Genomic DNA, 55499 nt, shown 5'->3' on the forward strand with positions numbered 1-55499 from the left:
ATAAATATAAAGAAAATTCGATGACCCAACCGGCGCCGGAAAAGGCCATCTCGGTACTATTACAGTCAAGCCATTTTGATGGGCAATAGGAAGAATGACTCCATTCGCATCGACCTCAATAACTACCGGGGGGTCGTAATCAAATACACCGATTGGATCAGTGCCAGGCCGCCCCGCTAGGTTTGTTGTTTTTGGATCGTTCATTTGACGTACCTGCTTGAATCGGCTTGCAACGCTATGACTTTTATTAGGCGCTTCAAAATGAGTTCCGCCTACTGTCAGATCTGACAGGGTACGTGACCGCTTGTCGGGATTTTCAGGTTGCATACGTCTTCAGGTAGTAGGCGTGTCTTGACGAAGGCGGAGTATTTGGTGTTATCTGAAACCGGTTTCAACGATTAACAAAACTCATCCAACAAAAATAAAGTTGCCACCATGAACGTCTTCTCCACCGCCCGACGCAGCCGTGTAACCATGCTCGACGTCGCCGAGCGCGCCGGCGTGTCCAAGGCCAGTGTCTCGCGCTTCATCGGCGATGACCGCGCCCTGCTCTCCGATGCCATCGCTCTGCGCATCGAGCACGCCATCGCCGAGCTCGGGTACCGACCTAACCAGATGGCTCGCGGGCTGAAGCGCGGGCGCACACGCCTGATCGGTATGCTCGTCGCCGATATCCGTAACCCTTATTCGATTGCCGTAATGCACGGGGTGGAAACCGCTTGCCGTGCGCATGGCTACAGCCTGGTGGTGTGCAACACCGACCGCGATGACGAGCAGGAACGCCAGCACCTGGCGCTGTTGCGTTCGTACAACATCGAAGGGCTGATCGTGAACACCCTTGGCCATCACCGTGACGAACTGCATGAACTGCGCCGCGAGATGCCGCTGGTGCTGGTGGATCGCAAGGTCGACGGGCTCGACAGCGACATGGTCGGGCTGAACAACCCGCAAGCCGTTGAGATGGCGATCACGCATCTGGAGCAGCATGGATATCGGGATCTGGTGCTGGTGACTGAACCGTATGACGGCACCAGCTCGCGGATCGAGCGGGTCAGCAGTTTTCAGGCGCAGATCGCGCTGCACTCGAACCTGGCCGGGGCGGTGCTAGAAACCGGCGATGACCTGAGCACGCAACTTCAAACCTTTTTAAACACTCCCGGCGACGGCCCGAAAGCATTGTTTTGCGCCAATGGTGTGGCGGCGCTTGCTGCCACAACGGCATTGCGGGAGATGGGTGTGCGGTTGTTCGAGGATGTCGGGCTGATTGCCCTGGACGATCTGGATTGGTATCCGTTGGTGGGCAGCGGGATTACCGCGCTGGCTCAGCCGACGCAGGAGATTGGCGCGCGGGCGTTTGAGTGTTTGCTCAAGCGGTTGCGTGGGGATGATGAGGTGGCGCGGGTGGTGGATTTTGCGCCGGTGCTGGTTGAGCGTGGGTCAACCCGTGAGGTTGGTAGTGCTTGACCTGCTCGCGAAGGCGCCCGAGAGAACAACACAGCAACACCTGATATTTTTTTGAACAAAAATGAAACCGGTTTCAGAGGTCAATAACAATGAATAAACCCGCCGTTTCCATCAGCCTGTCCAGCTACGGCGCCGAGCTTGTACGCCAGCGCGGGCAGGATGCTTTCATCGAGGTTCTGGCTGCCGCCGGGGCCAATCGCATTGAGTGGCGCGAGGAACTGCTGACGCGTGAAGACCCTGCGCAGCTGGCGCAGGCCACGCAGGCGCAGGGCTTGCTAAGCATCTATTCCTCACCGACCGAACTGTGGCTGGCCGGTCAGGCGCAGCCCAATCCCGAGTTGATCACCGCACTGCAACAAGCCGAAGCGTTCGGCTCGAAATGGCTGAAAGTCTCCCTCGGCTACTTCACCGACACCGACGATCTGCAAGCCTTGGCCGAACGCCTGAAGCGCACTTCAGTGCAACTGCTGGTGGAAAACGACCAGACTCTGCACGGCGGACGCATCGAACCGTTTCAGCGCTTCTTCGCCGCCGTCGAGCAGCACAATCTGCCGATCAAAATGACTTTCGACATTGGCAACTGGCAGTGGCAGGACCAGTCCGCCACCAGCGCCGCCCGCCTGCTCGGCCGCCATGTCGGCTATGTGCACTGCAAAGCCGTGGCCCGTCGCGCCGACGGCAAACTGGTGGCGGTGCCGCCGGCCGTCAGTGACCTGCATCTGTGGGAACAACTGTTGCGGCACATGGCCCAAGGCGTTATGCGCGCCGCCGAATATCCGTTGCAGGGTGATGATCTGGTGCAACTGACCACCGAGCACGTCGCCGCCCTCGCCCGCCTCGGCCAATCGCGTCTGGAGCCTGCTCATGTCTGAGATCGATATTCTCTCGTTCGGCGAAACCATGGCGATGCTGGTCGCCGAGCAGACCGGTGATCTGGCAGCAGTCGAACACTTTCACAAGCGCATCGCCGGGGCCGACAGCAATGTCGCGATCGGGCTGTCGCGCCTGGGTTTCAACGTCGCGTGGCTGAGCCGGGTCGGCGACGATTCGCTCGGGCGCTTTGTGGTCGAAGCCTTGATCAAGGAAGGTCTGGATTGCAGCCACGTCGACGTCGACAAACAGCACCCGACCGGTTTCCAGTTCAAATCGCGCAATGACGATGGCAGCGACCCGCAGGTCGAGTATTTCCGACGCGGTTCGGCGGCCAGTCATTTGTCGCCGCAGTCGATTACGACCAATCTGCTGAGCGCTCGCCATCTTCATGCGACTGGCATTCCTCCAGCGCTCTCGGCCTCGGCGCGGGAGATGTCCTTTGAATTGATGACACGCATGCGCAACGCCGGACGCAGCGTGTCGTTCGATCCCAATCTGCGTCCGAGCCTGTGGGCCAGCGAGCGCGAGATGATCGGCGAGATCAACCGCCTCGCCGCTCTCGCCCATTGGGTGCTGCCGGGGTTGAGCGAAGGCCGTTTGCTCACCGGTTTCGAAGACCCGGCGGACATTGCTGCGTTTTATCTTGATCAAGGTGCCGAAGCGGTGGCGATCAAGCTTGGCCCGGAAGGCGCTTATTACCGAACGCATCTGGCATCGGGATTTGTCGCCGGTGTGCCGGTGGCGCATGTCGTCGACACGGTCGGTGCCGGTGATGGTTTTGCGGTGGGGATGATCAGTGCCCTGCTTGAGCACCAGAGTTTTGCCGAGGCGGTGCAGCGTGCGAACTGGATTGGCAGTCGGGCGGTGCAGAGTCGCGGGGATATGGAGGGCCTTCCAACTCGGGCTGAACTCCTCACTGAATTCGAAGGCGCCGATCGCGAGCAGGCTCACTCCTACAAGGGAACGCATTTCAAATGTAGGAGTGAGCCTGCTCGCGATGGGGCCGTCACAGACAACTGATCAATTGAACCTGCTGCGACAAAAACAACAAGCTCAGGAGCAAGACCCATGAAAACCGCAACCCTCGCCACCCGCCGCTGGTGGTACATCATGCCTATCGTGTTCATCACCTACAGCCTGGCGTATCTGGATCGCGCCAACTACGGCTTCGCCGCCGCATCGGGCATGGCCGAAGACCTGATGATCACCCCGGGCCTGTCATCGCTGCTCGGTGCGCTGTTCTTCCTCGGTTACTTTTTCTTCCAGGTGCCGGGTGCGATCTACGCGCAAAAACACAGCGTGAAGAAACTGATTTTCGTCAGCCTGATTCTCTGGGGCGGCCTCGCCACGTTGACCGGCGTGGTCTCCAACGCCTATTGGCTGATCGTCATCCGCTTCATGCTCGGCGTGGTCGAAGCCGCTGTAATGCCGGCGATGCTGGTGTATCTGTGCCATTGGTTTACCCGTGCCGAACGCTCACGGGCCAATACCTTTCTGATCCTTGGCAACCCGGTGACGATGCTGTGGATGTCGGTGGTTTCGGGTTATCTGGTGCAGCATTTCAGCTGGCGCTGGATGTTCATCATTGAGGGCCTGCCGGCGGTACTCTGGGCGTTTATCTGGTGGCGTCTGGCCGATGATCGTCCAGCGCAGGCCAAGTGGCTCAACGAGCAGGAAAAGCAGGATCTGGAAAGCGCACTGGCTGCTGAACAGGTCGGTATCAAAGCAGTGAAGAACTACGCCGAGGCGTTCCGTTCGCCGAAGGTGATCATTCTCGCGCTGCAGTTTTTCTGCTGGAGCATCGGCGTTTACGGCTTTGTGCTGTGGCTGCCGTCGATCCTCAAGGCCGGCGCGCAAATGGACATGATCGAAGCCGGCTGGCTGTCGGCGCTGCCGTATCTGGCGGCGGTGATCGGCATGCTTGTGGTGTCGTGGGGTTCGGACAAGTTGCAAAAGCGCAAACGCTTCGTCTGGCCGCCACTGCTGATCGCATCGATCGCGTTTTACGGCTCCTACGCGCTGGGCGCAGAACACTTCTGGTGGTCGTACACGCTACTGGTAATTGCCGGCGCGTGCATGTACGCGCCTTACGGGCCGTTTTTTGCCATCGTCCCGGAGATTCTCCCGGCCAACGTTGCCGGTGGCGCCATGGCGCTGATTAACAGCATGGGCGCGCTCGGTTCGTTCGGCGGCTCGTATCTGGTCGGTTACCTGAACAGCTCCACCGGTTCGCCCGGCGCTTCGTACCTATTGATGAGCGGCGCGTTGCTGCTGTCGGTGGTGTTAACGATTTTTCTCAAGCCCGGCGCCAGTGATCGCGTCGTCGCCAAAGCCGTCGCCACGCGAGCCGTGCCGGCGCACTCCTGAAGAGATTTTTGCCATGAAAAAACAGGTCGTGTTGTACAAGAAACTTTCACCCGCGCTGATGGCTCGTCTGCAAGAGCAGTGTGAGGTGACGCTGATCAACAGCCTCGACGCCGACGGCCTCATGCAACTGCGTGATGCCCTGCCCCGCGCCCAAGGTTTACTCGGCGCCAGCCTGAAACTCGACGCAGCCTTGCTCGATCTCGCGCCGCAACTCGAAGCCATCGCCAGCGTCTCGGTCGGCGTCGATAACTACGACATCGATTACCTGACCCGGCGCAAGATTCTCCTGAGCAACACCCCGGACGTGCTCACCGAAACCACCGCCGACACCGGTTTCGCCCTGATCCTCGCCGCTGCCCGGCGTGTGGTGGAACTGGCGAACATGGTGCGCAGCGGCCAATGGAGCCGCAATATCGGCCCGGCGCATTTCGGCACCGATGTACATGGCAAGACATTGGGGATTATCGGCATGGGCCGTATCGGCGAAGCGCTGGCGCAGCGTGGACATTTCGGATTCGGTATGCCGGTGATCTATCACAGCCAGTCGCGCAAACCGGCGGTCGAGGCGCGATTCGATGCGCAATACCGCAGCCTCGAAGATCTGCTCAAGCAGGCCGACTTCATTTGCCTGACCTTGCCGCTGACGGCGCAGACCGAAGGTTTGATCGGCGCCGAGCAGTTCGCGCTGATGCGCCCGGAAAGCATCTTCATCAATATCTCGCGGGGCAAGGTGGTCGATGAGGCGGCGATGATCGAGTCGCTGCGTCATCAACGGATTCGGGCGGCGGGGCTGGATGTGTTCGAGCGTGAGCCGCTGAATCACGATTCGCCGTTGTTGCAACTCAATAATGTGGTGGCGACGCCGCACATGGGCTCGGCGACGTATGAGACGCGGGAGGCGATGGCGCGGTGTGCGGTGGAGAATCTGTTGGCGGCGTTGAAGGGAGAGAGGCCGGCGAATCTGGTGAATCCATCGGCCTGGCAGGGTTGAGACCTGATCGTTCCCATGCTCTGCGTGGGAATGCAGCCCGGGACGCTCTGCGTCCCTTCTGGAAGCTGGAACGCGGAGCGTCCCTTGAGGCATTCCCACGCGGAGCGTGGGAACGATCAATTTGTGAAATGTCAGGCACTGCGGGCTTGTAACAGCTGCGCCGCACACAACGCAATCCGCGCACAGGCATCCGCGAGTTTCACCCGATCGACCACCAAACCAATGCGAATATGCCCCGCCGCACTCGGTCCGAACGCCTCACCCGCCAGCACCGAAACCCCATAGCCCTCCAGCAACCGTTCGGCAAACGCCTGTGCGCCGAGACCGGTCTGGCGCACATCAACCATCACAAACATGCCGCCATCCGGGCGAATCGGGTACAACCCCGGACATCCGTGCAAACGCTCGCACACCAGGTCCCGGCGCAGGCGATATTCCTCGCGCATTTGCGTCACTTCCGGCAGGTCTGACTGCAACGCAATCTCTGCGGCTTTCTGCACAAAATCCGGCAGGCCAAACAACATGCTCAGCGACAAATTGACCAAATGCTCGGCCAACGACTTCGGCCCGATCATCCAGCCGATGCGCCAGCCGGTCATGGCGTGGGATTTCGACAGGCTGTTGATCGTCGCCGTGCGCTCGGCCATGCCCGGCAGGCTCGCCGGGCTGACGTGCTGACCTTCGTAAAGCAAATCGCTGTAGACCTCGTCGCTGATCAGCCACAAGTCATGGCGGATGCACAGCGCCGCCAGTTCTTGCCAGATCAGCAGTGACAGGCTTGCGCCGCTGGGGTTGTTCGGACTGTTGAGCAGCATGGCGCGGGTTTTCGGGGTGATACGCGCGGCAACATCCACCGGGTCGACGCGAAAGCCGTTTTCCGGACGCACCGGCACCGGCACCACCGTTGCGCCACACGCGCCAAACACGCCTTCGTAGGTGACATACATCGGTTCGGCGACGATCACTTCATCGCCGGGATCAAGCAGACATTGCGCCACCGAATACACCGCGCATTGCGCGCCGGGCATGACGATCACGTGGTCGGCATCCACCGCTTGCCCGCTACGCCGACGATGGCGGTCGGCAATCAGCTTGCGCAGCGCCAGACGACCACGCACTTCGGAGTAATGGGTATCGCCCGCCAGCAAACTGTCGATCGCGCCGTGGACAATCGGCAGCGGTGTATCGAAATCCGGGTCGCCCACGCTCAGCAGCAAGATATCGACACCCTCGGCGCGCAGCTCCAGCGCTCGGTCGTGAATCTGCCAGGCAGCGGCTCCCTCCCCGGCGATTCGTTGGGTCAAGGCTGAATAGCGCATGTACGTCTCCTGATTGCGCGGTCTCCAGCCTTCACCGTATCTCAAATCACGAAACGCGCCACCATGGCGTTCAAATCCACCGCCAGTCGCGACAGTTCGTGGGTCGCGGCGCTGGTCTGGTTGGCCCCGGCGGCCGATTGCGTAGCCAGATCGCGGATGTTGACCAGGTTGCGGTCGACCTCGCGCGAGACTTGCGCCTGCTCTTCCGAGGCGCTGGCGATCACCAGATTGCGTTCGTTGATCTGATGGATCGACTGGGTGATCTGCTCCAGCGCAACCCCAGCGGCGCGGGCCATTTCCAGGGTGGTCTGGGTGCGCTGGTTGCTTTGCTGCATCGACGACACCGCTTCGCCGGTGCCGTTCTGGATGCCGGCGACCATTTTTTCGATTTCCTGGGTCGACTGCGCGGTGCGATGAGCCAATGCCCGAACCTCGTCCGCGACCACGGCAAAACCGCGCCCGGCCTCTCCGGCGCGTGCGGCTTCGATCGCTGCGTTGAGGGCCAGCAGGTTGGTCTGTTCGGCGATGGCGCGGATCACATCGAGCACTTTGCCGATATCACGGCCCTGCGCGGCCAGGCCTTCGATCATCTGCGCGGTGTTCTGCACGTCGTGGGTCATGGTCTGGATCGCGTCGACGGTTTTCACCACTTGATCGCGACCTTCGCGGGCGGCGTGGGTCGACTGGTTCGAGGCTTCGGAGGTCGACACGGCGTTGCGCGCCACTTCTTCGACAGCGGCGGTCATCTCGTTTACGGCGGTGGCGGCTTGTTCGATTTCGTTGTTCTGCTGCTGCAGGCCACGGGAGGCTTCTTCGGTCACCGCGCTGAGCTCCTCGGCAGCGGCGCCCAGTTGTGTGGCGGAACCGGCGATCTGTTCGATGGTTTTGCGCAGGTTGCTCTGCATGGTGGCGAGCGCCTGCAGCAACTGCGTCGCTTCGTCCTTGCCGTCGACTTCGATGGTTTTGCTCAGGTTGCCGTCGGCAATGGTTTGTGCGGCCAGTACGGCACGGTTCAGCGGGGTGACGATGCTGCGGGTCAGCAGCCAGGCCAGTAGCACGGTGGCCAGCGCTGCGATCACGGCAACGATGATGATCCCGGTCACGGCGCTGTCGTAGTGTTCACCAGCCTTGGTGGCCGCCGTTTTCGCATCGGTCGTGTTGATTGCAATCAGCTTGTTGAGCTGCTCGCCCATCTGGTCAGTACCCTCCTTGATCCGCGTGTTGATCAGGGTGCGCATCTCGTCGAGTTTGTCCTGACGCGACAGCTCAATCATCTGACTCTGCGCTTGCAGGTAGTTGTCCAGGGTGGTTGAGAAGGTCTGGTAGATTTCACGTTCTTCAGGGCCTGCCGGCAGCGCGGCATAGCTGGCCTGAGCCTTGCGCACCTTGTCGACCAGCACGGCAATGCGCGTTTGCGCCTCTTGCAGGCTGGCCGGCTCGCGATTGACCAGTACACGGAACGACAGGATGCGCATGCGCAGGACGTTTTCCGTTACCGCACTGAGGTGGGTGACACTGGGCAATTGCGTCGAGTCCATATCGATCGAAGCCTGACGGATGATCGACATGCGATTGACGGCGAACACACCGAGTACGATCACCAGCAAGGCGATAAAGGCAAAACCGAGAAAGGCACGGGGCGCGATATTCAGATTACGCAGGGACATAGTTGAGCTCTCGAAAGATAGAAACTACGAGCGTCCATGCGTCATCACTGGCCCGAGGGGGCGGGTTCAGTCCGGCGTCACTGTTTTAGGAAGTTATGTGCGCGCCTGTTAGCTGTATCGGCCAGGCTTTAGGAAGATTGCGGGTCAATAGCAACTATTTTTCCGGGTGTTACAACAATGAAACACTGTTGATCGCTTGGTGTAGGAGCCGCCGAAGGCTCGGGCCGCGATCGGACGATCTTTTGATTTGAGCTTTTAAAAGCAAAATCAAAAGATCGCAGCCTGCGGCAGCTCCTTCAGGGGTAGATCCCGATCTGGCTCAGCGTTTGGCGGCAAGCTGCCAGACGCGGGCGATGTCGGTGGCGCGTTCACGCAACAGACGCGGTGCTTCGGCACAGGCGTGTTCCAGTGTCATCGGGCCGCTGGTCACGGCAAATGCCGCATCGATACCGTGTTCGTAAAGTTCTTGATAACCCTCGCCCAACGTCCCGGCGATGACAATGACCGGGACGTCGTGCTGCCTGGCAATCCGCGCAACACCGAACGGGGTCTTGCCGCGCAAGGTCTGCGCATCGAATCGCCCTTCTCCGGTGATCACCAGATCAGCGCCTTTGACCGCTTCGGCAAGGCCAACCAGTTCGGCGACCACTTCCACCCCGGCTTGAAACTGCGCGCCGAGAAAAGCCTTCGCCGCAAACCCCAAACCGCCCGCCGCACCGCTACCCGGTTCATCGCGGACGTCTTTGCCCAACGCTTGTGCACACAGTTCGGCGAAGTGGCCCAACGCCTGATCGAGTTGCTGCACTTGCGCCGGCGATGCACCTTTCTGCGGACCGAAAATCGCCGAGGCACCGTGTGGGCCACACAGCGGATTGTTCACATCAGCGGCGATATCGAAACGCACCTGCGCCAGCCGCGGGTCGAGTTCGCTCAAGTCCAAGCGTGCCAGTTGCGCCAGGGCCAAGCCACCGGCCACCAACGCTTGATTCTGTGCATCGAGCAACTTCACGCCCAGCGCCTGCATCGCCCCGGCGCCACCATCGTTGGTGGCACTGCCGCCAATCGCCAGAATCACCCGTTGCGCGCCGGCATCCAGCGCTGCGCGAATCAGTTCGCCGGTACCGAAGGTGCTGCTGATGCAGGCATCGCGTTGCCCCAGCGGTACCAATTGCAAGCCACTGGCCTCGGCCATTTCGATAATTGCCGTGTGGTTGTGCGGCAACCAGCCCCACGCGGCGTCGACGGCTGTGCCCAGCGGGCCACGCACGCGGGTACGGCGCAGTTCGCCTTCGCAGGCAGCCAGAATCGATTCGACCGTGCCTTCGCCGCCATCAGCCATCGGGCATTTGATCATCGTTGCCTGCGGCCAGATCTGGGCCAGGCCGAGGGCAATGGCTTCGGCGACGCCTTGGGCACTGAGGCTGTCCTTGAACGAGTCGGGGGCGATGACAATCTTCATGGGAATTCTCCGGTTGCAATGCCCCTCATGCTGCCAGTCGGCCTGCGCCTTGACGCCTGTCCGCTGCACAAGTGGCGGGGGCGTTTATTGTTCATTTTCACAAAGACAGGGAAAGTGGCGGCCTCAAAATCACCTCACGCCGACAGATCTGTCTGGGGTAACAGCTGCACCCCAAGATACAGCGCCAGCATCCCATCGAGCCGCAGCGGATCAACCCCACTCAACTCGGCAATCCGCTCCATCCGATAACGCAAACTGTTGCGATGAATGCCCAAGGCATCGGCGCAGGCCTGACTCTGGCCATCGTGCTCACACCAACTGCGCAACGTCGCCAGCAACTGGCCGTTGCCGTCCTTAGCGATCACCTTGCGCAACGGTTTGAGCAATTCGTCCAGTGCATCATCGTTACGATGCCGCCACAACATCACTGGCAATCGATAGCGGTTCAGCGTCAGCAATCGCGAATGCGGCAACACTTCGCGACCATAGGCGAGCAAGTCGCCCACGCGGCGATAACAACGGCGCAGCCCGGCGAGTCCATCGGCCTGCCCGCCCACGGCAATGCGCAGAATCTTCCAGCCGAGGCCGTCGAGTTTTTCCAGCAAGCGATCATGCTCGACGTTTTGACTCGCCGGCCGACACCACAGCAGTGACGACTTCGCCGAACTCACGCACCAGCTATCGGGATAACGCGACGTCAGCCAGGCACTCAACGCCTCAACGGTTTGCCCCGGCCCATGCTCAAGACCCAGCTCGAACAGATACGGCACCCGCGTCAATTGCGGTTTGAGGCCAAGTTGCTGCGCCTCATCGACCAGACGCGGCGAATCCCCCGCCTCGCTCAGCAGCAGCGCCAGCAAATCATCACAACGCTGGCGCCGCCATTGCTGCTCGGCCTGCTGATTGCGCTGGCCAACGAGCATTTCGGCGGTCATGCGCACCAGTTCGGCGTAAGTGCGCAACTGCTCCGGTTCGCCAGTGATGCCAAGTACTCCGATCAAGCGCTGATCGAGCAACAGCGGCAGGTTGATCCCCGGTTGCACGCCCTTCAAATGCACGGCGGTCTGCGCGTCGATCTCGACCACGCGACCGTTGGCCAACACCAGTTGCGCGCCTTCGTGACGGGTGTTGATGCGCTCCGGTTCACCGCTGCCGAGGATCAGCCCCTGGCTGTCCATGACGTTGACGTTGTAGGGCAAAATGGCCATGGCCCGGTCGACGATATCCTGGGCGAGGTCGTGATCGAGTTCAAACATAGCGGCGGCAATCCTTGATTTATGGCACTGGCGGTTGTTCACCCGCACAGGGTCTGACGGCAAACCCTGTGCGCAGGCACAAAGACAATCCAGCCAAAGGTGGCCGAGACTCTCGGGGCGATCAACGTTAACCTTTGCATCGCAAAAAATCATAATAAAGAGAGAGCCGCTATGTCGCAGAGCGCCGCAGCTACCCAGACCATCGATGACGGTAAAAACGCCGTTTATAAACGCATCACCCTGCGTTTGATCCCCTTCATTTTCATCTGCTACTTGTTCAACTACCTCGACCGGGTCAACGTTGGATTTGCCAAATTGCAGATGCTTGATGCCCTGAAATTCAGCGAAACCGTGTACGGCCTCGGTGCCGGTATCTTCTTCATCGGCTACGTGCTGTGCGGCGTGCCGAGCAATCTGGCGTTGACCAAATTCGGCCCACGGCGCTGGATCGCGGTGATGATGATCACTTGGGGCACGCTGTCGACCTGCCTGTTGTTCGTCACCACCCCGACCGAGTTCTACACCCTGCGGCTGTTCACCGGTGCGGCTGAAGCCGGGTTCTTCCCGGGCGTTGTTTTGTACCTCTCGCAGTGGTTCCCGACCTTCCGCCGTGGGCGGATCATGGCGCTGTTCATGTCGGCGATCCCGGTGTCCGGTTTGCTCGGTAGCCCTTTCTCGGGCTGGATCCTCAATCACTTTGCTGCGGGCCAGGGCGGTCTGGCCGGCTGGCAGTGGATGTTTCTGCTGCAAGGCATTCCTACCGTCATCCTCGGCGCCCTCGCCTATTTCCTGCTGAGCGACAGCTTCGCCAACGCCAAGTGGCTGAGCCCGCATGAGCGTGCAGTGCTGGAAGCGGATCAGGCCGAAGATTTGGCGAACAAACCGAAAACCACCTCCGACTCGCTGCTGGCGGTGTTCAAGAACCCGGCGATCTGGGCGTTTGGCCTGATCTACTTCTGCATCCAGAGCGGCGTGTACGCGATCAACTTCTGGCTGCCGTCGATCATCAAGAACCTTGGCTTCAGCGATAACCTGGTGATCGGTTGGCTGAGTGCGATTCCGTATCTGCTGGCGGCGGTGTTCATGCTGGTGGTCGGGCGCTCGGCGGACCTGCGCAAAGAACGCCGCTGGCATTTGGTGGTGCCGATGCTGATGGGCGCGATCGGTCTGGTGATTGCGGTGAATTTCGCGGCCAACCCGGCCATTGCGATTCTGGGTTTGACCATCGCCACCATGGGCGCGCTGACCGGCCTGCCGATGTTCTGGCCAGTGCCGACAGCCATGTTGAGCGCCGGGGCTGCGGCCGGTGGTCTGGCGTTGATCAACTCGATGGGGCAGATGGCCGGGTTCCTCAGTCCGTACCTGGTGGGTTGGGTAAAGGACAGCACCGGTTCGACCGATGCGGCGTTGTATCTGTTGGCGGGTGTGATTGTGGGCGGGAGTCTGCTGGCGTTGCGCATGACGCGGACGTTGCGGGCTTGAGTTTTTGATGCACGGAAGAACGGCCCTTTTCAGGGTCGTTTTTTATTGGGGGTTCGGCTTGGAGTTTGTGGTGTTCTGTAGATCCTTTTCCCCCTCACCCCAGCCCTCTCCCCCAGGGGGGCGAGGGGGAAAGGGAGCCGATTGCCGGGCTATTCAGGATCCGAGTTCGACTCGGTATTGCACGTCGGTGTACCTCGCTCAAACACCTCGGTCAGTCCCTTCTCCCCTTGGGAGAGGGTTAGGGTGAGGGCTGTATTGAGCTAATAATTCACTTTGCCGCGTCACGCGCTTCTGGTATTTGATTAGGGCTTTCCCACCGACAAAAGGATTTCGGCATGAGCTTTCGCACTCTCGGGCACTCAGGGTTACAGGTGTCCACCCTCACCCTCGGCACGATGATGTTTGGCGAGCAGACCAGCGCAGAGGATTCGCTGCGCATCATCGACAAAGCCTGGGATCAGGGGATCAATTTCATCGACACCGCCGATGTCTACACCAACGGCCGCTCCGAAGAGATCGTCGGTGAAGCAATTGCCCGGCATCGGCATGAATGGGTGCTGGCGACCAAGGTCGGTTTCGGCCCGGTGGACGGCGTGCCAAACCGCAGCGGCTTGAGCCGCAAACATATCTTCAATGGCATCGATGCCAGCCTGACTCGGCTCGGCACCGACTATCTCGACATTTATTACCTGCACCGTGAAGACCACAACACACCGCTTGAAGTCAGCGTGTCGGCGATTGGCGATCTGATCCGTCAGGGCAAGATTCGCTACTGGGGGTTGTCCAACTATCGCGGCTGGCGGATCGCCGAGGTGATTCGTATCGCCGATAAACTCGGTGTTGACCGCCCGGTGATCAGCCAGCCGCTGTACAACATCGTTAACCGTCAGGCCGAGACCGAGCAGATCACAGCAGCGCAAAGCTATGGCCTTGGCGTGGTGCCTTACAGCCCGCTGGCCCGGGGCGTGCTGAGCGGCAAATACGCACCGGACGCCAAACCGGACGCCAACAGCCGCGCCGGACGTCAGGACAAGCGCATTCTGGAAACCGAATGGCGCGTCGAGTCGCTGCGTATTGCCCAACAGATTCAGCAGTACACCGAGCAGCGCGGCGTCGCAATTGTGGAGTTTGCGATCGCTTGGGTGTTGAACAACAGTGCTGTGACGTCGGCGATCGTCGGACCGCGGACGGAGCAGCAATGGGATGCGTACACCAAGGCGCAGACCGTGAAGATCACCGCTGAAGATGAGGCATTTATCGATTCGCTGGTCACGCCAGGGCACTCATCGACACCTGGATTCAACGATGTGAGTCATTTTGTGTCGGGGCGTAAACCGCACCAGGCTTGAGTTTGCCCGCCTCTCTTCGACAGCCGACACCCTCGGCTGTTTTTTCAGCGGATCAAAGCGCGATCAAACGGAATGAGTTGATTGATCGTTCAGAAATAACCAAGGACTGATAAATGCCCAATCGCCCCGTTGCGGTTTCCAGCAAGCTTTTGCGCAGTCTGCTGTTCAAACTGCCAGGCGATAAGCTGCGCGATCCCTCTTCCTCGCAAGCAAACGCGACTACCGGCAAGCGCAAACCATCGATTGAATACCGTGCGGATATTGACGGACTGCGCGCAATCGCGGTGTTGTTGGTATTGATTTTTCACGGCGGTCTGGCGCTTTTTCCGTCCGGTTTTATTGGCGTCGATATCTTCTTCGTGATCTCGGGTTATCTGACGACCGCGATCATCATGAAATCGCTGAACAACGGCACGTTCACTTTCTCGGGGTTCTACACGCGTCGAATCTGGCGCTTGCAACCGGCCGTGATTGCGTTGCTGGTCGTTACGCTGATAGTCAGCACGCTGCTGTATTTGCCCGATGACTATGTCGATTTTCTCAAAAGCGAAAAGTACACGTCGTTAATCATCTCCAACCAATACTTTTCCAAAGTGACAACGGGTTACGCCACGCCGGATACGGCGAGCCTGCCACTGCTGCACACCTGGTCACTGGCCATCGAATGGCAGTGGTATCTGGCCCTGCCGCTGGGCCTCTGGTTGTTTAACCGCTATCTGGCAAAAAGCGTTTTCAAAGCGGCGGTGCTCGGTTTGACCCTGGCGGCAATGGCGCTCGCGCTGTACCTGTCTTACACCAATCCAGAAAAAAATTACTACTTCTTCACCGCGCGAATTTTCGAATTGATGATTGGCTCCTGCGCAGTCATCTTCGGCACAGGCAAGTTCAGGCTCAATCGCCTGAGCGCCTCTCTGGTCTGTGCACTTGCGCTTGTCACGATTATCTATTGCGCCACCCTCGACGATATCCTGCCGGGCTTCCCGCAGTACCACGCCATTGCCGTGTGCCTGGCCACTGCAGCGTTGCTGTTCCAGGGTATTGGTGATGCAAGCATCACCTCGAAACTGCTGGCCTTCAAACCGCTGGTGTTTATCGGCACGCTCTCGTACTCCTTGTATTTGTGGCACTGGCCGATCCTGGCGGTGATGAGTTACATGGGCATCGCCCTCACCCCGCCGATGATCATCTTTTACTTTGTTTCGACGTTCGTCCTGGCCTGGCTCTGCTATGTGCTGGTCGAAAACCGGTTTCGAAAGGCCAGGCTCGGCTTTGCCAAAACGCTGGCCGTGCTAATGATCGTACCGGCTATCGGTCTGTCGCTGCTCCACGCTGCCAGCGTCAGACATGAAGGCTGGCCCGACCGTTTCAACCAAGGCTATAACGAGGTGTTCAATGGCTTGAAAGCCTCTGTTCCAGCCAATCGGGAAGGATGCCTGGGCGTCAGCGATGGCGCCGATCCTGGCTGCATATCAGGCGCCGTGCAGGCCGCGCCGCAAATATTGCTGATGGGCGATTCGTTTTCGAATCATTACTGGGGTTTCGTTGAAACACTGGCCAGGGATGCCAACCTTGCCGTCCTCACACAGGGTTACCCGGCGTGCCTGGCCTTGCCCGGGATCTACCTCTATGACGAGAGTAAATACACGAACGGGCTGTATCAAAAATGCCATAACGCCACTCAACGCTATTACGAGATGATTGCGAAGCAGCATTTCAAGTATGTGATCGTGGGTCAGTTCTGGGAGGCCTATCTCGACGACGACATCGTCACCAGACGGGACGACCCGCGCAGCCCGGAACTGTCGCAACAACGCCTCGGCACCGCGATCCGCAAGGCGCTGGACAAGATTGTCGAGTCAGGCGCTACGCCGGTCCTTCTGGAAAACACGCTGCCCATGCCTGCCGGGATCAACACCTGCCTGCTGCAACAGGTCAAGTTGCGCGGCTTGATGGGCAGTGCCGAGCAAAGCAGTCTCTGCGCCACAGCGCCATGGTCAGGTGCCAAAGAGCCGGTGCTGGAAAAACTCTTCAATGACCTGAAGGCTGAATATCCCGGCTTGATCGTCATTGACCCGAAAATCGTGCAATGCAAAGACGACGCGTGTATGACCACCGTCGATGGCTTGCCGGTCTATCGTGATATTGGTCACGTCACCGATTACGCCTCTTACAAGTTCGGCGAGATGTACCTCAAGCGCTTCGGTAATCCGTTGAAGGTTGCTCAGTGATGTTTTCCTGGCACTGACTACGCTTGTGGAGGAATGGCCGCAGGCTACGATCTTCGACTTTTTAAAGGCAAGACCAAAAGATCGCAGCCTGCGGCAACGCCTAGACGGTATATGTGTGAAGAATATTGAGCATCTGCCCAATATTCAGCACAAAAACCACGTATCCTTCGCGCCCCGTTTGACCATCAACCCGCGAGGACAGTTTGTCTAAAGGTATCGCTCTATCGGTTTCGGCCTCGGTGCTGTTTGCCGTCATGTATTACTACACCTCGTTGCTCACACCGTTGAGCGGCGTGGAGATCTTTGGCTGGAGGATGCTCCTGACGGTGCCGTGCATGACCGTGTTCATGCTGGTGTCCGGGGAATGGCGGCGGGTGCTGGAGCTGGTGCGGTTGATGGCGGCAAAGCCGAAATTGATCGCCGGCCTGCTCGTCTCCTCTGCCCTGCTCGGCGTGCAACTGTGGCTGTTCATGTGGGCGCCGCTCAATGGCTACAGCCTCGACGTGTCGCTGGGCTACTTTCTGTTGCCACTGGCGATGGTGCTGACCGGACGGATTGCCTACGGCGAGAGCCTGTCTTATTTGCAAAAGATCGCGGTGTTCTTCGCCACCCTGGGCGTTTTGAACGAGCTGTATCAAGTCGGCGGATTTTCCTGGGCAACACTGGTGGTGGTGGTCGGCTATCCGCTGTACTTCGTGCTGCGCAAATACCTCAAGACTGACAACCTGGGTGGCTTGTGGGTCGACATGACCCTGATGCTGCCGGTGGCGTACTGGTTTGTGCAGGGTGGCGAGCAAGGCTTCGGCGTGTTCGATCAGTACCCGGGGCTGATGTGGCTGATTCCGTTGCTGGGATTGATCAGTGCGTCGGCACTGGTGGTGTACATCATTGCCAGCCGCTTGCTGCCGTTCAGTCTGTTTGGCTTGTTGAGTTATGTTGAGCCGGTGCTGTTGCTCGGTGTGGCGTTGTTGCTCGGTGAGAGCATCAAGTCCGGGGAGTGGCTGACGTATATTCCGATCTGGCTGGCCGTTGTGGTGCTGGTCTTCGAAGGCTTCAAACACCTGATGCGCCAACGCCGTCCTTAAAAGCGAAAGATCGCAGCCTTCAGCAGCTCCTACATTTGGAATGCGTTTTTCCTGTAGGAGCTGCCGAAGGCTGCGATCTTTTGATCTACAAAAAAAATCCCGACTCTGCATTTCAGCAGGCCGGGATTTTTTCATTTCAGTGGCGGATTACTCAGTGGCAAGCACACCACGACGCACCTGATCGCGCTCGATCGACTCGAACAGGGCCTTGAAGTTGCCTTCGCCGAAACCATCATCGCCTTTGCGCTGGATGAATTCGAAGAACACCGGGCCCATCAGGGTTTCCGAAAAGATCTGCAGGAGCAGGCGCTTATCGCCCTGCTCCGAGGCGCCGTCGAGCAGGATGCCGCGCGATTGCAGCTGATCAACCGGCTCGCCGTGGTTCGGCAGGCGACCTTCGAGCATTTCGTAGTAAGTATCTGGCGGCGCGGTCATGAAACGCATGCCGATCTTCTTTAACTGATCCCAGGTCTTGATCAGGTCATCGGTGAGGAACGCAACGTGCTGGATGCCCTCACCGTTGAACTGCATCAGGAACTCTTCTATCTGGCCAGCGCCTTTGGACGACTCTTCGTTCAACGGGATGCGGATCATGCCGTCCGGTGCGGTCATCGCTTTCGAGGTCAGGCCGGTGTACTCGCCCTTGATGTCGAAGTAACGGATCTCGCGGAAGTTGAACAGCTTCTCGTAGAAGTTCGCCCAGTAGGCCATGCGACCGCGATAGACGTTGTGGGTCAGGTGGTCGATGATCTTCAGGCCGGCACCGACCGGGTTGCGATCAACGCCTTCGAGGAACACGAAGTCGATGTCATAGATCGAGCTGCCTTCGCCGAAGCGGTCGATCAGGTACAGCGGCGCGCCGCCAATGCCTTTGATCGCCGGCAGGTTCAGCTCCATCGGACCGGTTTCGATATGGATCGGCTGAGCGCCGAGTTCCAGTGCGCGGTTGTAGGCTTTTTGCGAATCCTTGACGCGGAACGCCATGCCGCACACGGATGGGCCGTGTTCGGCGGCGAAGTACGACGCCACGCTGTTCGGTTCGTTGTTGAGGATCAGGTTGATTGCGCCTTGACGGTACAGGTGCACGTTCTTGGAGCGGTGGGTCGCGACTTTGGTGAAGCCCATGATCTCGAAGATCGGCTCCAGGGTGCCCGGCACCGGCGATGCGAGCTCAATGAATTCAAAGCCCATCAGGCCCATTGGGTTTTCGTATAAATCTGCCATGGTGGCGCCTCATCATTTCTTATCAATTAACCAGGGTTATTTGTCAGTCATGCGAGGTCGGTGGGTGGCGCACAGGAGATGCCACGCACACTGCGGGCGAGGAAGTCACCGTAGATCAGTTGAAACCCGAATATCTTCATTGTCGACCCAAGGCTCTTGCGGGCGAGGCTTCTGCTGCCAGAAGACGATTATTATTGTATGCGTAACCCGATTCTACACAGCGTAAATAGGCTTGTCTGCCCTCCCTATAAAATCCGCTTTTTGGCGCCCGGCGCAAGGGCTTTGTTGCACTATGCTTTTCAGCGGCGCGCCGTTATCCGGCCTGCGTTCGAGAGTCCCACTCCCCCGCAACAGGATGCGCCCATGCCGTTGACCGTCAGACCCCGCCGCAAACGCAGCACCCGCATCGCCGTCACGCTGTTCAGCGGTTTGCTTCCGGTGCTGCTGGGCAGCGCCATTCTTTACATGCAGGCCGGACGCACGCTGGAGCAAGGCTCACAACAGACCGCCGAAGAGGCGCTGCACCAGTTCGAGTTGATGCTCGACAACACCGCGCAAGCGGCGCGCGAATTGCTGCCATTGGCCGGTCAGAATTGCGAAAACGTCAAACTCGCCTTGCGCGAGCAAGTAACCCGCCGCCCGTTCGTGCGCTCGACCAATCTGGTGTGGGACGACAACCTTTATTGCAGCTCTTTGTTTGGCGACTTCAAGGAAGCCGTCAACGCGGGCGACTACAACCAGGGCAAGTTGTGGCTGATGAACGGCAATCCGGTCACCCCCAACACCGCGCTGCTGGTTTATCGGCTCAGCGAAGGTCGCGGCGGCGCATTGACGACACTGGACGGTTACCATCTAAGCAACATGTTGCGTTTGATCGGCCGGCACATGTTGCTGGTGCTGCAAGTGGGCGATAACTGGCTATCGGGCGACGGCAAAGTCCAGACCGGTACCCTCCCCACGCTGCCGATAGCGCAAAACACCCTAGCCTCCTCCCGTTATGCGTTCAGTGTTTCTGCCGGGTTTCCCGAGGGCGAAACCTGGCGCTACATGGTCGATGAATATCCGCCGCTGTTCAGTCTGCTGATTTTTTTTGGCGTGGTGTCGGGGGCCATCGGCCATGTCCTGCAGAAGCGCTCCACTTCACCGAGCCACGAAATGCTCCGCGCGCTCGAGGCTGGCGAGTTCATTCCCTACTTCCAGCCCGTGGTGCATGGCGACAGCAAGGCATGGTCGGGAGCTGAAGTGTTGATGCGCTGGACTCACCCGAAAGAAGGCCTGGTACGTCCGGATCTGTTTATTCCATTCGCCGAGCATTCGGGATTGATCGTGCCGATGACCCGCGTCCTGATGCAACAAACTGCCGCGCTGCTGGGGCCGCTATCAGCAACGTTCACCGCGCCATTTCATATCGGCATCAATATCACCGCGAGCCATTGCAAAGACCTGGAACTGGTGGAGGATTGTCGAACGTTTCTCGCCGCGTTCGCCGCCGACAGCATCAACCTGGTGCTGGAGTTGACCGAGCGCGAATTGATCGAGCCGACCGACATCACTCGCCAGCTATTCGAGCAACTGCACGCGCTGGGCGTGAAGATCGCGATTGACGACTTCGGCACCGGCCACTCAAGCCTGGGCTACTTGCGCAAATTCAATGTGGATTTCCTCAAGATCGATCAGAGTTTCGTCGCCATGATCGGCGTCGATGCGTTGTCCCGACACATTCTCGATACCATTATCGACCTGTCGGCCAAGCTTGATCTGGGTATTGTTGCCGAAGGTGTCGAAACTCAGGCGCAAGCCGATTATCTGACCGCACATCACGTCAACTTCCTGCAAGGGTATCTGTTCGGCAAACCGATGCCGGCTACGGAATTCATCAGCGCATTAACTCACCATTAACTAAGCCGGATTAAGACGAGCGTACCGGACAGGCGCACCAAATTGATACAAAAGACCGCTGTTGTTACATGAGGACAACATCAGGATTTACTCTTGGCGCATTAACTACTACAATTTTTTCAACCTGAGCAAGATTGGCAGGGGAGCCATTTATCACCGAGTCGCTTCAAGGCTCTTGGCTTATTAGCTTTGTTTGCGGTTGGTATCAGCCAAACACACTATTGGAGTAAAGATATTGTCCAGACTCGCTGAATTTCGTGCAGCTGAAAAGGCCCTTCAGGAACAGCTCAAACAGCTGGAATCGCTGAAGAACGATGCCGGGCTCAAGAAAGAAATCGAATTCGAAGAAAAGCTCCAGGGGCTGATGAAAACCTACGGCAAAGGCCTGAAGGACATCGTCGCCATCCTCGATCCGAACCCGGCAAAATCCGCTTTGCAGACCTCTGCAGCCCCTAAAACCCGCCGCGCTCGCGTGGTCAAGGTTTATCAGAATCCGCATACCGGTGAACTGATCGAAACCAAGGGCGGCAATCACCGTGGCCTGAAAGCCTGGAAGGAACAATACGGTGCAGCCACCGTTGATTCCTGGTTGCGCGGTTAATCCAACGCCAACAAAAAAGCCCTGCATGACGCAGGGCTTTTTTGTTGACAATATCTAACAAATGAAATGAATTTCATCGAACAAGTTGCGGGTTTTCTGTAACGTTGCTGAGTCATAAAGCTAAACATTTTGCGGCGCGATGTTGCGATCAAGGCCGCCATTAAACTTTGTGCTTAATCCGTTCGGGTATCTAACCTTCTCCGTGAAGAGTACAGCACCTTAAAGTTTCAAGCTGTTTCTCAGCGCCACTATCTCGTCTGCGCTGGCCTTATAAATCTCAGCTTGCCCGGCGTAGGAAAGAACATAAGCCTTGTCCGCCTCGACTGCCGCCACTAGGGTTTGCGACAACACATGCCGACCGTTTTCGGTGATGGTGCAAGTGGTTTCCAGTGCCGGCAAAGTACCCAGCGTCGCCGGATGCACTTTGTTGCAGACGCTTTGGTAACCGCTCTGGAAAAAGTCCTTCTGTATCGACTTGCGCATCTCCAGCAGCACGCCCTGCAAATTGACCTGATGCCCTGCTTCGACATGAGTCATGGTCAATTCCATGACCATCACCTGATTGCCATCGGCGTCATTCTTGACCGCGCGCTGACGGGAAACCTGTGCAGCTGCCTCGGGCAGCGCCTCGACTTGCCAACCGGCTGGCCAGGTAATGCTTGGTTCGTCCGCTGACGCGCTGACCGCCACAAGCGACAACACAAAAAAAACAAACACGGATTTGAACAGTCGGATCATTGCCGGACGCACTCGCAGATTGAGCCGTAAAGTCTGAGGCTCGCCCGCACGCAGGGCAAGCCTGCCCTTTCATTTGGCGATGCCGACAGGCATGCGTATCATTGCGTCCATTCACTCGCCCATAGTTATTGGAGGGCCCATGAGCCTGCACGAACTCAATACGTTCCCCGGCGTCACCGCCACCCCAGACAGCGCAACCCGCAACTTCGTTTTCAACCACACCATGTTGCGCGTCAAAGACATCACCAAATCCCTGGACTTCTACACCCGCGTCCTGGGCTTCTCGCTGGTGGAGAAACGCGATTTCCCGGAAGCCGAGTTCAGCCTGTACTTCCTCGCACTGGTCGACAAAGCGCAGATCCCGGCCGACGCGGCTGCCCGCACTGAGTGGATGAAATCGATCCCGGGCATTCTCGAATTGACCCATAACCACGGCACCGAAAACGATGCGGATTTTGCCTATCACAACGGCAATACCGACCCGCGTGGTTTTGGTCATATCTGCATTTCGGTGCCGGATATCGTCGCGGCCTGTGCGCGCTTTGAAGAGTTGGGCTGCGACTTCCAGAAGCGCCTGACCGATGGCCGCATGAAGAGCCTGGCTTTCATCAAGGATCCGGATGGTTACTGGGTCGAGATCATTCAGCCTGCGCCGCTGTAAAGACTGAAAAGCCCCTCACCCTAACCCTCTCCCATAGGGAGAGGGAACTGATTGGGGGATATTGGAGAATTACGCCGACTTGAACGATTGGCGTTGAATCCATAATCGACTGGATCTTTCAGGTCGACGGACAGCGCCAGACACCTCGGTCGGCTCCCTCTCCTTCGGGAGAGGGCTGGGGTGAGGGGCAGCTTTTCAGATGCAATAAAAAACCCGTGATCGCTCACGGGTTTTTTCATTTCTGGCTGGACGCTTACGCCGGAGCCGAAGTGCGGATCAGGTGATCGAAAGCACTCAACGAAGCCTTGGCGCCCTCGCCCACCGCGATCACGATCTGCTTGTACGGCACGGTGGTCACGTCGCCGGCAGCGAAGATGCCCGGAATCGACGTTTCACCCCGGTTGTCGACGATGATCTCGCCACGCGGCGACAACTCGATGGTGCCCTTCAGCCAGTCAGTATTCGGCAGCAAACCGATCTGCACGAAGATCCCTTCCAGCTCGACAGTACGCAACTCATCGGTGTTGCGATCCTTGTAGCGCAGGCCGTTGACCTTCTCGCCATTGCCGGTGACTTCAGTGGTTTGCGCACTGGTGATCACCGTGACGTTCGGCAGGCTGTGCAGTTTGCGCTGCAATACGGCGTCGGCGCGCAGCTGTACGTCGAACTCCAGCAGCGTGACGTGCGAGACAATGCCGGCCAGATCGATGGCCGCTTCAACGCCGGAGTTACCGCCGCCGATCACCGCCACGCGCTTGCCTTTGAACAGCGGACCGTCACAGTGCGGGCAGTATGCCACGCCTTTGTTGCGGTATTCCTGCTCGCCCGGCACGTTCATTTCACGCCAGCGCGCACCGGTCGCGAGAATCACGCTCTTGGCTTTGAGGGTCGCGCCGCTGGCGAAACGGACTTCGTGCAGCTCGCCGTTTTTGCCCGGGATCAACTTGTCGGCGCGTTGCAGGTTCATGATGTCGACGTCGTACTGTTTGACGTGTTCTTCCAGCGCCGTGGCCAGTTTCGGCCCTTCGGTTTCCTGTACGGAAATGAAGTTCTCGATGGCCATGGTGTCGAGCACCTGCCCGCCGAAACGCTCAGCGGCGACGCCAGTGCGGATACCTTTACGTGCAGCGTAAATCGCTGCCGACGCACCGGCCGGGCCACCACCGACGACCAACACATCAAAGGCCTCTTTGGCGCTGATTTTCTCAGCCTGGCGCTCGATCGCGCCGGTGTCGAGTTTGGCGAGGATTTCTTCCAGACCCATGCGGCCTTGACCAAAGTTCTCACCGTTGAGGTAGATGCTCGGCACGGCCATGATCTTGCGATCGTTGACTTCGTCCTGGAACAACGCGCCGTCGATGGCGACGTGGCGGATGTTCGGGTTGAGCACGGCCATCAGGTTCAGCGCCTGGACCACGTCCGGGCAGTTCTGGCAGGACAGCGAGAAATACGTCTCGAAGCTGAACTGGCCTTTGAGCGAGCGGATCTGCTCGATCACTTCAACACTGGCTTTCGATGGGTGGCCGCCGACTTGCAGCAGGGCCAGCACCAGCGAGGTGAACTCGTGGCCCATCGGGATGCCGGCGAAACGCAGACTGATGTCGGCGCCCGGGCGGTTGATCGAGAACGATGGCTTGCGTGTATCGTCACCGCTGTCGATCAAGGTAATTTGGCTCGAAAGACTGGCAACGTCTTTCAGCAGTTCCAGCATTTCACGGGATTTCGCACCGTCGTCGAGGGAGGCAACGATCTCGATCGGCTGGGTGACCCGTTCCAGGTACGATTTCAACTGGGCTTTAAGATTGGCGTCCAACATACGGGCGATTTCCTTTATTTGAGGCGAAAAAAAGCCCGAGCGAATCTCGCCCGGGCATTTTTATTGGGCGGTGCAGCGTACTTAAGAAGGTGCGGCGTACCGCCCTGAGTTGCGTGTCACAGACTTAGATCTTGCCGACCAGGTCCAGGGACGGCGCCAGAGTGGCCTCGCCTTCTTTCCACTTGGCTGGGCAAACTTCGCCTGGGTGAGCAGCAACGTACTGAGCAGCCTTGATCTTGCGCAGCAGCTCGGAAGCGTCACGGCCAACGCCGCCATCGTTCAGTTCAACGATTTTGATCTGGCCTTCAGGGTTGATCACGAAGGTGCCACGGTCAGCCAGACCAGCATCTTCGATCAGCACGTCGAAGTTGCGGGAGATGACGTGGGTCGGGTCGCCGATCATGGTGTATTCGATTTTGCCAATGGCTGGCGAAGTGTTGTGCCAGGCAGCGTGGGCAAAGTGGGTGTCGGTGGAAACGCTGTAGATCTCTACGCCCAGTTTCTGGAAAGCAGCGTAGTTGTCAGCCAGGTCTTCCAGCTCGGTTGGGCAAACGAAGGTGAAGTCGGCTGGGTAGAAGAATACAACCGACCACTTGCCTTTCAGGTCAGCGTCCGAGACTTGAACGAAGTCGCCGTTTTTGAACGCGGTAGCTTTGAACGGTTTTACTTGGCTGTTGATGATAGGCATTGATGACTCTCCGTCAGGGTTGTGAATTCGATGGGTGAATCCTACCCACTCACTCGACGGATGGCTCATTGGCAAACCTGATGCTGCTGATTTGTTTTCGCTATTAGCTGACTGTATTAATAGAAGAAAACGATCTCTACGACGTAGCCGGTTTATCCGTAATCCGAGCCATCCCCTGGAATGGGCTGGCTTCAACATAGCGCATCGCGGACTTCATATCCTTCCAGCCGACGTAACTCATCAACGATTTCAGATCCCAGCCACTTTGGTGTGCCCACGTGGCAAAGCCGCGACGCAGGGAGTGGCTGGTGTAGTTTTCGGCGGCAATGCCGGCACGCTGCAACGCCTGGCGCAGCAAAGGAATGATGCTGTTGGCGTGCAGGCCCTCCTCATTCAGATTGCCCCAGCGGTCGATGCTGCGGAAAACCGGGCCGCGTACCAGCGCCGCTTCGGTGATCCAGTCGATATAGGCCTGCACCGGGCACAGCTTGAGCAGCGCCGGCGCTTGATAGGTCTGCCCGAGATTTTCCCGATCACCCTTGCTGCGTGGTAAATACAAGGTGATGCCTTTGCCGGCATGCGCTTGCACGTGTTCGATTTGCAAGCGACACAACTCATCGCTGCGGAAGCCGCGCCAGAATCCCAGCAGGATCAAGGCGCGATCACGATAAGCCTTAAGCAGTGACGGACGATCCTGCTGCTCTTTTGCGGTTTGCGCCTCATGCTCCAGCCAGTCGATGACGCGCTGCAAATCCTGCAACTGCAACGGCTCAGCCTGTTTCTCCTGCGCTGGATGCAAAGCCCGAATCCCTTTGAAAACCTTGCGCACCACCGGCGCCTTGGTCGGGTCGGCAAACCCTTGGCTGTTGTGCCACTGCGCCAGCGCCGACAGACGCAGTTTCAACGTATTGATCGACAACTCCTCGGCGTGCGCCACCAGATACCGCGCGACGCTGTCGGCCGTCGCCGGCAAGAACCCGCCCCACTTCACTTCAAAATGCTCGATGGCCGCGCGATAGCTACGGCGCGTGTTGTCACGGGTGGCGGCTTGCAGATAGCGATCCAGATCGCTCATGGGCTGTTTTCTCGCTGGCGTACTGAGACAGGGATGCAGAAACGCATTTTGCCGTCTGACACTGGGTAATACCAGTATATCCCGCGTCTTGGTTATCAAAGGTTTATCTTTATTTTTGAGATGGTACACTGCGTACTTTAGTGGCATGTACCACAGTACGTAACCGTAGGAGTTCACATGGCCCGTGGCGGCATTACCAAAGCACTGGTGCAGATCGCGCGCACAGCGATCCTCGCCCGTGGCGAACACCCGAGCATCGATGCAGTACGCATTGAAATGGGCAACACCGGCTCGAAAACCACGATCCATCGCTATTTGAAAGAACTGGATGACGGCGCTCAGCCCGTTGAAGCCTCGGCTGAGCCTATCGATGACGAATTGACCGCCCTCGTCTCCAGGCTCGCCCAACGCCTCAAAGAACAAGCGCAAGAGCCCATCGAGCAAGCCCGCGAGCAGTTCGAGGAGCAGCGCGAAGCACTGGAGTCGGAGCTGCAACAGACGCGTCAGGCACTGGAAAAGCTCGAACACGAGCACGACATTCAAGGCGCTGCACTGGCACGTGAATCCGAAGCGCTGAACAACACACGCTCGATGCTGCAAACCGAGCAGACCCGCAATGCCGGGCTGAATCAGGCATTGGCCGACTTTGAGTTGCGCTTGCAGGACAAGGACGAGCAAATCCGCTCGCTGGAAGAAAAACACCTGCATGCCCGTGACGCGCTGGAGCACTACCGCAACGCCAGCAAAGAGCAGCGCGAGCAGGAACAGAGCCGCCACGAAGCGCAGGTGCAACAGATTCAGGCCGAACTGCGTCAGGCGCAGCAAAGCGCACTGGTTCGTCAGGACGAGATCACGCAACTGCACCGCGACAACGAACGCCTGCTCACGGAAAACCGTGGCACGCAGCGCGAACTGAGTCTGCTGCAGGATCAGCTCAAGCAGAGTAATCAGCGTCAGGACCAATTGCTGGAGCAAGCGACCCGCGTCGACAGCGAACGCACCCTCCTCCAGGAACGCCTGCGCGTGGCCACGCTGGAAAGCCAGACACTCAAACAGAGCATCGAGGAGCAGACGCTGCTCAACCAGTCACTGGAAAAGGAATTGAATAAGGCTCAGGCAAGCCTGGAAGAAAGCCAGCGTCTGGCGGCTGCCGTTGCGGCAGCGCCAGACTCAGCCAAGCCGAAAGACGCTTAAGCGCCGACCGGCGTACGCATGGTGACGAACTCCTCGGCGGCCGTCGGGTGCACCCCGATCGTGTCGTCGAAGTCGCGCTTGGTTGCGCCAGCTTTCAAGGCAATCGCCAGGCCCTGGACGATCTCACCAGCGTCCGGGCCGACCATGTGGCAGCCGAGGACTTTGTCGGTCTTGCCGTCGACCACCAGTTTCATCAGGGTTTTTTCCTGGCATTCGGTCAGGGTAAGCTTCATAGGCCGGAACCGGCTTTCGAAAATCACCACGTCGTGGCTAGCCTCGCGCGCTTCTTCTTCGGTCAAACCGACCGTGCCGATGTTCGGCAGGCTGAACACCGCCGTCGGGATCATCTTGTAATCCACCGGACGGTATTGCTCTGGCTTGAACAGACGTCGTGCCACAGCCATCCCTTCAGCCAGCGCCACCGGCGTCAGTTGCACACGACCAATGACATCGCCCAGCGCCAGAATCGATGGCTCGCTGGTCTGATACTGCTCGTCGACTTTGATGAAGCCTTTGTCGTTGAGCTGCACATCGGTGTTTTCCAGCCCCAGATTGTCGAGCATCGGACGCCGACCCGTGGCGTAGAACACGCAATCCGCCTCCAGCACACGACCATCTTTAAGGGTGGCTTTCAAACTGCCATCGACCTGCTTGTCGATACGCGCGATGTCGGCATTGAACTGCAGGTCCAGACCACGCTTGGTGAGCTCTTCCTGCAAATGCTTGCGCACCGAACCATCGAAGCCGCGCAGGAACAGATCGCCGCGATACAGCAGCGTGGTGTTCGCGCCAAGGCCGTGGAAGATCCCGGCAAATTCGACGGCGATGTAACCGCCGCCAACCACCAGTACACGCTTTGGCAGCTCCTTGAGGAAGAACGCCTCATTGGAACCGATCGCGTGCTCGCGCCCCGGAATCTCCGGAATCTGCGGCCAGCCACCGGTAGCGATCAGAATGTTTTTCGCTGTAAAACGCTCACCATTCACTTCAACTTCATGCGGGCCAACGATCTTCGCGTGCGCTTCATGCAAGGTCACGCCGCTGTTGACCAGCAGATTGCGATAGATGCCGTTGAGGCGATTGATCTCACGATCCTTGTTGGCGATCAGCGTCGCCCAGTCGAAATTCGCTTCGCCCAGGCTCCAGCCAAAACCGGACGCCTGCTCAAAGTCTTCGGCGAAATGCGCGCCGTACACCAGCAGCTTTTTCGGCACACAGCCGACATTGACGCAGGTCCCGCCCAGATAACGGCTCTCCGCCACCGCCACTTTCGCACCGAAACCGGCCGCAAAACGCGCAGCGCGCACACCGCCGGAACCGGCACCAATCACATAAAGGTCAAAATCGTAGGCCATTTCTATCTCCTCGGCAGGGGATCAGCATACCTGCAGCCACCCATTGGGCAAGCGCTGCCAGTCATATGGGGGCGCAAAATGAAAAAACCCGCCGAAGCGGGTTTTTCTTACAGACCAATCAAGCGCTCTTAGTAAGCCTTGCCAGTCTTATAGAAGTTCTCGAAGCAGAAGTTGGTCGCTTCGATGTAGCCTTCAGCGCCACCGCAGTCGAAACGCTTGCCTTTGAACTTGTAGGCCATCACGCAGCCGTTCTGAGCTTGTTTCATCAGGGCGTCGGTGATCTGGATTTCGCCGCCCTTGCCTGGCTCGGTTTGTTCGATCAGGTCGAAGATGTCCGGAGTCAGGATGTAACGACCGATGATAGCCAGGTTCGACGGCGCGTCTTCCGGCTTTGGCTTCTCGACCATGCTGTGAACGCGGTAGATGTCGTCGCGGATCATCTCGCCGGCGATAACGCCGTACTTGCTGGTTTCCTGCGGATCGACTTCCTGGATGGCGATGATCGAGCAACGGAACTGCTTGTACAGCTTGACCATCTGGGTCAGTACGCCGTCGCCTTCGAGGTTGACGCACAGGTCGTCCGCCAGGACCACGGCGAACGGTTCGTCACCGATCAGCGGGCGACCAGTGAGGATCGCGTGGCCCAGACCTTTCATTTCGGTTTGACGGGTGTAGGAGAACGAGCACGAGTCGAGCAGTTTGCGGATACCGACCAGGTATTTCTCTTTGTCGGTGCCTTTGATCTGGTTTTCCAGCTCGTAGCTGATGTCGAAGTGGTCTTCCAGAGCACGCTTGCCACGACCGGTCACGATGGAGATTTCCGTCAGGCCAGCGTCCAGAGCTTCTTCAACGCCGTACTGGATCAGTGGCTTGTTTACCACCGGCAGCATTTCTTTAGGCATGGCTTTAGTCGCTGGCAGGAAGCGAGTACCGTAACCGGCTGCTGGGAACAAGCATTTCTTGATCATATAAGTCCTTGAAAGGGCTGTGTGTACGAGTTTCGGCGCAGTCTAATCAGGCGGCGTGCACCTTACAATGCCCCGCACTGGCTAACCGATGCCAACATAGAGAAATATTCTCGCCGATAGTTCCATCGACATCCTGGCGCAGCCAGATCAGCGTAGCTCAAAGCAGTCGACAAACTGAATCACCATACGCTCATCGCCCCCCAATGCGAGCATTTGCCGGTATCATGGCGCCTTTGAACCAGCGAACGAGACAGATAGATGGCCGCGGTAAAAATCGTCAACGGGTATGTGATCGACAAGAAAGACGGCAAGTGGACGCTGACCACGACCAATGGCGAGCACATCGCCGGGCCTTTCGACAGCGAGCAAATGGCGACCGATGTAGCGGCAGTGTTCACCGACACTCCGGCATCGGCCAAGCGCCGTGGCAAAGATCAGGACTGATCGACTGCGACACCCCAAGCCCTGCCCTTGCGCAGGGCTTTTTTGTGCCCACCTACAAACAAGTGGCCAAACGCTATAACCTTTTCACACCGGCGCTGTCAGAGCGTCTAGTCCCTCCCTCGCTGAAGACCACAAACATGAATCTGAAAAAATGGCTGCCCCTGATCGCGGTATTGGCACTGGCCGGTTGCGCCACCTCCCAACCCACATACCTGAACAATGGTGAACAGGGGCTGTCGATCGATTGCTCCGGTGAAGCGAATTCCTGGGCGACCTGCTATGAAAAAGCCGATGCCTCCTGCGCGGGCACTGGCTACCGAATCGTTGGCACCGACGGCACACCCCAGCCCAAGGAAAGTGACAAAACCCTGGGCGTTGATGTCGGCAACTACAAGAACCGCAGCGTTGTCGTGGTCTGCAAATAGACCTTACATATGAATTTCGGCGAACTTGATCCCGAGTCCACGAACGACTTCGATCAGATCGTCGAGACGGTTGAAGGATTCGACTTCGTCGTTATCGTCGACCAGAAAGTAGCTGCGCCCGGCGCTCTTCTTGAAAAACACGATCCACTCACCCGGATTCGCCGGGTTCTGGATGACATGGGTGGCAGAGATCAGGCCCTCTACGTGGCGCTCCCGTACTTGCTCTCGCTTCATCGCGACTCCAGAAATGAAAATGCCGTCACAGCATGACTGCGACGGCATCGGTGCTGATGACGGTCAGTCTATCAGCCGGAAATACACGCATTGGCGGCCTTTTGCACGTCACGCGGGCGAACCGGCACGTTCGACATGCGCTCATGCAACTTGATGCTGCTGCCACCGGAGCGATCTTCGATATCAAACACCGCGGCTGCGCCGGTAGAAAGTTTCCCCGGTACGATGACCTGAACCCCGTCCTTGTGCGGCTGTACTTGCAGCGCGCCGCGGCTGTCTGCCAGTTTATCGGCCAGACACTGGGCATATTCATGGGGTTTCTTGCCGGAGATCACGCTCATGGTCGGCAGCGTTTCATTGATTTCGGAAACACTCGCACAACCACCCACAGCCAGAATCAACGGCAGACACACCACACCCCACTTCATACAAAACCTCCGTTAAAGACCGTCCGACAGCACAAATGCCGTTTTTCTCCGGGGCCTTCTGCATTTAACCCGCATCCGATTGCGAATATCTGTTCAAAATTGTCAAACCAACGCCCGACGGCCAGATAATAACCCGTGCAGGCTGATAAACTGCGCGCAATTACAAGCTATCGTTTTGATTTTGTAGAAAAAGCCCTTCTGGAGGCGCCCATGAAATTCATTCACCAGCGCGAACACCTCAACGAAGACGACATCGTCGTCATTCAATGCTCGCAAATGTGCAATATCCGTCTGATGAACGACGCTAACTTCCGCAGCTTCAAAAATGGCGGCCGTCACACCTATCACGGCGGCGCCTTCGACACCTTCCCGGCCCGTATCACCGCGCCGAGCACCGGTTTCTGGAACATCACCATAGACACGGTCAACCGCCGTGCGATCAGCGTAACCCGCAAGCCGACGCTGACCCACTCGATCAAGATCATCCGTCGCTCCAGCACCAAACTCAGCTGAGACACGCCGTCCGACCAGAAAGGAAAGCATGACCGTGGCCCAAACAACCAAATATGTCATCAAGTACAAACTCAACGGTGAACGCCGCTTCGAGTTCGCGCAGCTGGAAAACGGCACTGAAGAAGAAGCCAAGGCTGCGCTTGACGCGATCCACGGCAAAGATGATGTGATCAGCGAGATCGCCGTCAGCAAAGCGCTGTAAGCATCGACAGGAATTCGACCGCAAGCGGCGGAGTGTTCTGCCGCTACGTCCTGCCTAGACTGACTTTCTTCGACCAAGCGTCAAGGAGTCAGCATGTCGATGTCACCCTCGCGTCTGGATTCGCTCGACTGGGCAAGCCTTGCGCAGCAACTGGATCAGGACGGCTACGCGATCATCCGTTCGCTGCTGCTGGCCGAAACCTGCGATCACCTGAGTGCGCTGTATCCACAGACCGAACCGTTTCGATCGCAGGTCATCATGGCCCGCCACGGTTTCGGTCGCGGCGAGTACAAATACTTTCGATATCCGCTGCCGACACCGGTAGAACGCCTTCGCTGCGCGTTGTATCCGCGCTTGGTCCCCTTGGCCAATCGCTGGTACGAACGCATGCACCTGCCCGAACGTTTTCCGGCGAACCACGCCGAGTTTCTTCAGCGCTGCCATGCCGCCGGCCAACGACGTCCTACCCCTCTTCTGTTGCAGTACGGCCCGCAGGACTACAACTGCCTGCATCAGGACCTGTACGGCGAATCGGTTTTTCCGCTGCAAGTGGCGATTCTTCTGTCAGAACCCGGGCAAGACTTCAACGGCGGAGAGTTCGTTCTCACCGAGCAACGCCCGCGCATGCAATCTCGCCCGCACGTACTCGATCTGACGAAAGGTGATGCGCTGATCTTTGCCGTGAATCAGCGCCCCGTCAAAGGCGTGCGCGGTGATTATCGGGTGACCATGCGCCACGGTGTCAGTCGCCTGCACAGTGGAAAAAGGCATACCCTAGGCATCATCTTTCACGACGCAACCTGATGGCCATGTCCTCAACAACTCTCGACCTGTTCGCTGACCACGAACCCGAACAACACGCCCGAGCCGAACAGATTGGCGAACAATCCTGGCTATTGCGCGGCTTCGCCCTGCCGATTGTCGATCAATTGCTGCCGGCACTGGACGCCGTTCTCGCAGTGGCCCCCTTGCGCCACATGGTCACACCGGGCGGTTTCAGCATGTCTGTCGGCACCAGCAGTTGCGGTGAGCGGGGCTGGATCACTGATCGCAGCGGCTATCGTTATTCAGGTGTCGACCCGCTCAACGGGCTGCCTTGGCCGCAGATGCCGAAATCCTTCGCTGCTCTGGCGCATTCGGCAGCCGAGCGAGCTGGTTTCTCTGGCTTCAATGCAGATTCCTGCCTGATCAATCGCTATGTCCCCGGCGCAAAAATGTCATTGCATCAGGATAAAGACGAAAAGAACTACGCCGCGCCGATCGTTTCCCTGTCACTCGGATTACCAGCCATATTTCTGTTCGGCGGTTTTGCGCGCAGCGACAAGACCCGGCGAATTTCGCTGCTGCACGGTGACATGGTGGTCTGGGGCGGCGTCGACCGATTGCGCTACCACGGCGTATTGCCAATCAAGCAAGGTCAGCATCCGCGCTTGGGTCAACAGCGGATCAATCTGACATTTCGGCTGGCTCGCTAAACCCGAAAAATTTGACCGCAAGGCCCGGAGTGTTGTGCCTGGCGAGGCTGGTTAACCTGAATCAAACAGGTCAACGGATTACTCATCATGAAAACGCTTTCGACCCCGTTTGATACCGAACATGATCCACGCTGGGCCGCCGTGCTCGCACGGGATCCGCAGGCGGACGGACAGTTTGTCTATGCGGTAAAAACCACGGGCATCTACTGCCGCCCGAGCAGCCTGGCACGCTTGCCGAAACCGCAAAATGTCGAGTTTTTCGACACCGCCCAACAGGCCGAAGCCGCGGGGTATCGGCCGAGCAAACGTGCGAGCAAGGATCAAAGTGATGTCGCCGCGCAGCATGCCGCGACCGTTGCCGCGGCATGCCGGCAAATCGAGATGGCCGAAAATCCGCCCGCCCTGAACGAGCTCGCAGAGGCGGCCGGCTTGAGCCCGTTTCACTTTCATCGCGTGTTCAAAGCCGCCACTGGCCTGACGCCAAGAGCCTACGCCGCCGCCCATCGTTCGCGCAGAGTGCGGGAACGTCTCGCGGACGGCAATTCGGTGACGGATGCTCTATATGACGCAGGCTTCAACTCCAACAGCCGCTTCTACGAATCAGCCAACCAACTGCTGGGTATGAAACCTGGCGACTACCGCGCTGCCGGTCAAAACAACGACATCCATTTTGCCGTAGGCCAATGCTCGCTGGGCGCGATTCTGGTGGCGCAAAGCGAGCGTGGGGTGTGCGCGATTTTGCTGGGTGACGACCCGCACCAACTGGTGTGCGACCTGCAGGATCAGTTTCGCAACGCCAACCTGATTGGCGCAGACAGCGGGTTTGAACAGTTGATCGCCAAAGTCGTGGGTTTTATCGAAGCACCGGCCATTGGCCTGGATCTGCCACTGGACGTGCGGGGGACGGCGTTTCAGGAACGTGTCTGGCAAGCCTTGCGGGAGATTCCGCTCGGCAGCACCGCCAGCTATGCCGAGATTGCCCAGCGCATCGGCGCGCCGACGTCCATGCGCGCAGTGGCCCAGGCGTGCGGGGCCAACCGCCTGGCGGTGGCGATCCCTTGCCACCGCGTGGTGCGCAGCGATGGCAACCTTTCCGGTTATCGCTGGGGGGTCGAGCGCAAGCGTCAGTTGCTTGAGCGCGAGACGTCGGCGTGAACGGTCAATGGATGCTACGCAACCTGAAAACCTCAGCGATTGACGTCCACCACAACCCGTCCGCGAAGTTGCCCGGCGAGCAGTTTTGGCGCCGCCTCGATGGCTTCACTCAGGCCGATTTCGTGGCTGATCAATGCCAGCAGCGAGAAATCCAGATCCTTGGCCAGACGCTCCCATGCTTGCAGCCGGCGGGCTTTGGGCTGGGTCACGCTGTTGATGCCGGCGAGGGTCACACCGCGCAAAATGAACGGCGCCACTGACGCCGGGAAGTCCATGCCTTGAGCCAGACCACAGGCGGCGACGGTGCCTTCAGAGCGGGTGCTCGCGCAGGCATTGGCCAGGGTGTGACTGCCAACCGAATCGATCACCGCCGCCCAACGCTCTTTGGCCAGTGGCTTGCCGGGCGCTGACAACGTCGCACGGTCAATGATTTCGCCGGCGCCCAACTGCTGCAGATATTCATGCTCGGAGACCCGGCCGGTGGACGCGACGACGCGGTAGCCGAGTTTGCTCAGCAGGGCGATGGCAAAACTGCCAACACCGCCGTTGGCCCCCGTGACCAACACCTCACCCTGCTCCGGCGTCACGCCATTGCGCTCGAGCGCCAGAATGCACAGCATCGCCGTATAACCGGCCGTACCGACAGCCATCGCTTGCGCCGCCGTAAAGGCCTTGGGCAATGGAATTAGCCAATCGCTATCGAGTCGCGCCTTCTGCGCCAGACCGCCCCAGTGATTCTCGCCAACACCCCAGCCGTTGAGCAGCACCTGATCACCCACCTTATAGTCGGGGTGTGAACTGGCTTCCACGGTGCCCGCAAGATCGATCCCCGGCACCATCGGAAACTTGCGCACCACCGGACTGCTGCCGGTTATCGCCAAGCCATCCTTGAAGTTCAGCGTGCTGTACGCAACAGCCACGGTGACATCGCCTTCAGGCAATTGCTCCTCGTTGACCTGTTGCAGGTTGGCGCGGTAACCGCTGTCGTCTTTGTCGATCACAATGGCGTTAAACATGACTGCCTCGCTGGACTGTTTTCAGAATGTCGTGCCTTGAAATAGCACATCGCAACACCCTGCCACATTCGACTTTGCGCCAATCGGCAAATCGGCCGGGTATTTCGATGGCCCGCGTCTATGCTTTTTCGACGGTCGTGGTTTCGCCGAGTTTTTTAAAGAGTTCGCCACTGCCGCGACCACCGGCGTACCAGCAATTTTCATCACGCTTCTGGAGGCCGAAGAGCGGCGGATGTCATCGACGCTGAAAAACTGCACGGGTTGTTCTGAATTTCGAACTGGCCCCGAATCCGGTTTTGCTGCTAAAAACCGGTTTTGCCCCCTGCCCGCTGCACCGTTCGGAGAACCGCCCTCATGAGCCAATGGCCAGACACCCGTCTTCTTGATCTGCTCGGCATTGAATTGCCGATCATCCAGGGTCCGATGGCCGGTGCGACGAATTCGTCCATGGTCATCGCCGTGTGCAACGCCGGTGGCCTGGGTTCGATGCCGGCGGCGATGTTGAGCATCGAGCAATTGCGCGAAGAGCTGAAAACCATCCGCCAGCACACCGACAAGCCCTTCAACGTGAACTTCTTCTGCCATCAGCCACCGGCAGCCGATGAGCAACGTGCACGTGACTGGAAGCATTTGCTGGAGCCTTACTATCGTGAACTGGGCGCCGATTTCGCTGCACCGACTCCGGTATCCAACCGCGCGCCATTCGATGCCGCAGCCTGTGAAGTGCTGGAAGAATTTCGACCTGAAGTTGTGAGTTTCCATTTCGGTCTGCCAGAGAAATCCTTGCTCGAGCGGGTCAAGGCAACCGGGGCGAAAATTCTCTCATCGGCCACGACGGTCGACGAAGCGATCTGGCTGGAACAGAACGGCTGCGACGCGATTATCGCCATGGGTTACGAGGCCGGCGGCCATCGCGGCATGTTTCTCAGTGATGATCTGAGCAGTCAGGTCGGCACGTTTGCCCTGGTGCCTCAGGTGGTCGATGCGGTGAGCGTACCGGTGATTGCCGCCGGGGCAATTGCCGATGCGCGCGGCATGGCGGCGGCGTTTATGTTGGGGGCCTCAGCGGTACAGGTCGGCACCGCCTATCTGTTCACGCCGGAAGCAAAAGTCAGCGCCGCTCACCACAAGGCGCTGCGCACCGCCAAGGAAAGCGAAACAGCGATCACCAATATTTTTACCGGGCGGCCGGCACGGGGCATTCTCAATCGCGTCATGCGTGAGCTGGGCCCGATTTCGCACCAGGCACCAGCATTTCCCTTGGCTGGGGGTGCGCTGATGCCGCTGCGAGCGATCAACGAAGCAGAGTTTGCCAACCTCTGGGCCGGTCAGGCATTCACCTTGGGCAAAGACCTCGGTAGCGCTGAACTGACTCGACAATTGGCCGAAGGCGCACTGGCAAAACTCGCAAGCCGCTGAAGCTGCACAGCGCGAAGATTCAAACATCCTCGCGCTGATTTTAACCAACACTTCCTGTTTGGCGGCATTTCGCTATATATTTCGCTATATAGCGAATTCACCTCTCGCATCGGCGCAGCCCACTTCAAACAATAGCTGCCCGCTGCACTCGCCAATAACGGAGCTGTTACATGACCATTCGTGCCTCACGTCTTGCCCCTGGTTGCTTGGCCTCTTTGCTCGCCGTCTTCGCCGTCGGCGCAGTTCAGGCTGATGAAGTGCAGGTGGCTGTGGCAGCCAACTTCACCGCGCCGATCCAGGCCATCGCCGCCGATTTCGAAAAAGACACCGGGCACAAACTGGTCGCAGCCTATGGCGCCACTGGCCAGTTCTACACTCAGATCAAGAACGGCGCGCCGTTCGAAGTGTTCCTCTCCGCTGACGACACCACCCCGGAAAAACTCGAAAAAGAAGGCGAGACCGTCAAAGGTTCGCGCTTCACCTACGCCATCGGCACGCTGGCGTTGTGGTCGGCTAAAGAAGGTTATGTCGATGCGAAAGGCGAAGTGCTGAAAAAGAACGAATACCAGCACCTGTCCATCGCCAACCCGAAAGCCGCGCCCTATGGTCTGGCAGCCACGCAAGTGCTGGAAAAACTCAAACTGACCGACGCCACCAAAGCCAAGATCGTTGAAGGCCAGAACATCACTCAGGCCTACCAATTCGTCTCGACCGGCAACGCTGAGTTGGGCTTTGTTGCCCTGTCGCAAATCTACAAGGACGGCAAAGTCAGCAGCGGTTCGGCATGGATCGTCCCTGCGAGCATGCACGACCCGATCAAACAGGACGCGGTCATTCTGAACAGAGGCAAAGACAACGCCGCCGCCAAAGCCTTGGTCGAATACCTCAAAGGCCCGAAAGCCGCTGCGGTGATCAAGTCCTACGGTTACCAGCTCTAAAATGTCACTGACGAGCGCCGATTTCGCGGCGATCTGGCTGACCCTGAAACTGGCGTCCCTGACCACCGCGATCCTGCTGGTGGTCGGCACGCCGATCGCCCTGTGGCTGTCGCGCACCGATTCATGGCTGCGCGGCCCGATCGGAGCGATCGTCGCCCTGCCCCTCGTACTGCCTCCGACCGTAATCGGTTTCTATCTGTTGCTGATGATGGGGCCGCACGGTTTTCTCGGCCAATTCACCCAATGGCTGGGCCTGGGCACTTTGACGTTCAGCTTCACCGGGCTGGTGATCGGTTCGGTGATCTATTCCATGCCGTTCGTGGTGCAACCGTTGCAGAACGCGTTCTCGGCGATCGGCACCCGCCCCCTGGAAGTGGCCGCGACCTTGCGCGCCAATCCGTGGGACACGTTTTTCAGCGTTATTGTGCCGTTGGCACGCCCCGGTTTTATCACCGCAGCGATACTCGGTTTCGCGCATACCGTCGGTGAGTTCGGCGTGGTGCTGATGATCGGCGGCAACATTCCCGACAAGACCCGCGTGGTTTCCGTACAAATTTATGACCACGTCGAAGCGATGGAATACGCGCAGGCTCACTGGCTGGCCGGGGCGATGCTGGTGTTTTCGTTTCTGGTGTTGCTGGCGCTGTATTCCAGCCGCAAGACCCGTGCAGGCTGGAGCTGATCGATGATCGATGTGCGTTTGAAACGGGTCTATACGGACTTCAGCCTCGATGTCGACCTGCACTTGCCAGGCCGTGGCGTCACTGCGCTTTATGGCCACTCCGGCTCGGGTAAAACCACCTGTCTGCGTTGCATTGCCGGGCTTGAGCGCGCTGAACATGGCTTCATCCAGATCAACGATGAAGTCTGGCAGGACAGCGATAACGGCATTTTCGTCCCGCCACACAAACGCGCGCTCGGCTATGTATTTCAGGAAGCCAGCCTGTTTCCGCATCTGTCGGTGCTGGCCAATCTGCAGTTCGGCCTCAAGCGCATCGCCAAGTCCCAGCGTCGGGTCGACATGGCGCAGGCCACCGAACTCTTGGGCATCGAGCATTTGCTCGAACGTCATCCGCAGCATTTGTCGGGAGGCGAACGCCAGCGTGTCGGCATCGCCCGTGCCCTGCTGACCAGCCCGAAACTGCTGCTGATGGACGAGCCACTGGCCGCTCTCGATAGCCAGCGCAAAAGTGAAATCCTGCCGTACCTGCAACGTCTGCACGACGAACTGGACACACCGGTGTTGTACGTCAGCCATGCCCAGGATGAAGTGGCGCGACTGGCTGACCATCTGGTGCTACTCAGCGAAGGCAAAGCGCTGGCCAGCGGCCCGATTGGCGAAACCCTCGCACGTCTTGACCTGCCGATGGCGATGGGTGATGACGCCGGGGTGATCATTGAAGGTCAGGTCTGCGCCTACGATGCGCAATATCAGCTGCTGAGCCTGCAATTGCCGGCCACCGAGATGAGCATCCGTGTGACGCACGCGCCGATGGAACCGGGTCAGACCCTGCGCTGCAAAGTACACGCGCGGGATATCAGCCTGAGCCTGCAGAACAGCGAATTCAGCAGCATCCTCAATCGACTGCCGGTGACGGTGGTCAGCGAACAATCGGCGGACAACGCCGCCCACGTTTTGATTCGCCTGGATGTTGGCGGCACCCCGCTGCTCGCGCGTATTACACGCTACTCCCGGGACCAGTTGGGCGTGCATCCGGGCCAGCATTTATGGGCGCAGATCAAAGCGGTAGCAGTCCTCGCTTAAATCATTCGGCACCACGGCAACGGCGTGCGGTCAATCGTTTTACAGACCGCCGCGCCATCAAAGGAAACTGCCATGCCCGACACCGTGCTGACTGCCGACCTGCCATCCGACCTGCATTACGTCGACGACACCCAGCCCGGTATCACCCGCAAAAAGCTGCGTGGCAAGTTCAGCTATTTCGAGCCGTCAGGCCAGCGCATCAGTGATCCGGATGAAATCAAACGCATCAATGCCCTTGCCGTACCACCCGCCTATACCGATGTGTGGATCTGCCCGGATCCGCGCGGTCATCTGCAAGCCACCGGCCGTGATGCCCGTGGCCGCAAGCAATATCGCTATCACGCGCGCTGGCGCGAAGTGCGCGATGCCGACAAGTATTCGCGCCTGCGTGAGTTCGGTCTCGCGTTGCCGAAACTGCGCAAACAACTGGAGGCGCTATTGGCCGCGCCCGGCTTCAGTCGTGACAAGGTCATGGCCACGGTGATCACCCTGCTCGACGCCACATTGATCCGGGTCGGCAATACCCAATACGCCCGCGACAACCGCTCCTACGGCCTGACCACCCTGCGCAGCCGACATGTCGAAGTCAACGGCAGCGCGATCCTGTTCCAGTTTCGCGGCAAAAGCGGCATCGAACACCAGATCACAGTCAAGGATCGGCGTCTGGCACGCATCATCAAGCGTTGCCTGGAAATTCCCGGGCAGAACCTGTTTCAGTATCTGGATGAAAACGGTGAGCGACACACCGTCAGTTCTTCCGACGTCAACGCCTACCTGCAAACCCTGACCGGTGCCGATTTCACCGCCAAGGATTACCGCACCTGGGCCGGCAGTGCCTTGGCGCTGGCGGTATTGCGCGAGTTGCAATGGGAGTCCGAGACCGAGGCCAAGCGGCATGTGGTGGAGATGGTCAAAGGCGTCGCCAAGCAGTTGGGCAACACCCCGGCAGTGTGCCGAAAATGCTACATCCACCCCGCCGTGGTGGAGAAATTCATGCTCGGCGCCCTCGCTGAACTGCCTCGCCCGCGCGTGCGCAAAGGCCTGCGTGCGGAGGAAGTGGCGCTGGCGATGTTTCTCGAGCGAATGAGCGAGATGACCGACGCACCTTGATCCGCCGCACATCGTCAACTAGGCTAGCCATCTTCCCCTCCTTCGGACGACCGCAGCAGTGAACAATCCAGCCTTCTAAAAATGTAATCGCGACACGCCGTTCTCGGCGCTTGTCAGTTTTCACGACATTTTTTGGAGGTGCCGATGACTCACGTCTCGCGTACACCCGCACTCGTTTCCCTGAATCAACTGGGCTTTCAGTTCGCCAATGGCGCAACACTGTTCGAAGACCTGAACCTGACTTTCGATCATCAACCGACTGCGATCGTCGGGCGCAATGGTGTTGGCAAAAGTGTGCTTGCACGTTTGATTGCCGGGCAATTACAACCCGGCACCGGCAGCGTGGCACGCTCGGTTTGCGTGCATTACGTCGCACAAACGTTCATCGCCACACCCGGGCAAACCGTCGCCGATGCAACGGGGACGGCCCCGGCGCTCAGCGCACTGGAGCGACTAAGATGCGGTGCTGCCACTGCGCACGACTTCGACCTCATCGATGAACGCTGGGATCTGGCCGAGCGCTTGCGCCAGATGCTCGATGGGGCCGGGCTGACCGACCTCACCGGGTCGGATCTGACGGAGCACCTCAGCGGTGGCCAACAAGCCAGAATCGCTTTGATCGGCGCACTGCTGAGTCAGGCGCCATTGCTGGTGCTCGACGAGCCCACCAATCACCTCGACAGCGGCGGTCGGCAATGGCTGATGAGCCTGCTTGAGCGCTGGCGTGGCGGCCTGATTATCGTCAGTCACGACCGCCAGCTTCTGGAGCAGATGCAGCGATTTGTCGAACTCACGACGTTGGGAGTAACAGTTTTCAGCGGAAGGTTTTCGGATTTCACCGAGCAACGCAGGATCCATCAACAGGCGGCGCAGGCACAGCTCGATCAGGCCCGTATCGAACGTCAGCGCGAACGTACGCGGCTGCAACGCGAGCACGACACGATCCAGCGCCATGCCGCCGGCAGCCGTCGCCACGCACAAAGTGCCAACGTTTCGGGCTTCGAGCGGGCAGCGTTGAAAGCCGCTGCGCGGGACATCATGGGGCAGGTAAAAGTCGGCCACCAGGCACGCAAGGCCGATCTGGATCAGCGTGTTCGCGAGGCGTACGAAAACGTCCTGCCCGCCGACGGCGTGCTGATCAATCTGCCGGGCAGCGTGGTGCCGAGCAATCGGCGGGTGTGCACGCTGATCGACGCGTGCTTGCCAGGGTTACCGGCAGATGCGCCCACCACCCGCCTTGACCTCGCCATTCAAGGGCCGATGCGCATCGCTGTCAGCGGTCACAACGGTTGTGGCAAATCGACGCTGTTGAAATTGCTGGCGGGTGAATGGGCGCCGGTAAGTGGCGATTGCATCACGCACGTGCCTTTTGCCTTTTTCGACCAACAACTGAAGCTGCTGGATGAGCACACATCGATTGTCGATCAGTTGCAGGAACAGCAAACACTTTTGAGCGAAGGTGAGTTGCGCAGCTTTCTCGCTCATCTGCAACTCGACGCACAACGCGTTAACCGCCCGTGCGCCTCACTCAGTGGCGGCGAACGCTTGAAAGCAGCCCTTGCGCTGGCGTTGTGGCGCCAGACGCCCGCGCAATTACTGCTGCTGGATGAGCCCACCAATCATCTGGACCTGGCGTCGGTGCACGCTTTCGAACACGCCTTGCAGGCATTTCCCGGAGCGATTGTCGCGGTTTCCCACGATCAAGCGTTTCTACAGGCGTTAAACCCAAGCCATTGTTTGACCTGGCACCCCGAAGGCTGGCGCTGGCAACCGACGAGCTGACCTGCCTATTTTTTGCACGATTGCCGAGGGCTTCTATAGTTGATCTGACACAAATCAGCTGCGGTGACGCCATGGAAGACATTTTCGTCGTGAAGCGTTGCAACAAGATCATTATTTACGGTCGACGTGCCGAAGACAGCCAGCATGATCCCGCGAAAGCCACTAGCTGGTTTCGCATCTGCGACACACGTACTGGCGGTTTCATCGGCGATGGCTATGACGCGGAAGAGGACGCACGACGTGAATGCAGACGCCTCAACGCAGCGAGTTCCCCATCAGCGGCCCGCCAGTCTTCAGGCTGATGCCGATCAGAAGCGGGTCTATACTGAAACCAGCTGAAGGAGCAGCGCCCCACGGCAGAAGGCTCGCAACACGCGGGCTTTTTGCTGCAGCCCAGGTTTCATAGAACGGAGGTGTTCCATGTCCGAAAAAGAGTCCATCACCACCCTCCTCACCCTGCTCGACGCTCGACAAGCGCGCCTCGCCGCCGCTTGCAAAGAGATCGCCGACTGGGTCGATCACCAAGGTGGACACCCCACCGCCCTGCGCATCCGAGACCGGCTGAACGACATCGAGAAGGATGCTCCGCTGATTCGCAATACGCTGTCGGCGCTAAAGCCTGTTGATCGGCCACTGCCTCGGTTCAGATGAACTCGACCCGGCCAGGGTTTCAGGAGTTTGCTCATTAGCGGTGACACATGAGTCACCGCGCTTGTGTCTGGCCGTTATGTTTATTTTTCCAGTTTTTCACGTGACGACTACATCTGCGCGTCTACAGTGAAGCCACTCCTTTGCAAACTAACGCCCTCACCCGCCCGCATGCGGGTGTTTTTTTGCCTGCGTCCAAACGGCGAACGGTTGCCGTGCATGAGTTGTCATAACTTATACATGTCGAAAAGGAGACAGTTATGGTTATCCATTTCAACGTCGACGGGCATCTGGCCTGCGGCCATAAAGGCAAACAACTGTCGGCAAGCCGCGAACTCAATCGCGTGAAGTGCCGCAGTTGCCGCAATACCGATGCCTACAAACAGGCGCGAAAGGATCAGCGCAACGCCACCCGCCGCATGGCCCGTCAGGCCAAGACCTCCCACGGCGCGACCAACTGGCGCGCAGAATGGATCGAGCGCCTCACTGCAATGGCCGGTCTTCAGCGCTTGCCTCGCGGCTTTAGCGGGCAAGCATTCGTCTAGCAGCGCGTATAAGCAAGGCACAAAAAAGGCCTGCATGAGGAAACTCATGCAGGCCTTTGCTATTCAGGGTGGCCGAAGCGGTACGCCTTTATGAGCGGCCACTAGCACTAGTGGCAAAAGCCTGACACGGGCAGCACTCACAAAAACATTTCAACAACCGATGCATCCATTTTGATCGCTGGCTCGTAGATTCAATACCCTCACTCGGAGGGCACAAGAGCCAAGGAGATACATCATGCATGCCTTTTACAAAAAAATTGCTGCAGCAGCCTGCTTCGCCATTCTCTGCGTAACTGCAACGTTCAGCTTTGCCGCCAACTCGGTGATGGTCGGAGGCGCAGCGATGTACCCCACTAAAACCATCGTTGAGAACGCAGTCAACTCGAAGGACCACACGACACTTGTAGCGGCGGTCAAGGCTGCCGGGCTGGTTGATACGCTCAACAGCAAAGGTCCATTCACCGTCTTCGCCCCGACAAACGAAGCGTTTGCGAAGCTTCCGGCAGGCACCGTCGACACACTGGTAAAGCCTGAACACAAAGCCGATCTGACCAAAATCCTGACCTACCATGTTGTGCCCGGCACTCACACATCTGCACAAATAATGGCCGAGGCCAAAAAGAACGGCGGCACCGTTATGCTGGAAACCGTTCAAGGTGAGTCGCTGAGTATCAAGCTGTACGAAGGCAAGTTATGGGTGGTGGACGCCAAAGGCGGTAAGGCAAGTATCAGCATCGCAGACGTGATGCAGTCAAACGGTGTGATCCACGTTGTCGACTCTGTCTTGATGCCTTAAACGCGCCTGGTTCCCGGCTGACGCACAGTTTGCCGGGTGCTATTACCCGAATAGGCACTTCACGAGCGGGTTTAGCATTGAGCAAATGGTTTTGTCTGGCGGTTGCGCGGCGATACAGCGAATGTTTTACAAACCAAATTTCAAATAACCCAGCCAACTCGGGAGGGTCTTTTTGGTTGCTCGCTGATTTTCAGATACCGCCTGACTCGTGAGCCTCGCTGTAGCACAACCGAAGCGCTGAAGGATGAATATACGTTCATCGAAAACATGGTTTGATGCGTCTAGGCTGCGGGTTCCGACATAGTGACTACAGGAGTAACCCACCATGTTCTCGCACGAAAGCATCCCGCTTGTGGCCATCTTCATCATCATGCTCATCGGCGTGCTTGTGGCCTTCCTGCATCCGGTGCACGCGTTCTTTAGCTGGCTTCGGAGACGAAGTAAAAAAACTTCGTCTCGTTCTCCGAAAGAAGCGGATTCGCGCTGAACTCTTCCCTAAAAGCCCGGCTACGTCCGGGCATCTTTTCGTAACGCCATGCAGCTTGCAGATATTAGCCGCTGGGCAATCGAGGGATTTGGATGAAACTGCGAGCTATGACAAACGCCTCGTATCAAACCGCTGGCACACCACCTGAATGCACTCCCCTCCGCGCCCAACGGCAACCAGCGGAACGGATGGCTTAAGGCTGAGTTTCAGAGGCGAGATTTGCGCGCCAAGGCGAGTACAGACAAGGCGAGTACAGACAAGGCAGAGTCCAGCGTGAGATTTTGCAGGCGGGGAATCAACTTGAGTGTACGACCGTGATAATGACCGAGCAATACATCAGGAATCGCAAGGGCAAACAGCAATGCCAACCAAATGATTGCTGACCAGAAACAAACAAGGGCTTGCATCAGCTTTCGCCCGCAAACCCTTGATTTAAGATGGTGCCCGAAGCCGGAATCGAACCGGCACGCCCTTACGAGCGGGGGATTTTAAGTCCCATGCGTCTACCAGTTTCGCCATTCGGGCGGTAGCGCGGTGCTGCTATCTTCTGCTGCCCAGTCGCGATCCTGACAGGATCCAGCCTTGAACAACAGTGCGGGAAATATATACATCACTTCCCGGTGAAGCAAGTTCGCAATGACCGTTTTTCAAGACCAAATCTTGCGGTACTTTGCAAATAAAAAAGCTCCGTAAATCATGGATCTACGGAGCTTGTTTATAGTGGAGGCCGAGGTCGGAATCGAACCGGCGTAGGTGGATTTGCAATCCACTGCATAACCATTTTGCTACTCGGCCTCAAAGTATCTGCTGTCAGTAGCACAACAACAAACACTGTACAAACTTGGAGCGGGAAACGAGACTCGAACTCGCGACCCCGACCTTGGCAAGGTCGTGCTCTACCAACTGAGCTATTCCCGCTTGGTGATGCGCATTCTATAGAATTAAGAAGCTCCGTCAACCCCTTGATTCAAAAAAGTTTTATTTCTTTTCAACATCAGTCTTCAGGTGCGGCCAGGCGGCGCGCAGGTACTGCACCATCGACCACAAGGTCAGGCCGGCAGAGACCATCAGCAAGGCATAACCCAAGATAACCCAGAAACTGAAGTCCTTCGGGTTGGCCAACAGAATGACCAGCGCAAGCATCTGCGCCGCGGTTTTCCACTTGCCCAGATTTGAAACGGCTACGTGGGCACGGGCGCCGAGTTCGGCCATCCATTCACGCAATGCCGACACCACAATCTCGCGACCGATGATGACAGCAGCCGGCAGAGTGAGCCAAAGATTGCCGTGTTCTTGAACGAGCAGCACCAGTGCCACCGCAACCATGAGCTTGTCGGCTACCGGATCGAGAAACGCCCCGAACGGAGTGCTTTGCTCCAGACGGCGAGCCAGATAACCGTCCAGCCAATCCGTCGCTGCCGCAAAGGCAAACACCGAGGCGGAGGCCATGTAACTCCACTGATAAGGCAGATAGAACAGCAAAATGAAGATCGGAATGAGCAGGACGCGTAGAACGGTAATCAGATTAGGGATATTCATCGGCACAACTGGCTACGAGGTGAAGGGGCATTCTACTCGCTATGCAGGTTCGCATAAATCGACTCTGCGAGCTTTTTACTGATCCCCGGGGCTTTGGCGATCTCTTCGATGCTTGCACGAGTCAGCTCCTGCAATCCACCAAAATGTTTCAACAAGTCGCGACGTCGGGTCGGCCCAACGCCGGCAACGCCTTCCAGCGTTGACGTACGGCGGGTTTTGCCACGGCGTGCGCGGTGTCCGGTAATCGCGAAGCGGTGCGCCTCATCGCGAATCTGTTGAATCAAGTGCAGCGCCGGCGAGTCGCCACGCAAGGTGAACTCATGCGCCGCATCATTTAGATACAACGTTTCGAAGCCCGCCTTGCGAGTAGCGCCTTTGGCGACACCGAGCAGAATCAGATCTGGTACGGCCAACTCGTTGAGAACATCGCGAGCCATCGACAGCTGGCCCTTGCCACCGTCCACCAGCAAGATGTCTGGCAACTTGCCCTCGCCTTCCTTGAGTTTGCTGAAGCGTCGCGTCAAGGCCTGATGCATGGCGGCATAGTCGTCACCCGCCGTGACCCCTTCGATGTTATAGCGCCGGTAGTCCGACTTGATCGCGCCTTCCGGGCCAAAGACCACACAGGAAGCAACCGTCGCCTCACCGCTGGAATGGCTGATGTCGTAGCATTCCAGGCGCTGCGGCGGTTCATCCAGATTCAACACTTCGGCCAAGGCTTCAAAGCGCGCGGCGGTGTGTTGGCGGTTGGCCAGGCGTGCACCCAATGCCTGCTCGGCGTTGGTGACGGCCAGTTGCTGCCAGCGTGCCCGCGTACCGCGCACCCGATGACTGATGGCAAGCTCGCGACCACGCAATTCATGGATCGCTTCGATCAACGTTGGAAAATCTTCATGCACCACGTTGACGATCAGCTCACTCGGCAAATCGCGCTCAGGGCTGCTGATGAAATACTGGCCAAGAAACGCGGCCATGACTTCCGACACGTCCTCTTCGATGCCGACTTGCGGAAAGAAATTCTTGCTGCCCAACACGCGTCCGCCACGCACACTGATCAAGTGCACGCAGGCGCCACCCGGGTTGACGAATGCCGCGATGACATCGATGTCCCCTGTGCCGCCTTCCATGCTTTGTTGATCCTGAACCCTGCGCAGCAGCGCGATCTGGTCACGCAACTCGGCGGCTCGTTCGAACTCCAGGTTGATCGCCGCCTCCTCCATCGCCGTGGACAGCTCGTTGGTCAGCGCGTGACTGCGCCCCTCAAGAAACATGACCGAGTGGCGCACGTCTTCGGCATACACGTCAGGCTCGACCAGCCCCACGCAAGGCGCCTTGCAGCGCTTGATCTGATACTGCAGACATGGGCGGGTACGGTTCTTGTAGTAGCTGTCTTCACACTGCCGAACGAAGAAGGTCTTTTGCAGCAGACTCAGGCTTTCACGTATGGCGCCGGCACTCGGATAGGGGCCGAAGTACTTGCCCTTGGCCTTTTTGGCCCCGCGATGAATGCTCAGGCGCGGAAACTGGCCGTCGGACAGAAAAACATAGGGATAGGATTTGTCGTCGCGCAGCAGGATATTGTACGGTGGCCGCCACTCCTTGATCAGCGTCTGCTCAAGCAGCAGCGCTTCGGTTTCGTTGGCGGTGATGGTCGTTTCGACCTGCGCAATGCGCCCCACCAACGCGGCAGTCTTCGGCGCCAGGCCGGTTTTGCGAAAGTAGCTGGCCAGGCGTTTTTTCAGGTTCTTGGCCTTGCCCACGTACAACAGGCGTGCATCGCTGTCGAACATGCGATAGACGCCTGGGCGTCCACTGACTGTCGACAGAAACGCGCCGGAATCGAATGTTTCAGTCATGGTCAGAGGCTGGCATCAACCATGCCGTGACGAACCGCCAACAGGGTCAACTCGACATCGCTGCTGATCGAAAGCTTCTCGAAAATACGATAGCGATAGGTGTTCACGGTTTTCGGCGACAGGCACAATTTGTCGGAAATGATCTGTACCTTCTGACAGCCGACAATCATCAAGGCGATCTGAATTTCGCGCTCGGACAAGGCATCGAAGGGAGAGTCGTTGGAGGGCTGGAAGGATTTGATCGCCAATTGCTGGGCAATCTGCGGACTGATATAGCGTTGGCCGGCAAATACCAGGCGAATCGCCTGAACCATTTCCGGCAAACCCGCGCCCTTGGTCAGATAACCCGCAGCACCGGCCTGCAACAAGCGTGTCGGAAAAGGATCCTCCTCACACACCGTGACCGCGACCACCTTGATATCCGGATGACTGCGCAACAGTTTGCGCGTGGCTTCCAGGCCGCCGATGCCAGGCATCTTGACGTCCATCAGCACCACATCGGGCTTCAACTCTCGGGCCTTGATCAGGGACTCTTCCCCGGATTCGGCCTGGCCAACCACCTGCAAGCCATCGATATCGGCCAGCATACGTGTAATGCCTGTACGAACGAGATCATGGTCATCGACCACTAGCACCCTAATCAAGCAGACACCTCGCGATATGGTCATATTGGGATGCCGGACACCTTAGCAAAAAGTGCCACGCAGACCTAGCGGAAAGCGTCATTTAAAAAGTTTCAATTCATCATTGAAGGCTTGCCGGCCGTGGGTTTCAGAGCACATGTGTACCGATATCAAGCTGCATTCGCAGAAAACACTCGTCCGCGCCCTGAACCTGTAGTCCTTTTCTCTCATACAAGTTTCTCGCCGGATTATTTTCAAATACGGTCAGGCGTAGAGCCGGGCGTCTTTCTTTGCGGACCATGTCGATAACCTGATCGATCGCCCAAGAACCAGCACCCTGCCCCTGATACGTTTCAGCAATCTGCAGTTCACGAATGTACAGCGCGCGTATATCCCGACTGAGACTGAGAAAGCCCACTGGCACATCACCCTTCACTATCAGCCAGTTTTGCCGCCCCAACCACGCCACGTCGAACGCTTCGTCCTGCCATAGCAGGTCATGGCGAATGTAGTAGCGCAGCATGTTCTGACAGGTAAGATCACGGGCAAACGCCAGATCTTCTGGAACCGCCAATCGTAAGTGGAATGTCATCAGGCTTGCACAACAGGAACAATTCGCCCCAGCCATGCACCCACGACGCGCTCGGCCATGACCAACAGATCACCTGCCCCGGCCGCTGCGGCCTCGATAAAGCGACAGTGTAAAAACTCACCGGCAATGAGCAGAGAATGGGCAGCAGCAATGTTTTGTGTCGACACGGTTCATCCTTGGTCATCAAGCGAAGTGCAGAATGTCACAACTCCAGCGCGACGCTAGCAATAGATGTTTCGTTGATTACGCGATAGCAATTTCTGATTGCTGAGGCGTATCGGCCTCTAGTAAGCTCGGCCCATTCATTGGAGACAGACCATGTTCAACGCCCTCTCACAGCTTCGTACTGCCAGCGCCTTGCGCTCGGTTGCGGCTGCCCGGGTGAATGACGTTTGCGCTCCGGTCAGCTTTTATTTTGGGTATTGGTTTAGCCACTGGCGCGCCTGATACCCAAACGGCGCCCATAACAACGGGTCGCCTACCAGAGAATTCTCAACCCCCGGTCGGCCTCCCGACCGGGGGTTTTGTTTTTTCAGCCCCAAACTTTTCAGCAACACACCAGACACTTTGAGGATTCACGAAATGAACTACGCCACTTATTACCGTTACGACAGCTTTAACGCCTGGCGATTTACCAGCTTCCGCTCGGGACAGCCTGCCGCCTCCGATCGGTCACCTACAGGTGGCAAGCACACCCACGTAGCCAATACGGCCAATTGTCGAACACCCCAGTAGGGCCGAGCGAGCGGGAGAACCCGCCGCCAGCCCAGGAAGACCGAATATGAACTCGTCCGTTTCTGCTCTGCCGCTGTCCACCCTGAATCCTGCCAACGAAGCATTGACTCTGCGTCTGCCCAGCTCGTTGCAACTCAAACAGCAATTGCCCCTGAGCAATGCCTTGAGTCAGCAAGTCACCGCCCACCGTCAGGCGGTTCGCGCCATTCTCAACGGCCAGGATCAGCGCCTGCTGGTCATCGTCGGGCCCTGCTCTATCCATGATCCGCAATCCGCACTCGAATACGCTGGCAAGCTCGCTCGACTGGCTGAGGAAGTCAGCGGCGAAATGCTGTTGGTGATGCGAGCTTATGTCGAAAAACCGCGCACCACGGTCGGCTGGAAAGGTCTGGCCTACGACCCGCATCTGGATGGCAGTGATGACATGGCTGGCGGCCTTACGCTTTCGCGTGAGCTGATGCTGGAAATGATCCGCCTCGGCCTGCCGGTGGCCACTGAGTTGCTGCAACCCATGGCTGCCGGTTACTTCGATGACTTGTTGAGCTGGGTGGCCATTGGCGCGCGTACCACTGAATCGCAGATCCATCGGGAGATGGCCAGTGGATTGGGCATGCCCGTCGGCTTCAAGAACGGCACCGACGGCGGTGCCGCCATTGCGGTTGACGCCATGCGTTCGGCAGCCCATCCGCACCGGCATTTCGGCGTCGATAGTCAGGGCCATCCGGCCATCATTCAAACGCCAGGCAACCCCGACACCCATCTGGTTCTGCGCGGCGGCCATAAAGGGCCGAACCATGATCGCGAGAGCGTGACCAAAATCCATGCCGACCTGGATCGCCTGAAGATTCCGAGCCGGATCATGGTCGATTGCAGCCACGCCAATAGTGGCAAGGACCCGCTACGCCAGCCTGGCGTCTTCAACGAAGTGCTTGAGCAACGCCTGCAAGGTGACCGTTCTCTGATCGGCATGATGATCGAGTCTCACCTGTTCGAGGGCTGCCAACCGCTGAGCGAATCCCTGCGTTACGGGGTTTCGATTACCGATGGCTGCCTCGGTTTCAGCGCAACGGAGCGTTTGCTGCTGGACGCATCTCAACGTCTCAGTGCCCAGGCAAAAGGCTGATTATCCGGCCAGCCCCGCGGATTTATTGCAAACCGCAGGGCTGGTCACGCCGCGTTACCCCTCCACTCGCACCTGTGTGGCCGCAGACGTCTGACTGACATCGTCCAGACGTTCAACCGTGTAGGCCACCCGCACGGTCGTGCCATGGTGCTCACGCCAGAATCGGTGCGGCACAATGAAGATCAGCGGCTTCCCCGCCGTCTCCCGAGTGATTTCACGGTCATCCCGATGATTGAACAGTTCCCCGTCGCACTTGAGATAGACCAACTCGCCTTCCTGCGTCCGGGCATTACCGATCACGACGGTGACGCCATCGACGGAGTCCTCTTTCAACAGCACGCCGTCTTCAGCTTCAAGTACATCGGGAGCCTCAAGCTCTCCCCGCAGGAACGGGGTAACGAGAATTCTTGCCGCCTCGGACTCGCGAATGACTCCGCCCGCCTGCTCGACCTGATAGCGCACCACTACCTCGCCGCCGAGATGAGCAGCGATGTGCGCCCCTTTAACCCAGAATGACAGTACGTCTGCGACAGCAAAGGCTTCGACCTTCAAACTGTCGCTGAACGTTGCGGACAATGCGTCAGCGCCCCACAGCAACGTGACTCGATCCCCCGCCGCCATTCGGGCATAAGGCTGGAGCACAATAAGCGTGCCGTCCGGCACCCGCGCCGGATCCAGCGTCCCTCCGACCGCACCCTCGACAATCGGCGCAAGCAATTGTGGCCGCACATCACCCACGGACAAATGCACACGGGCAGACACCGCCGGTTCAGCCGAGCGCGCACTGAACAGTTTCCAGTAGACCGCCAGCGAACCGCCATCCAGTGCAGCGATATGCAGGCCTTTGATCACGAAAACGATGTCTTTGCCGACCTGGGCTTCGCTGACATAGCGAACCATTTCATGCTGATAAGCAAAGCCCTCTATGTCCAGACCGTCCCAACTCAAGAGCAACTGATCGCCGCAGCTCATGTTTGCATAAGGAGCAATACGGACAACGACCTTGCCCAGTGATGGATCAAGCACCGTCCCCTTCAGACTATCAACGGTTGCCGCTGGCAGCAGTTCGTTCGAAACACAGGGGCTGGCGGGGTGGCGCATCCGGTAGCAAAACTCGACTTCGTGCGTGTGCATTAGTGGCTCCATTCCTTGGAAAGAACGCCGCTTTCATGGGCGGCGTCGACAGCCAACATTGAACGCTATTGCGCACACTTTCGATGTCAGCCTCATCCGCCGCGAACATCCGGCAAAGGCCTCCCACCGGGTAGGCAAACTACGCAAAAACGCCATCAACCGAGCGAAAGATGTCCTCAACTTCCGATTCGGATTTCATAAGTATCTGAAAATTCGTACAGCCACTAGTCCAGATTCAACGGCCAAGAGAAGCCCCTTCTTACTTCTTCGGCTGGATGAGTGTTTTAGAGTGGCCTCCGGATTCCCCGATGAACTTCTGCGAAAAAGGTAAGAACATGCAACGGAATGCTTCAACTCGCTATCCCGTCCTGTTGGTACATGGCCTGTTCGGATTCGAGCGCATCGGTCACTTCGAGCTGTTCCATGACGTAAAGGACGCTCTGAAAACGGCCGGCAGCCGAGTGTTTGTTCCGCACCTTTCTGCCACCCATAAAAACGAAACCAGGGGTGAACAATTACTTGCACAGATTGATCGTGTCTTGCGAGGCACAGGTGCAGACAAAGTCAACCTCATAGGACACAGTCAGGGAGCACTGGCTGCTCGATACGCTGCGGCGCTCGCGCCACACGCCGTCGCTTCCGTAACCTCCGTCAGCGGCCCGAATCACGGTTCGGAACTGGCCGACTTTCTGCGTAAGGCCCTGATACCCGGGCGGCTGCCGGAGGTCGTCGCCCAAAATGTAGCGACGCTATTTGCCGATTTTCTATCGTTGCTCAGTGGCAGTGTCACCTTGCCGCAGAACGCACTGGCGGCGCTCAATGCACTGACGACCGAAGGCGTAGGCGAGTTCAACGACAAGTTTCCGCAGGGATTGCCCAGCACTTGGGGCGGACAAGGCCCGGAACAGGTCAACGGCGTACGCTATTACTCATGGAGCGGCGTCCTGCCGGCCAACAGCCCGTCGACACTCGATCCAACCCAAAGCATTTGCCACGCGTTATCGCAGTACTTCATGACCGAAACGCAGCAGAATGACGGCTTCGTTGGCCGCTTCAGTTCTCACTTGGGGCAAGTGATCCGCTCCGACTACCCGCTGGATCATCTGGGCAGCCTGCGCCGCACGGCCAGCACGGCAACCGCACTGCCCGACCCGATTGAGCTGTACGTCGAACATGCTGAACGTCTGCGAGCCGCGAATCTCTGATCAAAGCCACGGACAACCGAACGGAACTTTGCCGAGAATTCGCCCACTGAATCCGGTAGGCTCCACACTTTTACTGAAATAGATTGGAGAGTTTCCCCATGGCTAAAGCCACTGCCCGCCACATCCTGGTTTCCAGCGAAGACAAGTGCAACGAACTCAAGGCCCAGATCGAAGGCGGCGCTGATTTCGCCGAAGTCGCCAAGGCCAACTCCACCTGCCCATCGAGCCGTCAGGGCGGTGATCTGGGTTCGTTCGGTCCTGGCCAGATGGTCAAGGAATTCGACACCGTGGTCTTCAGCGCGCCAATCAACGTCGTGCAAGGTCCGGTAAAAACCCAGTTCGGTTATCACCTGCTGGAAGTCACCAGCCGTCAGGACTGATCCGTCGCCTGATTGCTCGCCAACGGCCCGCCTTCTGGTGGGCCGTTGTGTTTCAGTTACATATACGGCTGGCGACTGACGCGCCTCTCGCGTACAACTTGCGCTTATCGATTTCCCGGTTCCAAGGCTGACAATGCGACTGGTTTTCCCCACATTGATGCTCACCGCCCTCGCCCTGTTGACGGGCGCCACCGGCGCAAACGCTGCACCGCAACACGCGTTGACCGTTTATGGCGAGCCTGCCAAGTATCCTGCCGGCTTCAGTCATTTCGACTACACCAACCTGCAAGCGCCAAAGGGCGGGACAATGCGCCGCTCGGCCATCGAGATCGGCCACTTCGACCATGTCCTTCCTTATATAGACAAAGGCATCGGCGTCACTCAGATCGATGGCTTGCTCTATTCGCCGCTGGCCCAGCGTTCGCTCGACGAGCCTTACACGGTCTACGGTCTGGTCGCGCAAAAGATGGAACGCTCGGATGATGGTCTGTCGCTGCGCTTCTATATCAATCCCAAGGCACGCTTCGCCGACGGCAAAGCGATCACCGCCGAAGACGTGCGTTACACCTACGATTTATTGATGACCCAGGGCAGCCTGCGTTATCGCACCCAGTTTGCCGACGTCAAAGGCGTCGAAGTCGAAGCGCCGCTAACCGTGCGCTTCGATTTCAAGAGTAATGAAAACCGCACCCTGCCACTGGACATCGCGACCCTGCCGGTATTCCCCGAGCATTGGTGGAAGAGTCGCGATTTCGCCGGCGGCGGCGGTTATGAAGCCCCCTTGGGCAGCGGCCCGTATCGAGTCGGCAAGGTCGATTCGGGGCGCAGTATCACGTTTGAACGCAACGCCGACTGGTGGGGCAAGGATCTGCCGGTCAGTCGTGGCTTGTACAATTTCGATCATTTCAGCATCGAGTACTTCGGTGATACCGACGTCGCCCGCCAAGTGCTGCGCGGTGGCGCCTATGACTACAACCGCGAGTTTTCGGCCACTGGCTACTCGATCGGCTATGACAGCCCGGCACTGAGCGACGGACGCCTGCAAAAGGCGCATCTGGCCACCGAGGCGCCACAGTCAGCCCAGGGTTTTGTGTTCAACCTGCAGAAACCCATGTTCGCCGATCGCCGCGTACGCCAGGCCTTGGCCATGCTTTGGGATTTCGAGTGGAGC

At 58.3% G+C, this 55499-nt stretch carries 57 protein-coding genes and 3 tRNA genes (2 of these 60 only partly in view); 35 read left to right on the forward strand and 25 right to left on the reverse strand.

The genetic code is table 11. The features are described 5' to 3' along the window. Positions 1 to 204: the 5' portion of a hypothetical protein gene (locus ACOYXH_RS12500; RefSeq protein WP_460410772.1), read on the reverse strand. Its footprint begins 603 nt before the window's first position; only the first 204 of its 807 coding nucleotides appear in the window; the start codon lies at positions 202 to 204; its stop codon lies beyond the left edge, outside the window. Between the two features lie 231 nt (positions 205 to 435). Between ACOYXH_RS12500 and ACOYXH_RS12505 the strand changes: the two genes are divergently transcribed. The 5 genes from ACOYXH_RS12505 (at position 436) to ACOYXH_RS12525 (ending at position 5695) form a co-directional block, all read left to right on the forward strand. After that, entirely contained in the window at positions 436 to 1464 is a 1029-nt protein-coding gene (locus ACOYXH_RS12505) for a LacI family DNA-binding transcriptional regulator (RefSeq protein WP_095050891.1), read from the forward strand. An 89-nt stretch (positions 1465 to 1553) separates the two neighbouring features. Further along, positions 1554 to 2336, forward strand: a complete 783-nt coding sequence (locus ACOYXH_RS12510; RefSeq protein ID WP_460410773.1) for a sugar phosphate isomerase/epimerase family protein — start codon at positions 1554 to 1556, stop codon at positions 2334 to 2336. Next, positions 2329 to 3357: a sugar kinase gene (locus ACOYXH_RS12515; RefSeq protein WP_320413046.1), complete on the forward strand. Its 1029-nt coding sequence runs from the start codon at positions 2329 to 2331 to the stop codon at positions 3355 to 3357. The genes ACOYXH_RS12510 and ACOYXH_RS12515 overlap by 8 nt, the downstream gene beginning before the upstream one ends. A 48-nt stretch (positions 3358 to 3405) precedes the next feature. Beyond that, on the forward strand, positions 3406 to 4704 hold the full coding sequence (locus tag ACOYXH_RS12520; protein ID WP_095050893.1) for an MFS transporter: 1299 nt from the start codon (positions 3406 to 3408) through the stop codon (positions 4702 to 4704). A gap of 13 nt (positions 4705 to 4717) precedes the next feature. Continuing rightward, positions 4718 to 5695 (forward strand): 2-hydroxyacid dehydrogenase, encoded by a 978-nt coding sequence (locus ACOYXH_RS12525; protein WP_095126339.1) that lies wholly within the window; start codon positions 4718 to 4720, stop codon positions 5693 to 5695. 131 nt (positions 5696 to 5826) lie between these two features. Here the strand turns inward: ACOYXH_RS12525 and ACOYXH_RS12530 are convergent, their stop codons facing one another. The 4 genes from ACOYXH_RS12530 to ACOYXH_RS12545 form a co-directional block, all read right to left on the reverse strand. Next, complete coding sequence (locus ACOYXH_RS12530; protein ID WP_320413048.1) at positions 5827 to 7014, reverse strand: pyridoxal phosphate-dependent aminotransferase; 1188 nt, start codon at positions 7012 to 7014, stop codon at positions 5827 to 5829. A gap of 41 nt (positions 7015 to 7055) precedes the next feature. Beyond that, positions 7056 to 8681 (reverse strand): methyl-accepting chemotaxis protein, encoded by a 1626-nt coding sequence (locus ACOYXH_RS12535; protein ID WP_320413049.1) that lies wholly within the window; start codon positions 8679 to 8681, stop codon positions 7056 to 7058. A gap of 319 nt (positions 8682 to 9000) precedes the next feature. Beyond that, positions 9001 to 10140 (reverse strand): glycerate kinase, encoded by a 1140-nt coding sequence (locus ACOYXH_RS12540; protein WP_220556297.1) that lies wholly within the window; start codon positions 10138 to 10140, stop codon positions 9001 to 9003. Positions 10141 to 10274: 134 nt separating this feature from the next. Continuing rightward, positions 10275 to 11396, reverse strand: a complete 1122-nt coding sequence (locus tag ACOYXH_RS12545; RefSeq protein ID WP_095050898.1) for a sugar diacid recognition domain-containing protein — start codon at positions 11394 to 11396, stop codon at positions 10275 to 10277. A 171-nt stretch (positions 11397 to 11567) separates the two neighbouring features. On the opposite strand from ACOYXH_RS12545, the gene ACOYXH_RS12550 reads away from it, so the two are divergent. From ACOYXH_RS12550 to rarD, 4 genes are all read left to right on the forward strand, one after another. After that, positions 11568 to 12878 (forward strand): MFS transporter, encoded by a 1311-nt coding sequence (locus ACOYXH_RS12550; protein WP_220556298.1) that lies wholly within the window; start codon positions 11568 to 11570, stop codon positions 12876 to 12878. Positions 12879 to 13213: 335 nt separating this feature from the next. Then, a complete protein-coding gene (locus tag ACOYXH_RS12555) occupies positions 13214 to 14227 on the forward strand; it encodes an aldo/keto reductase (protein WP_460410774.1) in 1014 nt (337 codons plus the stop codon). Positions 14228 to 14340: 113 nt separating this feature from the next. After that, complete coding sequence (locus ACOYXH_RS12560; protein ID WP_460410775.1) at positions 14341 to 16455, forward strand: acyltransferase family protein; 2115 nt, start codon at positions 14341 to 14343, stop codon at positions 16453 to 16455. A 203-nt stretch (positions 16456 to 16658) separates the two neighbouring features. Then, positions 16659 to 17540 (forward strand): EamA family transporter RarD, encoded by an 882-nt coding sequence (gene rarD, locus ACOYXH_RS12565; protein WP_220556300.1) that lies wholly within the window; start codon positions 16659 to 16661, stop codon positions 17538 to 17540. Between the two features lie 147 nt (positions 17541 to 17687). Here the strand turns inward: rarD and hppD are convergent, their stop codons facing one another. Further along, on the reverse strand, positions 17688 to 18764 hold the full coding sequence (hppD, locus tag ACOYXH_RS12570; protein ID WP_093431113.1) for a 4-hydroxyphenylpyruvate dioxygenase: 1077 nt from the start codon (positions 18762 to 18764) through the stop codon (positions 17688 to 17690). Between the two features lie 363 nt (positions 18765 to 19127). Here hppD and ACOYXH_RS12575 point away from each other — a divergent pair, with 363 nt between their 5' ends. Then, on the forward strand, positions 19128 to 20663 hold the full coding sequence (locus tag ACOYXH_RS12575; protein WP_460410776.1) for an EAL domain-containing protein: 1536 nt from the start codon (positions 19128 to 19130) through the stop codon (positions 20661 to 20663). Between the two features lie 235 nt (positions 20664 to 20898). Next, positions 20899 to 21264 carry a histone-like nucleoid-structuring protein, MvaT/MvaU family gene (locus tag ACOYXH_RS12580; protein WP_093431101.1) on the forward strand — a complete coding sequence of 122 codons (366 nt, stop codon included), beginning with the start codon at positions 20899 to 20901 and terminating at the stop codon, positions 21262 to 21264. Positions 21265 to 21483: 219 nt separating this feature from the next. Here the strand turns inward: ACOYXH_RS12580 and ACOYXH_RS12585 are convergent, their stop codons facing one another. After that, positions 21484 to 22002, reverse strand: a complete 519-nt coding sequence (locus ACOYXH_RS12585; protein ID WP_460410777.1) for a DUF4946 domain-containing protein — start codon at positions 22000 to 22002, stop codon at positions 21484 to 21486. 139 nt (positions 22003 to 22141) lie between these two features. Here ACOYXH_RS12585 and gloA point away from each other — a divergent pair, with 139 nt between their 5' ends. Continuing rightward, positions 22142 to 22663, forward strand: coding sequence for a lactoylglutathione lyase (gloA, locus tag ACOYXH_RS12590; RefSeq protein WP_007963339.1), 522 nt, complete (start codon positions 22142 to 22144; stop codon positions 22661 to 22663). A 253-nt stretch (positions 22664 to 22916) separates the two neighbouring features. Here the strand turns inward: gloA and ahpF are convergent, their stop codons facing one another. The 3 genes from ahpF to ACOYXH_RS12605 all read right to left on the reverse strand — a co-directional run bounded on the left by ahpF (position 22917) and on the right by ACOYXH_RS12605 (position 26242). Next, the gene (ahpF, locus tag ACOYXH_RS12595; protein ID WP_095047780.1) at positions 22917 to 24479 is read right to left on the reverse strand and encodes an alkyl hydroperoxide reductase subunit F; all 1563 of its coding nucleotides are present in this window, start codon (positions 24477 to 24479) and stop codon (positions 22917 to 22919) included. Between the two features lie 124 nt (positions 24480 to 24603). Next, positions 24604 to 25167 (reverse strand): alkyl hydroperoxide reductase subunit C, encoded by a 564-nt coding sequence (gene ahpC / locus ACOYXH_RS12600; RefSeq protein WP_047602282.1) that lies wholly within the window; start codon positions 25165 to 25167, stop codon positions 24604 to 24606. 136 nt (positions 25168 to 25303) lie between these two features. Continuing rightward, positions 25304 to 26242, reverse strand: coding sequence for a site-specific integrase (locus ACOYXH_RS12605; protein ID WP_095047781.1), 939 nt, complete (start codon positions 26240 to 26242; stop codon positions 25304 to 25306). Between the two features lie 177 nt (positions 26243 to 26419). On the opposite strand from ACOYXH_RS12605, the gene ACOYXH_RS12610 reads away from it, so the two are divergent. Next, positions 26420 to 27436 carry a DNA-binding protein gene (locus ACOYXH_RS12610; RefSeq protein WP_095047782.1) on the forward strand — a complete coding sequence of 339 codons (1017 nt, stop codon included), beginning with the start codon at positions 26420 to 26422 and terminating at the stop codon, positions 27434 to 27436. Here the strand turns inward: ACOYXH_RS12610 and gorA are convergent. Both gorA and galU read right to left on the reverse strand, forming a co-directional pair. After that, the gene (gene gorA, locus ACOYXH_RS12615; RefSeq protein WP_320413050.1) at positions 27433 to 28791 is read right to left on the reverse strand and encodes a glutathione-disulfide reductase; all 1359 of its coding nucleotides are present in this window, start codon (positions 28789 to 28791) and stop codon (positions 27433 to 27435) included. The two genes, ACOYXH_RS12610 and gorA, sit on opposite strands and share 4 nt — an antisense overlap. 128 nt (positions 28792 to 28919) lie before the next feature. Next, positions 28920 to 29759, reverse strand: coding sequence for a UTP--glucose-1-phosphate uridylyltransferase GalU (galU, locus tag ACOYXH_RS12620; RefSeq protein ID WP_093431079.1), 840 nt, complete (start codon positions 29757 to 29759; stop codon positions 28920 to 28922). Between the two features lie 258 nt (positions 29760 to 30017). Here galU and ACOYXH_RS12625 point away from each other — a divergent pair, with 258 nt between their 5' ends. Both ACOYXH_RS12625 and ACOYXH_RS12630 read left to right on the forward strand, forming a co-directional pair. Beyond that, complete coding sequence (locus ACOYXH_RS12625) at positions 30018 to 30203, forward strand: hypothetical protein (protein WP_090283267.1); 186 nt, start codon at positions 30018 to 30020, stop codon at positions 30201 to 30203. 137 nt (positions 30204 to 30340) lie between these two features. Then, complete coding sequence (locus tag ACOYXH_RS12630) at positions 30341 to 30628, forward strand: hypothetical protein (RefSeq protein WP_093431076.1); 288 nt, start codon at positions 30341 to 30343, stop codon at positions 30626 to 30628. 3 nt (positions 30629 to 30631) lie between these two features. Here the strand turns inward: ACOYXH_RS12630 and ACOYXH_RS12635 are convergent, their stop codons facing one another. Both ACOYXH_RS12635 and ACOYXH_RS12640 read right to left on the reverse strand, forming a co-directional pair. Next, the gene (locus ACOYXH_RS12635) at positions 30632 to 30862 is read right to left on the reverse strand and encodes a hypothetical protein (protein WP_008082673.1); all 231 of its coding nucleotides are present in this window, start codon (positions 30860 to 30862) and stop codon (positions 30632 to 30634) included. Between the two features lie 71 nt (positions 30863 to 30933). Beyond that, a complete protein-coding gene (locus ACOYXH_RS12640; RefSeq protein ID WP_095047784.1) occupies positions 30934 to 31290 on the reverse strand; it encodes a hypothetical protein in 357 nt (118 codons plus the stop codon). 210 nt (positions 31291 to 31500) lie between these two features. Between ACOYXH_RS12640 and ACOYXH_RS12645 the strand changes: the two genes are divergently transcribed. From ACOYXH_RS12645 to ada, 5 genes are all read left to right on the forward strand, one after another. After that, positions 31501 to 31803, forward strand: a complete 303-nt coding sequence (locus ACOYXH_RS12645; RefSeq protein WP_007912251.1) for a DUF1883 domain-containing protein — start codon at positions 31501 to 31503, stop codon at positions 31801 to 31803. 34 nt (positions 31804 to 31837) lie between these two features. Next, on the forward strand, positions 31838 to 32005 hold the full coding sequence (locus ACOYXH_RS12650; RefSeq protein ID WP_176471335.1) for a hypothetical protein: 168 nt from the start codon (positions 31838 to 31840) through the stop codon (positions 32003 to 32005). Between the two features lie 93 nt (positions 32006 to 32098). Continuing rightward, positions 32099 to 32809, forward strand: a complete 711-nt coding sequence (locus tag ACOYXH_RS12655; protein ID WP_095126347.1) for a 2OG-Fe(II) oxygenase — start codon at positions 32099 to 32101, stop codon at positions 32807 to 32809. A gap of 5 nt (positions 32810 to 32814) precedes the next feature. Continuing rightward, the gene (gene alkB / locus ACOYXH_RS12660) at positions 32815 to 33480 is read left to right on the forward strand and encodes a DNA oxidative demethylase AlkB (protein WP_460410778.1); all 666 of its coding nucleotides are present in this window, start codon (positions 32815 to 32817) and stop codon (positions 33478 to 33480) included. Between the two features lie 87 nt (positions 33481 to 33567). Then, positions 33568 to 34635, forward strand: coding sequence for a bifunctional DNA-binding transcriptional regulator/O6-methylguanine-DNA methyltransferase Ada (ada, locus tag ACOYXH_RS12665; RefSeq protein ID WP_258708319.1), 1068 nt, complete (start codon positions 33568 to 33570; stop codon positions 34633 to 34635). A 32-nt stretch (positions 34636 to 34667) separates the two neighbouring features. On the opposite strand, the gene acuI is transcribed toward ada, so the two are convergent. Next, complete coding sequence (gene acuI / locus ACOYXH_RS12670; protein WP_460410779.1) at positions 34668 to 35651, reverse strand: acrylyl-CoA reductase (NADPH); 984 nt, start codon at positions 35649 to 35651, stop codon at positions 34668 to 34670. A 354-nt stretch (positions 35652 to 36005) separates the two neighbouring features. Between acuI and ACOYXH_RS12675 the strand changes: the two genes are divergently transcribed. From ACOYXH_RS12675 to ACOYXH_RS12725, 11 genes are all read left to right on the forward strand, one after another. Then, the gene (locus tag ACOYXH_RS12675; protein WP_095047789.1) at positions 36006 to 37070 is read left to right on the forward strand and encodes an NAD(P)H-dependent flavin oxidoreductase; all 1065 of its coding nucleotides are present in this window, start codon (positions 36006 to 36008) and stop codon (positions 37068 to 37070) included. 170 nt (positions 37071 to 37240) lie between these two features. After that, on the forward strand, positions 37241 to 38008 hold the full coding sequence (gene modA / locus ACOYXH_RS12680) for a molybdate ABC transporter substrate-binding protein (RefSeq protein WP_320413053.1): 768 nt from the start codon (positions 37241 to 37243) through the stop codon (positions 38006 to 38008). 1 nt (position 38009) lies between these two features. Beyond that, a complete protein-coding gene (modB, locus tag ACOYXH_RS12685) occupies positions 38010 to 38690 on the forward strand; it encodes a molybdate ABC transporter permease subunit (RefSeq protein WP_093431052.1) in 681 nt (226 codons plus the stop codon). 3 nt (positions 38691 to 38693) lie between these two features. Then, positions 38694 to 39773, forward strand: a complete 1080-nt coding sequence (gene modC, locus ACOYXH_RS12690; protein WP_320413054.1) for a molybdenum ABC transporter ATP-binding protein — start codon at positions 38694 to 38696, stop codon at positions 39771 to 39773. A 72-nt stretch (positions 39774 to 39845) separates the two neighbouring features. After that, complete coding sequence (locus ACOYXH_RS12695) at positions 39846 to 40883, forward strand: DNA topoisomerase IB (protein ID WP_095047793.1); 1038 nt, start codon at positions 39846 to 39848, stop codon at positions 40881 to 40883. A gap of 144 nt (positions 40884 to 41027) precedes the next feature. Then, positions 41028 to 42665 carry an ABC-F family ATP-binding cassette domain-containing protein gene (locus ACOYXH_RS12700; RefSeq protein WP_460411461.1) on the forward strand — a complete coding sequence of 546 codons (1638 nt, stop codon included), beginning with the start codon at positions 41028 to 41030 and terminating at the stop codon, positions 42663 to 42665. A 71-nt stretch (positions 42666 to 42736) separates the two neighbouring features. Next, positions 42737 to 42967, forward strand: a complete 231-nt coding sequence (locus tag ACOYXH_RS12705; protein WP_095047795.1) for a hypothetical protein — start codon at positions 42737 to 42739, stop codon at positions 42965 to 42967. Positions 42968 to 43085: 118 nt separating this feature from the next. Continuing rightward, on the forward strand, positions 43086 to 43316 hold the full coding sequence (locus tag ACOYXH_RS12710) for a hypothetical protein (RefSeq protein WP_008082703.1): 231 nt from the start codon (positions 43086 to 43088) through the stop codon (positions 43314 to 43316). A 257-nt stretch (positions 43317 to 43573) separates the two neighbouring features. After that, the gene (locus tag ACOYXH_RS12715) at positions 43574 to 43858 is read left to right on the forward strand and encodes a hypothetical protein (protein WP_093431037.1); all 285 of its coding nucleotides are present in this window, start codon (positions 43574 to 43576) and stop codon (positions 43856 to 43858) included. A 235-nt stretch (positions 43859 to 44093) separates the two neighbouring features. After that, the gene (locus ACOYXH_RS12720) at positions 44094 to 44654 is read left to right on the forward strand and encodes a fasciclin domain-containing protein (protein ID WP_258708324.1); all 561 of its coding nucleotides are present in this window, start codon (positions 44094 to 44096) and stop codon (positions 44652 to 44654) included. A 325-nt stretch (positions 44655 to 44979) separates the two neighbouring features. Beyond that, on the forward strand, positions 44980 to 45141 hold the full coding sequence (locus tag ACOYXH_RS12725) for a hypothetical protein (protein ID WP_176471336.1): 162 nt from the start codon (positions 44980 to 44982) through the stop codon (positions 45139 to 45141). Between the two features lie 206 nt (positions 45142 to 45347). Here the strand turns inward: ACOYXH_RS12725 and ACOYXH_RS12730 are convergent, their stop codons facing one another. The 9 genes from ACOYXH_RS12730 to ACOYXH_RS12770 all read right to left on the reverse strand — a co-directional run bounded on the left by ACOYXH_RS12730 (position 45348) and on the right by ACOYXH_RS12770 (position 49918). Continuing rightward, the gene (locus ACOYXH_RS12730) at positions 45348 to 45548 is read right to left on the reverse strand and encodes a hypothetical protein (RefSeq protein ID WP_460064797.1); all 201 of its coding nucleotides are present in this window, start codon (positions 45546 to 45548) and stop codon (positions 45348 to 45350) included. A 31-nt stretch (positions 45549 to 45579) separates the two neighbouring features. Further along, a tRNA-Leu gene (locus ACOYXH_RS12735) sits at positions 45580 to 45666 on the reverse strand. Positions 45667 to 45862: 196 nt separating this feature from the next. Continuing rightward, a tRNA-Cys gene (locus ACOYXH_RS12740) sits at positions 45863 to 45936 on the reverse strand. Positions 45937 to 45983: 47 nt separating this feature from the next. Beyond that, positions 45984 to 46059, reverse strand: a tRNA-Gly gene (locus ACOYXH_RS12745). A 60-nt stretch (positions 46060 to 46119) separates the two neighbouring features. Beyond that, positions 46120 to 46680, reverse strand: a complete 561-nt coding sequence (gene pgsA, locus ACOYXH_RS12750) for a CDP-diacylglycerol--glycerol-3-phosphate 3-phosphatidyltransferase (protein ID WP_007950102.1) — start codon at positions 46678 to 46680, stop codon at positions 46120 to 46122. A 32-nt stretch (positions 46681 to 46712) separates the two neighbouring features. Next, positions 46713 to 48536 carry an excinuclease ABC subunit UvrC gene (gene uvrC / locus ACOYXH_RS12755; RefSeq protein ID WP_093430986.1) on the reverse strand — a complete coding sequence of 608 codons (1824 nt, stop codon included), beginning with the start codon at positions 48534 to 48536 and terminating at the stop codon, positions 46713 to 46715. A 2-nt stretch (positions 48537 to 48538) separates the two neighbouring features. After that, entirely contained in the window at positions 48539 to 49180 is a 642-nt protein-coding gene (gacA, locus tag ACOYXH_RS12760; RefSeq protein WP_016984198.1) for a response regulator transcription factor GacA, read from the reverse strand. Between the two features lie 127 nt (positions 49181 to 49307). Further along, positions 49308 to 49751 (reverse strand): GNAT family N-acetyltransferase, encoded by a 444-nt coding sequence (locus ACOYXH_RS12765; protein ID WP_220556340.1) that lies wholly within the window; start codon positions 49749 to 49751, stop codon positions 49308 to 49310. Further along, positions 49751 to 49918, reverse strand: a complete 168-nt coding sequence (locus ACOYXH_RS12770; protein WP_245397985.1) for a hypothetical protein — start codon at positions 49916 to 49918, stop codon at positions 49751 to 49753. The genes ACOYXH_RS12765 and ACOYXH_RS12770 overlap by 1 nt, the downstream gene beginning before the upstream one ends. 614 nt (positions 49919 to 50532) lie before the next feature. On the opposite strand from ACOYXH_RS12770, the gene ACOYXH_RS12775 reads away from it, so the two are divergent. Beyond that, positions 50533 to 51609, forward strand: coding sequence for a 3-deoxy-7-phosphoheptulonate synthase (locus ACOYXH_RS12775; RefSeq protein ID WP_095047799.1), 1077 nt, complete (start codon positions 50533 to 50535; stop codon positions 51607 to 51609). A 54-nt stretch (positions 51610 to 51663) separates the two neighbouring features. On the opposite strand, the gene ACOYXH_RS12780 is transcribed toward ACOYXH_RS12775, so the two are convergent. Then, positions 51664 to 52743, reverse strand: a complete 1080-nt coding sequence (locus ACOYXH_RS12780; RefSeq protein WP_460064802.1) for a hypothetical protein — start codon at positions 52741 to 52743, stop codon at positions 51664 to 51666. A 335-nt stretch (positions 52744 to 53078) separates the two neighbouring features. Between ACOYXH_RS12780 and ACOYXH_RS12785 the strand changes: the two genes are divergently transcribed. The 3 genes from ACOYXH_RS12785 to ACOYXH_RS12795 all read left to right on the forward strand — a co-directional run. Continuing rightward, complete coding sequence (locus ACOYXH_RS12785) at positions 53079 to 53948, forward strand: lipase family alpha/beta hydrolase (protein WP_095048096.1); 870 nt, start codon at positions 53079 to 53081, stop codon at positions 53946 to 53948. Between the two features lie 98 nt (positions 53949 to 54046). After that, a complete protein-coding gene (locus ACOYXH_RS12790; RefSeq protein WP_007912303.1) occupies positions 54047 to 54328 on the forward strand; it encodes a peptidylprolyl isomerase in 282 nt (93 codons plus the stop codon). A 133-nt stretch (positions 54329 to 54461) separates the two neighbouring features. After that, a protein-coding gene (locus ACOYXH_RS12795; RefSeq protein ID WP_460064804.1) for an extracellular solute-binding protein crosses the window boundary here: on the forward strand, positions 54462 to 55499 show its 5' portion. Its footprint extends 831 nt past the window's final position; 1038 of the gene's 1869 nt are visible here — the first part of the coding sequence; its start codon is at positions 54462 to 54464; its stop codon lies off the right edge, out of view.

It is taken from the genome of Pseudomonas sp. Mb7, from assembly GCF_054790525.1.

What these genes read in the sequence shown, in the direction of transcription:
- ACOYXH_RS12505 (WP_095050891.1), top strand. Translation starts at nt 436, where the DNA reads ATGAACGTCTTCTCCACCGCCCGACGCAGCCGTGTAACCATGCTCGAC.
- ACOYXH_RS12510 (WP_460410773.1), top strand. Translation starts at nt 1,554, where the DNA reads ATGAATAAACCCGCCGTTTCCATCAGCCTGTCCAGCTACGGCGCCGAG.
- ACOYXH_RS12515 (WP_320413046.1), top strand. Translation starts at nt 2,329, where the DNA reads ATGTCTGAGATCGATATTCTCTCGTTCGGCGAAACCATGGCGATGCTG.
- ACOYXH_RS12520 (WP_095050893.1), top strand. Translation starts at nt 3,406, where the DNA reads ATGAAAACCGCAACCCTCGCCACCCGCCGCTGGTGGTACATCATGCCT.
- ACOYXH_RS12525 (WP_095126339.1), top strand. Translation starts at nt 4,718, where the DNA reads ATGAAAAAACAGGTCGTGTTGTACAAGAAACTTTCACCCGCGCTGATG.
- ACOYXH_RS12530 (WP_320413048.1), bottom strand. Translation starts at nt 7,014, where the DNA reads ATGCGCTATTCAGCCTTGACCCAACGAATCGCCGGGGAGGGAGCCGCT.
- ACOYXH_RS12535 (WP_320413049.1), bottom strand. Translation starts at nt 8,681, where the DNA reads ATGTCCCTGCGTAATCTGAATATCGCGCCCCGTGCCTTTCTCGGTTTT.
- ACOYXH_RS12540 (WP_220556297.1), bottom strand. Translation starts at nt 10,140, where the DNA reads ATGAAGATTGTCATCGCCCCCGACTCGTTCAAGGACAGCCTCAGTGCC.
- ACOYXH_RS12545 (WP_095050898.1), bottom strand. Translation starts at nt 11,396, where the DNA reads ATGTTTGAACTCGATCACGACCTCGCCCAGGATATCGTCGACCGGGCC.
- ACOYXH_RS12550 (WP_220556298.1), top strand. Translation starts at nt 11,568, where the DNA reads ATGTCGCAGAGCGCCGCAGCTACCCAGACCATCGATGACGGTAAAAAC.
- ACOYXH_RS12555 (WP_460410774.1), top strand. Translation starts at nt 13,214, where the DNA reads ATGAGCTTTCGCACTCTCGGGCACTCAGGGTTACAGGTGTCCACCCTC.
- ACOYXH_RS12560 (WP_460410775.1), top strand. Translation starts at nt 14,341, where the DNA reads ATGCCCAATCGCCCCGTTGCGGTTTCCAGCAAGCTTTTGCGCAGTCTG.
- hppD (WP_093431113.1), bottom strand. Translation starts at nt 18,764, where the DNA reads ATGGCAGATTTATACGAAAACCCAATGGGCCTGATGGGCTTTGAATTC.
- ACOYXH_RS12575 (WP_460410776.1), top strand. Translation starts at nt 19,128, where the DNA reads ATGCCGTTGACCGTCAGACCCCGCCGCAAACGCAGCACCCGCATCGCC.
- ACOYXH_RS12585 (WP_460410777.1), bottom strand. Translation starts at nt 22,002, where the DNA reads ATGATCCGACTGTTCAAATCCGTGTTTGTTTTTTTTGTGTTGTCGCTT.
- gloA (WP_007963339.1), top strand. Translation starts at nt 22,142, where the DNA reads ATGAGCCTGCACGAACTCAATACGTTCCCCGGCGTCACCGCCACCCCA.
- ahpF (WP_095047780.1), bottom strand. Translation starts at nt 24,479, where the DNA reads ATGTTGGACGCCAATCTTAAAGCCCAGTTGAAATCGTACCTGGAACGG.
- ahpC (WP_047602282.1), bottom strand. Translation starts at nt 25,167, where the DNA reads ATGCCTATCATCAACAGCCAAGTAAAACCGTTCAAAGCTACCGCGTTC.
- ACOYXH_RS12605 (WP_095047781.1), bottom strand. Translation starts at nt 26,242, where the DNA reads ATGAGCGATCTGGATCGCTATCTGCAAGCCGCCACCCGTGACAACACG.
- ACOYXH_RS12610 (WP_095047782.1), top strand. Translation starts at nt 26,420, where the DNA reads ATGGCCCGTGGCGGCATTACCAAAGCACTGGTGCAGATCGCGCGCACA.
- gorA (WP_320413050.1), bottom strand. Translation starts at nt 28,791, where the DNA reads ATGGCCTACGATTTTGACCTTTATGTGATTGGTGCCGGTTCCGGCGGT.
- galU (WP_093431079.1), bottom strand. Translation starts at nt 29,759, where the DNA reads ATGATCAAGAAATGCTTGTTCCCAGCAGCCGGTTACGGTACTCGCTTC.
- ACOYXH_RS12625 (WP_090283267.1), top strand. Translation starts at nt 30,018, where the DNA reads ATGGCCGCGGTAAAAATCGTCAACGGGTATGTGATCGACAAGAAAGAC.
- ACOYXH_RS12630 (WP_093431076.1), top strand. Translation starts at nt 30,341, where the DNA reads ATGAATCTGAAAAAATGGCTGCCCCTGATCGCGGTATTGGCACTGGCC.
- ACOYXH_RS12635 (WP_008082673.1), bottom strand. Translation starts at nt 30,862, where the DNA reads ATGAAGCGAGAGCAAGTACGGGAGCGCCACGTAGAGGGCCTGATCTCT.
- ACOYXH_RS12640 (WP_095047784.1), bottom strand. Translation starts at nt 31,290, where the DNA reads ATGAAGTGGGGTGTGGTGTGTCTGCCGTTGATTCTGGCTGTGGGTGGT.
- ACOYXH_RS12645 (WP_007912251.1), top strand. Translation starts at nt 31,501, where the DNA reads ATGAAATTCATTCACCAGCGCGAACACCTCAACGAAGACGACATCGTC.
- ACOYXH_RS12655 (WP_095126347.1), top strand. Translation starts at nt 32,099, where the DNA reads ATGTCGATGTCACCCTCGCGTCTGGATTCGCTCGACTGGGCAAGCCTT.
- alkB (WP_460410778.1), top strand. Translation starts at nt 32,815, where the DNA reads ATGTCCTCAACAACTCTCGACCTGTTCGCTGACCACGAACCCGAACAA.
- ada (WP_258708319.1), top strand. Translation starts at nt 33,568, where the DNA reads ATGAAAACGCTTTCGACCCCGTTTGATACCGAACATGATCCACGCTGG.
- acuI (WP_460410779.1), bottom strand. Translation starts at nt 35,651, where the DNA reads ATGTTTAACGCCATTGTGATCGACAAAGACGACAGCGGTTACCGCGCC.
- ACOYXH_RS12675 (WP_095047789.1), top strand. Translation starts at nt 36,006, where the DNA reads ATGAGCCAATGGCCAGACACCCGTCTTCTTGATCTGCTCGGCATTGAA.
- modA (WP_320413053.1), top strand. Translation starts at nt 37,241, where the DNA reads ATGACCATTCGTGCCTCACGTCTTGCCCCTGGTTGCTTGGCCTCTTTG.
- modB (WP_093431052.1), top strand. Translation starts at nt 38,010, where the DNA reads ATGTCACTGACGAGCGCCGATTTCGCGGCGATCTGGCTGACCCTGAAA.
- modC (WP_320413054.1), top strand. Translation starts at nt 38,694, where the DNA reads ATGATCGATGTGCGTTTGAAACGGGTCTATACGGACTTCAGCCTCGAT.
- ACOYXH_RS12695 (WP_095047793.1), top strand. Translation starts at nt 39,846, where the DNA reads ATGCCCGACACCGTGCTGACTGCCGACCTGCCATCCGACCTGCATTAC.
- ACOYXH_RS12700 (WP_460411461.1), top strand. Translation starts at nt 41,028, where the DNA reads ATGACTCACGTCTCGCGTACACCCGCACTCGTTTCCCTGAATCAACTG.
- ACOYXH_RS12705 (WP_095047795.1), top strand. Translation starts at nt 42,737, where the DNA reads ATGGAAGACATTTTCGTCGTGAAGCGTTGCAACAAGATCATTATTTAC.
- ACOYXH_RS12710 (WP_008082703.1), top strand. Translation starts at nt 43,086, where the DNA reads ATGTCCGAAAAAGAGTCCATCACCACCCTCCTCACCCTGCTCGACGCT.
- ACOYXH_RS12715 (WP_093431037.1), top strand. Translation starts at nt 43,574, where the DNA reads ATGGTTATCCATTTCAACGTCGACGGGCATCTGGCCTGCGGCCATAAA.
- ACOYXH_RS12720 (WP_258708324.1), top strand. Translation starts at nt 44,094, where the DNA reads ATGCATGCCTTTTACAAAAAAATTGCTGCAGCAGCCTGCTTCGCCATT.
- ACOYXH_RS12725 (WP_176471336.1), top strand. Translation starts at nt 44,980, where the DNA reads ATGTTCTCGCACGAAAGCATCCCGCTTGTGGCCATCTTCATCATCATG.
- ACOYXH_RS12730 (WP_460064797.1), bottom strand. Translation starts at nt 45,548, where the DNA reads ATGCAAGCCCTTGTTTGTTTCTGGTCAGCAATCATTTGGTTGGCATTG.
- pgsA (WP_007950102.1), bottom strand. Translation starts at nt 46,680, where the DNA reads ATGAATATCCCTAATCTGATTACCGTTCTACGCGTCCTGCTCATTCCG.
- uvrC (WP_093430986.1), bottom strand. Translation starts at nt 48,536, where the DNA reads ATGACTGAAACATTCGATTCCGGCGCGTTTCTGTCGACAGTCAGTGGA.
- ACOYXH_RS12765 (WP_220556340.1), bottom strand. Translation starts at nt 49,751, where the DNA reads ATGACATTCCACTTACGATTGGCGGTTCCAGAAGATCTGGCGTTTGCC.
- ACOYXH_RS12775 (WP_095047799.1), top strand. Translation starts at nt 50,533, where the DNA reads ATGAACTCGTCCGTTTCTGCTCTGCCGCTGTCCACCCTGAATCCTGCC.
- ACOYXH_RS12780 (WP_460064802.1), bottom strand. Translation starts at nt 52,743, where the DNA reads ATGCACACGCACGAAGTCGAGTTTTGCTACCGGATGCGCCACCCCGCC.
- ACOYXH_RS12785 (WP_095048096.1), top strand. Translation starts at nt 53,079, where the DNA reads ATGCAACGGAATGCTTCAACTCGCTATCCCGTCCTGTTGGTACATGGC.
- ACOYXH_RS12790 (WP_007912303.1), top strand. Translation starts at nt 54,047, where the DNA reads ATGGCTAAAGCCACTGCCCGCCACATCCTGGTTTCCAGCGAAGACAAG.